We start from the raw sequence: 57,671 nt of genomic DNA on the forward strand, positions 1-57,671 counted from the left end.
ATGAATAGTTGCGATTATCGTATTTTTTGGGAAGAAACCGTAAAACAATTAAAAGATGAAATAGGCGAACAGGAAATATCCATGTGGTTCTCGCGTATTGGCTACGAGAGGGCAACGGATACCGTAATCGTTTTATCGGTACCTTCCGGTTTTTATCGCGATAATGTGCGGCAACGCTATGAACTTCTCATCGAAAAAAAGTTATTGGAGCTGCTCGGCTCTCGTATCAGTATTGAATTTGAAATAAAAGCTCCGCAGGCAATGGATATTCAGTCGGTACCTAAAAAAGATAAACCGGCAGGGATGTTAGCATCGGTTTCCCATGAACCGCAAAAGACGGCGCTGCCTGAAGAAAAAAAGAAGCACCCGCTGCTGAATGAACGTTATACATTCGATAAATTCGTGATAGATGCCGACAACCCCCTTCCGGCAAATGCTGCGATTGCCGTTTCAAAGAATCCCGGGACGGCTTATAATCCGCTGCTAATTTACGGTGGTGTAGGATTGGGCAAGACACACCTGATGCAGGCAATCGGCAATGCCTTGTATCAAACAACCAACTTGAAGATTTTGTATGCCCCGGCGGAAACCTTTACAAATGAGTATATCGCTCATGTAAATAAAAATAAAATGCATGAATTTAAAAATAAATACCGCAATGCGGATGTGTTGCTGCTTGATGATATTCACTTTTTGGAGAAAAAGGAAGGGACTCAAGAAGAGCTGTTCCACACTTTTAACGCCCTCTATGAAAATAATAAGCAAATCGTATTTACTTGCGACCGTCCGGTAGAAGAACTGAAAAACTTAACCGACCGGCTCCGCTCCCGCTTTACCCGCGGTCTGAGTATCGACTTAAAGATACCTTCGTATGAAACTCGCTGTGCTATTTTATTTAAAAAGCTTCAAGATGAACATTTTTCTGTTCCCGACGAAGTAGTACACCTAATTGCAAAGAATGTTTCTTCCAATGTCCGTGATTTGGAAAGTGCGCTCACTAAATTACAAGCGTATTCGGAGCTGACTGGTCCCGTTACGCTCGAAAATGCGCAGCGACTTTTACAAGACATGTTCGGATCTCCCCGTCAGCATAATATTTCAATCGACACGATTTTAAAAATCGTTGCCGACTATTTCGGTATCTCATATATCGATTTAAAAGGAAAAAAACGGACAAAAAATGTTTCTTTCCCACGGCAGGTGGCAATGTATCTGGCTCGTGAAATGACCGAATTTTCCACTACGGAAATCGGTGTTGAATTAGGCGGACGAGACCATTCGACAGTTATGCACGGGCATCAAAAAATAGAAACACAGACAGCGCTTGAACCTTCGCTGGAAGTTACCATCGCCGAGCTAAAAAAACGCATCACCAACGCCAACCAATAACGCTGATAAGTCTTGCTCAATCCGATATATCTGTATATCGGATTGAGTAGCGGCGTTAGTAGTTCTAAACAGTATTGAGTTTTCTTGAGGAAAACTCATAATTCAGAAATGTACTCAGGATGTATATTTCTTAACAATACCATTCTGAGGCCGTACTGAAGTAGTTTTTTGTAAATCACCTGCTAAACTGCGGCAGCGGGTTATACCGCTCGCCATAATCGTAGGTATCAAGCTGTTCGTGTTTTTTAAAGAAGTTGACAACCAGATAGGTAAAGGGTGTGCAGACAACCTCTATCGTTGTCTTAAAAAGATAATTGGAAAAAGCCATTACAATTAAAACAGAAGATGCGTACAGCCCTGAAAACGAAATCATCACAAAAATGATACTGTCCAGCAGTTCTCCGACCAAAGTGGAACCGATGGTGCGCATCCACAGGTGTTTACCGCTGGTAAGCACCTTCATTTTAGAAAGAACGGTAGAATTGCTGTACTCACCGACAAAGTAGCCGCAGATACTACCTGCGCTGATACGAGGCATTTGCAGCAAAATATTATTAAAATCGCTTTGCAGATTCCAGCCGCCCTCTGCCGGCAAAATACTCACCAGCCAGACATTGAACGCCATAAAAATGAGGACGACAAAGCCCGTCCAAATGACTTTCCGCGTATCCCGATAGCCGTATACCTCAGTCAGCACATCGCCGAAGATATACGAAAACGGGAACAGTAGTGTTCCACCGTCAAAAACAAACGGACCGATCTGCACCATTTTTACTGCCAAAATATTCGACAGAACCAATACACCGATAAAGAGTCCGGAAATAACCGGCAAGAAATTCTTTTTCTTCGTGAAGCCCTTGGCTTCATCTGTCAAAATAGTGTCATTCATTATTTTATTATAGCAAAATCGGAACAGCAGTGATATACTAAATATATCAGGGCAACCGCATCAGACAGTTACCTAATAACCCCGCAAAATAATTGGGGCTGTTCAACCTGTTCTTTTGAAAATAGAGGGGTATCTACTGTGTCGTACGGCAAAAAAGTATCCTCAACGTATCAAAGATACGCCTGCGGTGCTTTTTTGCCTATCTCCTTGTATCTACCGCTCTCTTTTCAAAAGGCTAACGAAAAGTCTCTTTTCAAAAGCGTCGGTTCTATGTGGTAAACTTTTATTCTGAATTTTTACATATTTGTCTGATGCGTTTGCCCTTCCTTAAAATAAAATACACGAAATTTTATTTAAAATTTCGTGCGAAGGTAAAAGTGTATTATCTGAGGAGGTAATATGAAAACAATACTGGTAACAGGAGCCCTCGGTCAAATCGGCAGTGAGCTGGTTATGCACCTACGCAAGACCTACGGCGGCAGCAATGTAATTGCAAGTGATGTAGTTAAAAAAGACATGCCGGAAGTCCTTGAATCCGGGCCGTTTGAGCAATTAAACGTATTGGAACCGCAGAAGGTTGCTGATGCATGTAAAAAATATAAGGTCGATACTGTTATTCACTTAGCAGCGCTCCTTTCCGCTGTTGCGGAACGCGATCCGCAAATGGCATTCAACATCAACATCCACGGATTATATAATATGCTGGAAATTGCCCGGGAAAACAAATACCGGTTCTTTGTCCCCAGCTCTATCGCAGCTTTCGGACCGGGTACTCCAAAAGATAAAACCCCGCAAGACACTATTCAGCGCCCTACCTCAATGTACGGCGTAACAAAGGTCTCAGGTGAGCTGCTCTGCGACTACTACCACAAGCGTTTCGGTGTTGACACCCGCGGCGTGCGCTTCCCCGGCCTCATCTCGTATACAACTCCTCCGGGCGGCGGCACTACCGACTATGCCGTTGACATTTATTACGAAGCGCTTAAGAACAAAAAATACGAGTGCTTTATTAAAGAAGGCACCTATATGGACATGATGTATATGCCCGATGCCCTCAAAGCAGTTCAGCAGCTTTTGGAAACAGATGAGTCAAAGTTAATCCACCGTAACGCCTTTAATATCGCCTCGATGAGCTTCACGCCGGAAATTATCGCAGCGGAAATTAAAAAGCACATCCCGGAATTCCAAATGACTTACAAGGTTGATCCCATGCGGCAGGCAATCGCCGATTCATGGCCTAACTCCATCGATGACACCTGCGCACGGAATGAATGGAACTGGAAACCCGAATACACACTGGAAACCATGACCGTCGATATGCTGGAAAAACTGAGCAAGCGGCTCGGCGTTGCGTATCACTCGGCACGGAAATAAAGAAACGTTGCAATGAGCATTAAATTTCATTGAAAAGGAGAAAACAATGAGCAACATCCACGAAATGGCTTTTTTACAACAAAAAGTACAGGAATTAAAAGATCAAGGCTTGTATAAGGTACCGGTAACGCTTGACGGGCCGAACGAAGCAGAATGCGTTATCAATGGAAAGAAAGTTATCAACCTTTCATCAAATAACTATCTGGGCTTTGCAAACCATCCACGGCTCAAGAAGGCTGCAATCACAGCTATTGAGACTTACGGAGCGGGAGCCGGTGCTGTCCGCCCCATCATCGGCAACATGAAAATCCACGATGAGCTGGAAGAACTGCTGGCAAAGTTCAAGCGGGAAGAAGCGGTACTCACCTTCCAGTCAGGTTTTAACTGCAACGCAGGGGTTATCCAAGCGGTTACTGACAAAGGCGATCTCATCCTATCCGACGAATTAAACCATGCGTCCATCATTGACGGCTCCCGCCTTTCAAAAGCCGATAAGGCAGTGTTTAAGCACTCCGACATGGCAGACTTGGAGCGGGTTTTAAAAGAAAAGCGCCCCAACTACCGCAACATCCTCATCATCACCGACGGCGTGTTCTCCATGGACGGCGACATTGCCAAGCTACCGGAAATCGTTGCACTTGCGGAAAAATACGAGTGCTTAACCTACGTGGATGACGCCCACGCAAGCGGTGTATTAGGCGAAAGCGGACGCGGCTCCGTTGACCACTTCCACCTGCACGGCAGAGTAGACTTTGCAATCGGCACCCTGTCCAAGGCAATCGGCGTTGTCGGAGGCTACGTTGCCGGTAAGCAAGTTACCATCGACTGGCTGAAAAACCGCGGCCGCCCCTTCCTGTTCTCCACCGGACTTCCCCCTGCCGCTATCGGTGCCTGTATCGAAGCCGTTAAAATGCTGATGGAATCAACCGAATACACCGACCGGCTGTGGAAAAATGCCCGCTACTTCAAAGAAAAGCTCGCTCGACTCGGCTTTAACACCGGACACAGCGAAACCCCCATTACGCCGGTCATCATTGGGGAAGAAGCGAAAACACTCGAGTTCTCCAAAAAGTTGTTTGAAAACGGCTTATTCATCGGGCCGATCGTGTTCCCCACCGTACCCAAAGGCACCGGACGTGTCCGCTGTATGGTAACGGCAGGACACACCACCGAACAGCTCGACCGCGCTATCGCTATCTTCGAAAAAGTCGGAAAAGAAATGGGCATTATCGCGTAATATTTCCTTTTGAAAATATGCATACCGTCTACGGCTTAGATTTAGATGCGATGTTTAAAATTAAGTCATTACTGTGTAAAGACTTGATTTTAAACTCGCGGGGATGTCGAAAAAGTAACCAACTTTTGAGACATCCCCATCGCTCCTGATATAACCAGCGGCATCCGTGCCGCTACTGAAAAATCCTCAACGTATCAATTTTTCCGCGCGGGCGTTAAATAAATAGCCTGCTGCGTTTACTCCGAGTCGGCCTCTTTATCTTTATATAAAAAAAGGATAGACTTAACAGCTGCCGCATTATTTGCGGCACACCTTATTTACTCAAAGAGGAACACTCATGGGAAGTTTAGACTTTTTATCTAAAGATTATCAATTTAAAAAATATAAGAATGTATACGCAGGAATGCTGCAAGGGTTTTATACGATTTTTCACGTAGATGCCAATGCGAAGAAATGTATCCTTACCATCGGCGCTTCTAAGGCAGAAAATGGAGAAGACTTGTTCGCCCTTTTGCAATCGCGGCTTTGCGAAATAAAAAAAGTAAAAACGCGTATCGATAACGCAACATTAATCTTTGAATATCCTACGCCGGCATTAGGCAATTATAAGAAAACATTTGATTTACTGAATGATACCGTTATCCCATTCCTGATAGAGAATAAGTATAAATCCGGCGGATTTATCTATGGTAAAAATGATGGAACGATACGGTTATTTCAAATAGGACTGCAATACCTGTATCTAACCGAAGCTGAGCGGGCGGAAAAAGAAGCTGATCTTACCGCTCAAAAAGAAAAAGACAAAAACACGCAAGAAAATTTTTTACTCGGTACATTGGGCGTTATCGGCGTTGCATTAGCGGGAATCATACTGTATGTTATCGTCGGAAAAATGAACCTCTATGTTTGGGCGATTCCTGCCTTGCTCAGCGCAATATCCTATGCTGTATATAAACGACTGGGGAAAAAAACAACCGTAAAAGCCATCGTTATGATTTTTATTGTGTTGTGCATCGCGCTCGCAGCGGCAACCGTATTGGAATACGGCTGGCGTATCTACGAGGTAGTACACGAGAACCCCGAGAATGAACTTATTAGTTTCTTTGATGTTTTAAAAGAAACGCCGGAGCTTATATTCACTGAACCGGACATCGCAAAGCTGGTTAGAAGAGATCTATTGATAAACGGCGGAGTCTTAATACTGTCCTCAATTCTTACAATGGTAAGCGCTTACAGGCAAGAAGTACGGTTTATCAAAATAAAAAGATTGGATTAGGTGTAAAGAGTCATTGCATTATGCTGTACCAGCTATCAGAGGAGAGCCGATATGTTCGGATTGCGATTTGTAAAATTTGAACCAAATGAGTATATTCACGTAATTAAAAAAGGACGTGTGGTAAAAAAAGGGCGCGGGCTTTCGTTTTGGTTTTATAAACCTTCGACTTCGATTATTACCGTTCCGCTTGAAACAAAAAACGTACCGTTCATGTTTGAAGAGCTTTCGAGCGATTATCAAACGCTGACCATACAAGGTGATTTGATCTATAAAATAACAGATACCGAAAAAATTATCGATCAAGTTAATTTCTCCGTCGATCTTAAAAATTATGCGTACCTCTCGGATGATCCTGAAAAATTGAGCCGGATTATTATCAATTTGGTAAATACGATGACCAAAACCGAAGTTTCCAAGCTGCCTTTGCGGGAAGCGATACAATCAATTGATCGAATTGCAGGAGCATTAAAAGAAGCGGTGCAGCACAATGAATATCTGCAAAATTTGGGAATCACAATCACAAATATCAATATTCTTTCAATCTTGCCGAACAAAGAAACAGCGCGGGCGTTGGAAGCGGAAACGCGAGAAAATATTCTGCGCGAAGCGGATGATGCGGTGTACAAGCGGCGTAATGCAGCGGTAGAGCAGGAGCGGAAAATAAAAGAAAATGAATTGAATACGCAGATCGCAGTTGAAGAAAAACAGCGGCAAATTATGGAAGCGCACATGGAGGGGAAACGAACGGTTCAAGAAAAGAAACGGGTTATTTTACAGGAAGATATGGCGTTCAAAATTAAGCAGGAGCAGGAAAATGCGAAGCTTATTGAAATTTCCGTTAAGAACAAGAAGACCGAAGCGGATATTAAAGCCTATTCGCTGAACGCCGTTCTGGAGCCGATGTCCAAGATCAATCCCGAAATTATCAAAGCGCTTTCTTCAATCGGTATGGCGCCCGAAAAGCTGATCGCAAATGCATTTACCGGGCTCGCGGAAAATGCCGGTAAAATCGGCGAGCTGAACATCAGTTCGGAACTGTTACAGCAGCTGATGAAAAAATAATGGACAGGCTGATTATTATCCGCCGTCCGACTCGTTTGGACGCGCTTGTCGCGCGGTTTAATACAAAGCAGCAGGCTCAATTTTACATCGAACATCTGAATGCGGATTTTAAGGATTATGAAGCGGAACACGAAACGTACTATGCGGTATTGGATAGGCTGGTAAAAACCGCGCAAGGTATCGGCAACGTACAAGTTATCGACTGGAAATTTTTACCGAATTTTATATTCGGCAAAAATGATACGGTTATTACCGTCGGACAGGACGGCCTTATTGCCAATACTCTGAAATATCTGGAAGCGCAAAAACTGATCGGCATTAATCCCGACCCGAGCAGGTGGGACGGCGTCCTGTCTCAGTTTTCCGTAGATGAGGCCGGAACGGTTATCAGGCAGGCATTGAATGATGAGGCAACCGTAAAGCAGGTTACCAAAGCGAAAGTACAGCTTTCCGATAATCAGGTGCTGTATGCCGTCAACGATTTTTTTATCGGTGTTAAAAATCATGCGTCGGCGCGGTATGCTATTACGGTTGACGGAGCCGTAGAAAATCAATCTTCAAGCGGCATTATCGTTTCTACGCCGCTCGGACGCTCCGGTTGGATGAAAAGCGTATTGGCAGGCGCTTCGGGAATTACCGGCCGCTTATCAAAACAATCGCTCGCAATTAAAGCGAAGTCCGTCATCGATTGGGGCAAAGAACAACTCACCTTTGCCGTGAGGGAACCGTTCCCGAGCGTCAACACCGGTACAAAGATTATTTTCGGTTCTATCACCCCCGGTACGGATTTTTGTGTCGAATCGAGGATGGGAGAAAACGGCATCATCTTTTCCGACGGCATTCAAGATGATTACCTTGATTTTAATTATTCGGTTGTCGCGCGTATTTCCATTGCAGATTCCAAAGGCAATATCGTAGTGAAATAAACACTCGGTCTTTCATTAGCATATTCTCTCAAAGGAGTAATACCATGAAAAAGATAGGCATACTCTGTGTCTTATATGTTTTTCCTACGGTTGCAATATACGCACAAAATGGCGATACCGCTTTATTAAAAGGTATTTCATATTCTATTCCTAACAATTTCTATATCATAGATTATGCCATCGGAAACTTCATTTCTAAAGAAGAGACTTCTATCATTATTTTTTGTGATGCTGTAAAAAATAAAAACGCATCAAAAACAGTGCAGAAAACATTCTTATATGAGGTTCATAACGAAAAGCCTAAATTGTGGGGAGAATTAAAAATCAATTGCTGCTATTATAATTATGAAGAAAATATGGATTCTTTTTATAAATCTTTGAAAATGGAACAGGACTTATCAGCATTAGGCAAGCCCTATCGTTTTGGTTGGGTAGGAGATTTTAATGATAATGGAATTACAGAACTTATGTTTGCTCAATCAGCATACTCAGAAGAAGGTGCGACTTTGGAGTTTTGGGAATTCCATAATGGAGCATTTAAGATAACTTTACCTGCACAAGATGATATTTGTTTTATTCTCGATGTGAATAAAAAAATGCATTCAATGAAGTTAGAAAGAAGCAAATATTCTGCTGTTATTGACAATTATGAGACAAGAATTTCAGAAATTTTTTGGGATTCAAAAAAATTTCAATATTCCGTGCAGGAATAACTAAAAATTGCTGTTGGTATATTGCACAGTTTCATTATTAGGACGGTTCAACGAGAAGTTAAGAACAGCTCCCTCAATAGCCCACATACTCAGCCGCGGGATAGATGCACCCCGCACAAGCAATATCCGCGAAGTTTCCGGGCTTCACCCGTACTGGCTTAAAATAATTTCCGGCAGCCGGTTTGATTTTTTGTATGATGCCGTCAGGACAATGAATTGAAACAGGCTCTCGTTTTTCCGGTGAATGAGATGAATGTTCCCAGGTTGCTGCGGAAGAAAACAATTCGCACACCCGCGCCAAGAAAGCGATCCGTTCTTCAAGCTCAAAGATAAAACGGGAATAAAAAGCGAGCACCCCAAAGTCATTGCCGGAAAGTGTACTTTGCTCAAGCTGCTGCAGCAAGCCGCTCAATATTAGAAAGGCAGACTTCGATTCTTGATAGCGGGTAGCGGAATACTCACAGCCATACACCTGTTGCAGCACGGTCTTGAGTGTTTCCGCATCGTTGTATATATGCACAGTTTTTTGCGTACACTGCCGGAACGCGGTTTCGACAGCAGGGCAGCAACCGTCAAGTACATACATCTTGGAAGAATACAGCAGCGGACACTTTTGCGTCGTTAAATATACCATCGTACTCTTGATTGCATCGCAGGCGGGATAATCACCGTGTTTAAAAATAAAGGCGTCCACTCCGACAATCGGCACCGGCACAAGACCGCAGCTGTAGATGAGCGCTTCGTCGATGACGGGAGACTGAGCTTCCGAATACGCAGAGCCGAACACCCCGACGATATTATCATCCGCCTGCATCCGCAGTGTTGCATCTACATACGCCTCCCTACGGAGATCGGGAGCATAGTCAATTATTTCCTGTAATGAAGCATGCTTAAAATCTAATTCCATACGCCGATCGTTTTATTCCTGTTCAAATTTTTTACGTTTCTAATTAAGTTCCCAATATCCGTTATTTCCGGTACCGATATATCGTAAATTCTCTATCTCTTTTATGGTTCTCTGGATAGTTTTTACACTTACGCCGGCACTATCTGCAATAGTTTGCCTTGTAATCTTATTATTTGACCTCACCTTTGCCTTTATAAATTCAATCAGTTCTTTCTTATTCTGAGGGACATTGTGAGGGACATTGTGAGGGACATTCTGAGGGACATTCTTTTCGCCAACCTTTTCCGTCGCAATCTTCTTGAGTGGAATAATCGTTCTGAATATATCACCTTCTTCAAAAATAGGATTTTTTCCCGAATACAGCTGTGTGTACTTATAGGTGTTACGCATACCGGAACCAAGCTCATCGGCAATCCCGATTTCCCTAAAGACTTTAGATATCGACGGATTTTTAGGAAACGGTTCGAGTTTTTGCAAATCCAATGCGCCTATCCCATGTGCTACATTGCTATTTTCGATAGTAATTTTTTCATCATCGATAATCATTTTGGCAGGGAATCCGCTTGAATAATCCCTGTGAGCTAATGTGTTGGAAACTACTTCTCGAAGTATTCTATCTCTTGCATTGACATTAACAATGCCTTCTAAAACAAACAAGTCATTCAAATGCTTTCTGCCAAAGTTGATAAGTCTATCATAACTGTCAATCAGATTGGTAATGACGACATCTCTGTCATCATATCGGTCTTTGTTCTCTACTCTAAATAGTGCATCCGTTTTATGCTGTGATAAAACGGACATAATGGCGTTGTCTTTTCCAAATAATAAAATTGCAGCTAAGGTAATACCTTCTTTATTTGTTTCCGGATCAATTAAAATTAAATTAGCCGTTCTCAAAAGTTCTTCATCATTCATACCCATCCATAAATGATTTTGATTCCTTGCAATAGCCATTCTTCGTGCTTTTTCAATTACCGCTGAGTTTAAACAATCTATTCCTAAATTAGGATAGACCTTATTTACAAAATAGGTGCTTTGTTTCCGCGCATAAAGCTTATATACCAGTTCCGCATTATCGGTAATATTTATATCACCCTCGTAAGACCTATCCCAAATGCGCCCATTGTGCCTGCACACCTGACAGCCTTTTGGTACTCTGATATAAATAAGTTTCTTTCCTTTTATGTCTATTGAAACAGGTGTTAAGTATAAAGGCGGATATATTTTTTGCGAATTATTAATAGCTGTTGTAAATTCCTTTGTTATTTTATCAACCTTGTCAGGATTAACGCCGGTAATTTCCCTTTTGTCGTTAACTCCTAATACTATATGACCGCCGTTTCTATTGTTAAAAGAACAAACGGAATCATATACGTCTTTTGATAAGGCATTCTTTGATTCTTTAAATTCAACATCTATTTTTTCACCGTTTTGAATGAGTTTCTTTATTTCTTCTGGTGTCATAATTCTCCTTATGCTGATTTTATCACGCCAAGAGCTTATTTTCCATACCGAAATATTATATTGATATCGGTATCGGAAAAGTAGTACAATCGCACCGTTAAAAAAAGACGCTGTCGGATAATGTAAGTACATTGCTCGGCATGGAGTTTTCACATTTTTATTGGGAGATTTTATGAAAAAAGCGGCTATTATCTATGCATCGGTTCATCATGGAAATACGGAAAAACTAGTTACGGCAATGGCACACGATATGCCGGTAACGCTGTTTAAGGCAGAACAAGCTCAAAATGTCGATTTTTCGGAATATGATTGTGTCGGCTTCGCTTCGGGAATATATGCGGGAAGATTTCATAAATCGATATATGCATTTTTGAAACATCACCGGCATGAATTTCCGAAATATGCTTTTGCCGTATGTACAAGTGGAATGGGAAAAGGTCGGTATGCGAAAAAATTTGCCGGTTATTTACAGGCAAACGGCTTTACCGTCTTGGGGGAGTTTGAATGCAAGGGATTTGATACTTTCGGGCCATTCAAGCTGTTCGGCGGCTTAGGCAAAGGACACCCTGATGATAAAGAGCTTGCAGACGGGGTTGAGTTTGTTAAGAAGATTATGTTAACGTCTATCTAAGTCTATAAAGGAGGATCCTATGTGTAAAAAACTCTGTTCATTAGCAATCTTAGTTGTAATGCTTGCAGCTTTGCCGGTATGGGCAGGCGGAAAGCAGGACAAAAAAACATCGGAAGGTTTTGCAACCGTAACCGATCATCAAGGCAGAACCGTTGTTATCCCCAAAAAGCCGGAGCGGATTGTCGCGCCGTTTTATATTCTCAGCAACACGGCATTGGCAATCGGCTGTCGGGAATATATCGTATCGGGTGACGGCGGAAAAGGCGGACGGCCGTTTATTAAAGAATTCGCTCCCGAGCTAGCGGATAAGCCCGCATGCGGCGGCGCAAAGAACTTGAACCTCGAAGCGGTTGCTTCTCTGTCGCCTGACCTCATTTTAGTGCCGTTTAAAGCCGCGCAGCAGCTTCCTCAAATCGAAGCGCTCGGTGTTCCCGCATTGGTTATTGAACCTGAAACGATAAAGAATTTTTTCAGCTATGTCGAAATGCTCGGCGCCGCTTCCGGTAATCGGGAACAAGCGCAAAAACTGCTCACCTTTTATAAGACCATTTTAAATGATGTCGCAGGTTTTGTAAAAGGCGAACCGGCGGTATCCGTTTATGTAGCCAGCCGCTCCGATCCTCTGAACGCGCTCAGCCCCAAGATGTTCCAAGCGGAACTCGTTGCGGCAGCAGGCGGAAAATTGGTGAGCGATGACATTACCGATGTCTATTGGACAAAAGTATCGCTGGAACAAGTGCAGAAATACGCCCCGCAGGTTATCGTTATCGCAACGGGCTCGAAGGTAACTCCGGCAGAACTCGCCGGAAAGGCTGAATGGAAGGGTATTCCCGCAGTGGATAACGGCAAGGTCTATGTATTCCCGTCAAGTGTTGATGAGTGGGATTCCCCCATTCCGTGCTCATGCCTCGGCGTTATCTGGCTTGCCGATAAACTGCATCCGGGAAAAGTTCCTGCCGGTTATTTAGCGGAAAAAACCAAGGCCTTTTATCGGGACTTCTTCGGTAAAGAAAAAGGCCTCGCCTCTCTTAATGTAAAATAAAAAGATAAAACCTTTCAATGCAGATGCGGTACCGGACTAAACTGATATGTGCAGCCTGTATAATGCCTCTGGCGGCGCTGATATTCTCGCTGAGCTGGGGGCGTTATCCGCTCTCTTTTATTAAGATACTTTCGATCCTGTTCCGCACCGATGCATTTGCGGCGATAACCACAGCCGATTACAATATCTTTATGAACATCCGGCTGCCGCGTACGCTCTTTGTCTTTCTTTCAGGAGGTGCAATCGGGTTAAGCGGGGTAAGTCTGCAAAGTCTGTTCCGCAATCCGCTGGTGGCGCCCGACATCATCGGTGTTTCTACCGGCGCTTCCCTCGGCGCGGCAATCGGTATAGTGCTGCTCCATACAAGTGCGGCAGGCATTCAGCTCTGCGCCTTTGCGGGCGGCATCGGCGCGACGTTGCTTGTGTTGCAGCTTTCGAATATCGGCGGAGAACACAGTCTGATACGCCTCGTGCTTGCAGGTGTCATCATCAATGCGCTTGCCGGAGCAGGCGTATCCCTTATCAAATACATGGCGGATCCGCTCAATGAGCTGCCTGCTCTTGAGTTCTGGCTGATGGGCTGTTTTAACATTATCACGTGGAAAAAGCTCGCCGCCTTTTTACCGATTGCCGTTGCGGGATGCAGCTTTATTATCCTGTTCCGCAGACAGCTCAATATTCTCTCGCTCGGTGATGAAGAAGCGGCGTCGCTCGGTACGCCGGTTAAAAAGATGCGGCTGCTGTTTATTATCACTTCGACATTGTTGGTTGCGAGTGTGGTGTCCGCTGCGGGTATCATCAGTTGGATCGGGCTTATTGCGCCGCATGTTATCCGGCTGCTGTTCGGCAATAACAATTACAAGGTTGCCCCGCTTTCTTTTATGTGCGGCGCCGCCCTGCTGCTGTTTGCGGATACCGTTGCTCGCTCCCTGTCCGGCAATGAGATACCGGTCAGTATTATCACGGCTGTTATCGGCGCGCCGATTCTTGCGCAGCTGATGCTCCACCGGAACAACGATATTTGGATTGGAATATGAATGCGGCTTTTGAGCTTGACGGCGTTACGGCGGTGCGGGGAACCCAGCCTATTCTGAAAGACCTCCGGCTGAATATTCCGCAGCAACAGGTTATTGCGCTGATAGGCCCTAACGGCGCGGGCAAGACCACGCTGTTGCGGCTGCTTGCCGGATTGGATAAGCCCGCCTCCGGTACGCTCTCCGTATTAGGAGAAAATGCGGCGCAGCTTACACGGAAGCGGTTCGCCCAAAAAGTATGTTACATTCCGCAGGGACATTCCGGCGTATTTACCTACACGGTACGCGACTTTGTCGTGATGGGACGTAATCCCCATCAAACCGCGCTGCAAGTCCCTTCGCAAAAAGATTGGGAATATGTCGACCATGCGCTTGAGGTATTCGGCTTAACGCAATTCGCAGACCGCTATTACAGTCAGCTCAGCTCCGGGGAATCGCGGCTTGTGATGCTTGCCCGCGGCATGGTACAGGATGCGCCCATCATCCTCTTGGATGAACCGACCGCCAATCTCGATTTTTACAACGAGCATAAGATTATGCAGATTACCCGTAAGCTTTGCACAAAAGCGCACAAGACGGTACTCGTTTCTATTCATAACCCCGCGCTTGCCTTGCAATACGCCGACCTTGTCTACTGCATTTACGGCGGAGGTATCGCAGCCGTAGAAGAAAAAACTAATCCCGATTTTGAACGCAACATCACCGCGATGCTGAATGTTATGTACGCAGAAAAAGGCTGCGGCGCTATCCGGCTCCAACGCATCGATGATATCCCGTTTGTGTATTTGAAATAACGGCAGCGCCGACCGTTTCTGTCTCCGCGGCTGCTTTATAAAACGTCCGGTTTCCTGTATACTACACTTTATGCGGGTTACTACGGAAAAGATCGTATTCGGAGGAAAAGCTCTTGCGCGGGTTGACGGGAAAACCGTGTTTATCCCCTTTGCACTTCCCGATGAAGAACTCGATATTACCGTTACGGTAAATAAACGCGATTACAGCGAAGCCGCCATTAAAAAAGTTCTTACTCCTTCTCCGCACCGGATTGAACCGCCCTGCCCGTATTTCGGACACTGCGGCGGATGTAATCTGCAAATTGCGGATGACGACTTTCAGCAATCACTCCGGCAGATAATGGTTGCAGAGCTTTTCGACAGGGCGCATATTACACCGGAACGTCCACCGATTTTTATTGCGGGACCCGCATGGGAATATCGAAATCGGTTTCAATTCCATACGGATAAAAACGGAACAATCGGGATGCATGGGGTTTCGAGCAACACGGTTATTCCCGTACGCGACTGTCCTATTGCGGCACCTGCGTTGCGTACCGTTTTGCAGCAAGGCGGACTGCAAAAACTTTTTCCTCATAATAAAAAGATGGATAAAGATCGGCTCCATGTTTTTGCACAAGATGCGGTGGTGTACAGCCCTGCCCGCCCCAATGCTTCGGCACGGGTAAATGGTACCGTACTGAACTTTAACGTATTCGGCTTTTTTCAGTCGAATATTGCAGTGCTGGAAAAACTGATTGAACCGGTATCCGATCTTCCTCGATGCACACGAATACTCGATTTTTATGCCGGCGTCGGTACGTTCTCCGCTTTTTTAACGGGCAAAGCGGCCGAACTTCACTTGGTGGAACACAACGAACGGGCACTTATCACGGCAAAGCAAAATCTTGACCGGATTATTGCGGAAAAAAACAGCCCCTGCCGATGCTTTTTCCATACAGTTTCCGATGCCGATTGGCCGGATATCCCCGCTGCACAACTCACTTATGATGCCATCGTTATCGACCCCCCGCGGCAGGGTATCCATGAACGAGTCCGTATCTATTTGGGGCAAGCAAAAATTCCGCGTATTCACTATGTTTCCTGCAACCCCGCAACCTTTGTCCGCGATGCAAAAAAACTAACCGCATTGGGGTACCGATTTATTGAGTACCGGTTATTCGACTTTTATCCGCAAACGCACCACTGCGAACTTTTAGGAATTTTTATACGATGAAAAACTCGAAGTATTTTTTAGTCACCTTATCTACAGCGATCCTTTCGTTCGTTCTTTTATTTATCCCGATAAGCCTACTTACTGCACAAACCGCACAAATAGAGCAAGCCCAATGGTCGGCGGTTATGGCGGGCGAAACACTCTGCGATCCGGTCTTACATGGAGAATATATTTATACGTTAAGCTCGGATCAGGCTCTTAACTGTATCGATTACACCGGTTCCTTTGTGTGGCGGAGAAATATTGAACGAACGATAAAACCGTTTTTGACCGTTTCCCATTCCGGTATACTGATTATTGCGGATGCGTCGAGGATGCTGCAGGCTGTTTCCGGTCAGGGGATTTATCTGTGGTCGGTGCAGCTGCCGGAGCCGGCTATCTATGCCCCTTACAGTACAACCGACGGTAGAATATGCGTACTTACGCGATCCAATCTTTACTGTTTTTCCGTAAAAGGGAAACTTAAGTGGCAGGTGAAATTATCCTCTCCGCCGGCCCGGCAGTTATGCGAAACGGGAGCAGCGTCATTATTGCTGATCCTTACGAACAAAGATTTTTTAACTATTTCCCTCACCGGACAGGTGTTAAACACAAAGACTTTAAAAAAAGATATTGCCGTACTTTCCGCTGCTCCCGGCGGGTATGTGATGAGCACCGGTGACGGCATCCTCGCCTATTACCGCAGCGAAACGGTCTCTACTGGAAACAGGAAAACAACCGCTGAAGCCGTCGCACAGCATACAACCAATGCCGGACAGAATGGAAAAACCGTAGGGCAAGAAAAAGTCGGTGCAGCAACCGACAATGGTTTTGCAGTTTGGCAAGCGCAGGAGCCCGTTCCGCTGTTTATACAAAATTCCGGCGATGAACTGGTGTGCATATATGCCGACGGTACCGTTTCGGGGCGGGACATTGCCTCAAATAAAATTAACTGGATGGCAAAGTTGAGTAGCCGCATAGCGCTTCCGGTATATTATTCCAAGACGGATGGTGAATATTATATTGCCTGTAAAAGTATAGCAGCAATTATCAGCGGAACGGGAACCGTAAAGCGGGAACAAAAAATTGCCGCCTCCGCTTTTCTGCCGGTTATTACATCAAGCGGCATCCTTATTGCCGTTGATGATTGGGTCATCAACAGCTGGCGACTGGATACAAAAATTATGCAAAGCAATCCGCAGCCGGAAGCGCCGCCTCAGTATCACATTTTGAAAACACAAGAAAAAACGCAAGTACTTCCTTTTTTCGTTCCCTATGGAGATACGGGCTCACTACTATCGAGCATCGATGAAGCCATTACAAAAGGAACACTCGGTACAAATGAAGCGGCATACGCACTTACCCTGCAAACTATTTTAACAAACAATCAGAAGGCAGCGTATTTCCCATACAATTTTACGATTTATGAGCGGGCACGGGCAGCGGAATTACTCGGACTATTAGAATCATTGGAGTATCGGACGATTTTACTCGATGAGGCATCAAAAACTTCCGACCCAACCTTAGCTGTCGCAATTATCCGTGCATTGGGATTTATTGCTGCCGACCCTGACACAAGTTCGATCGAATCGATACAACTGTTGCTACAGCGTTGTGGGGTACGCGTCTATGAACCCGCGTATGCCGCCTGTGATGCTTTGACTGAAATTGCAAAATATGGTGATAAACAGACTGCCGGTTCAGCTGTAAAAGCACTATTTACCATCGCAGCGAGTGCTTTTCCCGAAAATATTAAACAGTATGCAAGACAAAAGATAAAAACTATAGTAGAATAAAACTGAACTTTGTTTTACTGAGAAGCTCTTTTCCTCCGGGATACCGAGGGTGTGAGTTTCTCCGTATCATCTTCATAGAAAGGGGTTGTTCAATGAAAAGAATAGCGCTTGTATGCCTCTGTACATTTGCCTTTATGAGTATGGCTTTTGCGATAGAGGTCGATCAAAGTGAACTGAAGCAGGCCGGAAATACGCCGATTGAATTTATCAACTACACAGGGCCTCATGCCGAAATCGATACGCTGCGGGCTATCGCAGAAATCGGGGAATCGCTTGCAGGGGCTGCCCAAAGAGGACGCGCCGGTGATACGAATCGCTACGCCGTTATCCACGCGGTCGATCCGTCGGTGAAGGCTGGTCTCGATGCCGATATCATGATTATCGGAAGCGGGGCTAGGGTAGACCATATCAACAACTTACGGGTTATTATCGCCGGTTATTTACAACGCGCCTATGGATACTCCGAAAAAGATGCGAAGACAATTGCCCATTTTGTAACGATTTACAACGCAGTATACCGCGGCGACATGAATATGTTTAAGAGTAAGTATAAAGCGGTTGTTATCAAGAATTTGGCTACCGATAAAGTCGGTTTGGCGCTACGCTATGATGAATGGCCGGGAAAGACACAAATTGTTATTCCGCTCTCCGATCAGAAATACAGCGGTACGTTAAGCACGATCGATACAAAATCGCTCTCCGATAAGAACGTCGTTGACAAGATGCGTGAGCAAGATGATAAAGATATCGCGACACGCAAAGACATGATCGACCTGAAAGAGCGCGAAAGCAGCGCCGCCCGCGATCGTGCGGATGTTGCACAGAAAAATGCCGCCGCGGCTCGGAAAGATGCTGATACGAAACGGAATGAAGCTGCATCTGCACAAAAGGAAGCTGATAAATCAAAGACAGCTGCGGTTCAATCAAAGCAAGATGCGGAAAAAGCTCGGAAGGATGCAGAAGCGGCAAAGAAGAAGGCTGCCCAATCCGAAAAAGCAGCAGCAGCAGCGCAGAAGCAGGCTCAGAAAAATCCGAATGATCGTAAAGCAGTCGAAGAAGCTGCAAAAAAACAGCAAGAAGCCGCAAAAAATAAGCAAGAAGCAAGCGATAAAGATAAAACTGCTGCAGAGAAAGCAAATGCAGCAAAAAAAGGTGATCAGGAAGCAGCGGCAAAGCAGAAAGAAGCCGATGCAAAGCAGAAGGTTGCCAATGAAGCTGCAAAACAAGCTCAAGATAAAGAACGTGAAGCTTCTTCCGAAAAGCAATTTGCCGATACAAAAGAGCAGGAAGCCCAAAGCGACCGGAAAGATGTCGCTGCGGATACTCGGAAAATTATCGAAGAAAAGCGGGAGGAGCGGAAAGCTCAAGATGAGGCGGCTTTTGCGTCTGCATTACCCGGAGCCATGTTGAAAGTAGTTGATTCCGGTTCTTTGCTTTCAGAAGTGGTGCTACTTGACCTTAAAACGGAAAAACCGCTGAAAACCTCATCGCTGAATACCATACGCGGGCGTGCCCTTATCGAAGGAACGGATTCCCTTATCGCGATTGCCGGTTCAAAATCCGGTAATCAGATGATTACATTGGTTGCTATTAACCCTCGTACACTTGAAATGACCAAGCAGGCGACAGTACCTATTGCTGCCCAGAGTCTTTTAATACAGGCTGATGACAGCTACTATGCCGTAATTGAGCAATCGGGCAAAAACTACCTTGCGCGCTTCAACAATAATCTCGAAATGCAAGCGAAATCGAGTGTAACCGTTCTTCCGTACACAGCGATAAGTGTTACGGAAAAAGGCTTGCTTGTACAGGATACGGCAAACAATATTCGCCTTTTGAATGCGAATAATCTCGCGGAAGCGATAAAGTAAAAAACTTGCAACCATCAAAATAGTAAAAAGCCGATTGAACACGTGATGTGTTTAATCGGCTTTTTTGTTTACTTTTTCCGGCTATACGGCGTATTTTCCAATGGAAGCTTTGTTCTAAAGATACCGTCGCGGTTATAATACGCAAGAGCAACCGCAGGCGCTGTCGGAATACTGGCAATTTCACCGATCCCCTTCGCACCACAGGCAAGTTCGTTATCGTTATGTTCGATAATATCGACCTTTATCGGCGGTACTTGCGGCGCTTTAAACAAGCCGAGCGTACCGAATTTAGCAGTCGGAACACTCTTTTGCAGCGGATAGTCCTCCGTTAGCGCATATCCGAGGCTCATCACGACGCCGCCTTCGATCTGCCCTTGCAGCGAAATCGGATTAAGCGCGCGGCCGACATCGTGTGCAGCTTCCACATACGCGAGTTTTCCTTCTTCATCCAAATCGATGAGGTGCGTTGCGTATCCATAAGCAACATGACTTACCGGATGGGGTTTATCGGAACCCAGTTTGTCCGTCGGATAGGTATATTCCGCAAAAAATTCTTTGGTACTCAGGGCGGTAAACAATTCAGGCAGTATATCTATGTGTTCGGAGAGCTTACCTGTTTTGCCGCGCTTTTGCAGTTCTTCTTCAAGCGCTTTTTTGACGTCGGTAGCAGCCATACGAGCACTTTCGCCGGTAAATACGGTTTGACGTGAGGCGGTTGTTTCTCCTGCGTCGGGAGCAAATTTAGTGTCGGGTGTCTCGTAATGCAAAAGATAGCGTGGTAAATTAAGTACGTGACTGACAATCTGTAATAAAATTGTTCCGATTCCCTGCCCGATACAGGCCGCGCTCGAATAGATATGCACACCGTCTGCCTGTAGCCGCAAAGTCGTCCGTCCGAAATCGGGAATACCGACTCCAAGTCCGGAGTTTTTAATGGCACACGCGATACCTGCCTTTGGATGAGCGTCATAATACGGCTTTACCGCTTCGAGGGTTTGTACAAGAGCGGTTGAATCGTCGGCATATTGGCCGTTCGGCAGTACTTGTCCCGGGCGGATTGCATTCCGGTAGCGAATTTCCCATGGACTGATGCCGACCTTTTCCGCCAATAGATTGATGCACGATTCAACGGCAAAGCAGCTTTGCGTTACGCCGAATCCTCTGAATGCACCGGCCGGCGGGTTATTGGTGTACCACGCGCAGCCGAGTATGTCGATATCCTGATAGTTATACGGCCCTGCCGCATGAGTACAGGCACGCTGTAGTACCGGCCCACCGAGCGAGGCATAAGCGCCGGTGTCCGAATGGAGCACGGCTTTTAAGCCGGTTAGATGGCCGTTCTCGTCGCAGCCGAGTGTAAAATCCATTTCCATCGCGTGCCGCTTCGGGTGGATAATCATACTCTCTTTTCTGCTTAAGCTTACCTTTACGGGGCGTCCGGTCTTTAACGCAAGGATAGCCGCATGGTGTTGCACGCTCATATCTTCTTTGCCGCCGAATCCGCCTCCAACCATCTTTGCGATAACCCGTACCTTGTCGATGGGCAAGCCGGTCGCTTCCGAACATTCACGTTTTGTTTGATATATACCTTGATCCCCCGAATAAATAATGACGCCGCCTTCTCCGTCCGGCATAGCCACTGCCGTTTCCGGCTCCAAAAAGGCATGTTCGGTGGGGGGAACGGAATAGTGGTGTGAAACGACATACTTTGAATTTTTTAGCTTCTCATCGGCATTGCCGCGCACGAGGTGTTCTTTTGAAAGGAGATTCCCTCCTTCATGGACATGGGGTGCATCTTCTGCCATTGCTTCTGCCATAGAACACACGGGCGGTAGTTCTTCGTATTCGATCTTTACCGATTTTTTTGCAGCTTCCAAAATCTCGCGACTTTCGGCAGCAATCAGAACGATGGCGTCACCCAAATAGTGCGTTTCTTTACCGAGGGGAATAAGCACATCCCAGTCTTTTTTTAAGTGTCCGATCTTTTGCATACCGGGAAGATCTTTTGCTGTCATTACAATATGAACGCCGGGCATCTTCTCCGCTTCTTCGGTATTGATAGACAATATCTTTGCTCGCGGATATGCAGTGCGTACGGCGCTTCCGTACAACATCCCGTCCGGATACATATCGTCGACATATTCGGCAGATCCCACCGCTTTTGTATATGAATCGACACGGAGCGCACTGCTGCCTACCGCCGTTTCGATTTTTGCTTCCGGCACGGGTATATTTTCACGTAACATCTTTGCTGCTAATAAGATAGCTTCTTCAATTTTTACATAGCCGGTACAGCGGCAAATATTATTGCGGATTGCCTGTTTTACATCTGCAGGAGAGGGGTCGGGGTTTGTATCGATAAGTGCTTTTGCGCAAATAACCATACCGGGAATACAGAAACCGCATTGCACTGCTCCGCAGTGAGCAAAGGTATACTGATACACGGCATATTCACGTTCGGGGAAGCCTTCAATCGTCATGATCGATTTTCCCACTAATCTGTTTGTAATTTGTACACAGGCCTTCATCGGTTTTCCGTCTATTAAAACAGTACAAGTACCGCATGCACCTTCCATACAACCGTTTTTAACGGAAGTTAAACGCAATGTATCCCGTAAAAAATAGATGAGTTTTTGATTTTCTTCGGCTTTAACAATCCGGCCGTTAACGGTTAATGATACCATAGCATACTCCATCCGGAAAGATATTATGTAATTGTGGATACCCAAAGCGGATACACACAAAAGATACCTAAGGGAAGTCCCTAAAAAATTGAGATTTTTAAAGACTGTTCATCAATGAGCTAACTCTACCGTATTAGTATAAGGGATAAAAATGGAAAAATCAACAATAAAAAAAGAAAATTAGGATGCCAAAAAAATAGTTTGATTTATATGGAAAGGTGAATATTCGTACTCTGCATTGGAATACGCTGATTTGCCGTTTTCCACTATTTTGAGTACATTTAATCTGCCTTTTCATTTAGAACCAGCAAAGGCTCAAAAGCGATAGTGTTTATTCTTCGCTATCTTCAATAAATAGCGAAATAGCGGCAATAAACAGTTTCAGACCGCTTAAAATTTTTTATTAACTTGAGGTTATAGCATGGCAAAGTATGAGTTTCAAACGGAAGTTAATCAGCTGCTCCACCTGATTATCCATTCTCTGTATTCAAATAAGGAAATATTCCTGCGGGAGCTGGTGTCGAATGCCTCCGATGCGCTCGATAAGCTGAAATATCTGACCGTATCGGATGCCGCATTAAAAAATCTGCAATTCAATCCCCGTATCGATATTACGTTTAACGAAGATGCCGCAACGCCGACGCTGACTATCCGCGACACGGGTATCGGTATGAACGATGAGGATATCAAAAACAACCTCGGTACGATTGCCCGCTCCGGCACCAAGGCATTTTTGGAGCAGCTTGCCGCGGATGATAAAAAAGACTCCAACCTGATCGGTCAATTCGGCGTCGGTTTTTATTCAGCCTTTATGGTTGCATCTAAGATCGAAGTGATTTCGAAAAAAGCAGGTGAAACTACCGTATGGAAGTGGATTTCCGACGGCAAGGGCGAATATGAACTGGAGCAAACCGATGATTCGGCGTTCCCGCTCATCGATGACGTTCCCGAAGGGGCTAACGGTACTTGCATCACCCTGTATCTGAACAATGAAGATTCCGAATTTGCAAGTCGCTGGAAGATTGAAGACATTATCAAACGCTATTCGGATCATATAGCCTTCCCGATTTATCTCCATTATATTCACAAAGAATATGATGATAAGGGCAACGAAAAATCGCAGGCAGCAAAGAGCGAGCAAATCAACGATGCAAGCGCGCTGTGGCAAAAGCCGAAATCGGAGTTGAAGGACGAGGACTACAAGAATTTTTATAAGTCGCTTTCGCACGATTCTACCGATCCGCTCTTATATGTCCACACCAAGGCGGAGGGGACGCTGGAGTACACCACGCTCTTTTATGTTCCGGCAAAGGCTCCATTCGATATGTACCATGCCGACTACAAGCCCGGCGTAAAGCTCTTTGTAAAGCGGGTGTTTATCACGGAGGATGAAAAAGAATTACTGCCGGTGTATCTGCGGTTTGTGCGCGGTATTATCGACAGTGAAGACTTGCCACTCAACGTCAGCCGTGAAATCTTGCAGCAGAATCGCATTTTGAACAACATCCGCTCCGCCTCGGTAAAAAAACTCTTGAGTGAATTTAAAAAGCTCTCTGAAAATGATAAGGAAAAATACGAAACCTTTATCGCCGAATATAACCGGCCGTTAAAAGAAGGTTTGTACAGCGACTATGAACATCGCGACGAGCTTTTGGAACTGATCCGCTTTAGAACAACGAATGAGGAAAACACATGGACGAGTCTTGCCGACTACGTACAGCGGATGAAGGAAGGACAAAAGGCGATTTACTATATCACCGGCGGCGATGAAAAGGCGCTCAGACAGTCCCCGCACTTGGAAGCATACAAGGCAAAGGGCTTGGAAGTGCTGATTATGCCGGATGAAATTGACGATATCGTAATTCCCTCCGTCGGCAAGTATAAGGATTGGGAACTCAAGGCTGCAAACCGCGCCGGCTCCGACGAAGAGCTGAGCACCGACGAAGAAAAGAAAGAAGCAAAGCAGAAGGAAAAGGACTTTAAGCCGATTGTCGAAAAGATTAAAAACGCGCTCGGCGATGCGGTAAAAGAAGTACGCCTTTCCAAACGGCTTGCCGACTCACCTTCGTGTATCGTAGTGGACGAAAACGATCCGAGCTTGCAAATGGAGCGCATGATGCGGGCAATGGGGCAGCAGCTCCGCGGCGAGGTAAAGCCCATTTTGGAAATCAATGCGGAACACCCCATTCTGCAGCGGCTCAAGGATACCGATGACGAAGCGCTCATTGCCGACACTGCATTTGTGCTGTTAGATCAGGCGCTGCTGCTGGAAGGCAGTACACTCAAAGACACCGCCGACTTTGTAAAACGCTTGAACAAGCTGCTTGCACGGTAAGATAAAAAAAATGTCTCGATAGAAAGGCTCTCTTTCTATCGGGATTATCACCTCAAGCACTGAACAGGCCTTATGACTGCCTTGATAAATTGCCTATTCGATACTTCATTTCCTAGTATTCGTCTGCGGTAAGCAGTTCCAACTCATCATGCATGGAACGCCAGCTTTCATAGCGGTCGGGATGGATATGTCCCGCGCTAAGTTCTTCTAATATGCGGCAGCCGCGCTCGTGGATGTGCGAGCACGAAAGCCCGAAAGCGCATTGTATTGCCGCTTTCTCCATCTCGGGAAAGTAAAAAATAATTTCTTCCGGTTTAATGCCCCACAGCGCAAAGTGTCTGATGCCGGGCGTATCGATGATGTTGAACGGCAGCCGCGTTCCGTCGTGAGCGGTAAAGGTCATCGGTAAAAAAACGCCCTGCGTTGTCGTATGGATACCGCGATCGTACTTAAACGAAATATCGGCGGTTTTAAGCGCAAGGCTGGGATCAAGGCTGTTCAGCAAGCTTGACTTTCCGACGCCCGACTGTCCGGTAACGGCACAGGTTTTACCCGAGAGGAGACATGCGAGCAATTCAAGGCCTTCTCCCGTCTTTGCCGATACCTCACATACCTGTATGCCGATACGCTGCCAATCCCGTATGCGTTCCCGCACCGGTTCCGAAATGCCCAAATCGATTTTGTTCACGATGATAAGTGCGGGAATCCCTTCCGCGGCGGCTTGAACCAATGTACGGTCGGTAAAGCGCGGACGAAAGGGGGGATTGGCAGGGGTGGTAACGCAGAGCAGCAAGTCGATGTTTGCCGCTAAGAGTTGCGGACTGCGCGTTTTCTGATTCCAGCGAGCAAAACCGTTGCGCCGCGGTACGAGCGCCGTAATTTGCCCCTGATCGGGATAGATGGTGTCGTATTCAATATCGACCGTATCGCCCGGCGCTAAGGGATTGTAATACCCGCGGCTTTCTTTCAGTTTTTTTCCCTTAATGGAACAACGCACTACATTACCTTTGGGTGTGCGTACTGCAAAAAAATTATTTGCGCCGCTTAATACCAGTCCCTGCATTACAGCGCTCCCTTCCAGTCGAGATCGAAAAGCTCGCAATAGCCACGGTACAGCCGGTCGATGCGATCGGTGATTTCGCCCGTAACATAGCAACTGCTGCGGGATGCTTCCCCACCGGACGGCGGAGGCAGCACATCCAATGCATGGGAAACGACGCCGGGCAAGGAATCGACAACCTTTATTTCCGGAGCGGCGCATTCGGTAAAGGTATCTGCAAGATGCAAAAAGTGAGTGCACGCCAGTACAATCGTATCGACACCGGCGTCTTTAAACTGCCGGATTGCAGGCATTACTGCTTTTCGTTTTTCTTCATCCGGGGCGGTAATCAGTCCGTTTTCAATTTTTGCAACCAGTTCCGCATCCGCCCGTCTTTCGATAGTACAATCGGCGGCAAATGATTCAATCAGTTTATCAAGATACGGATCGTTGATTGTCCGCGCTGTGGCGATAATCCCGATTCGCTTATTAACACTGACTTCCGCCGCAACCTTTACCGCCGGTACGGTACCGACAAAGGGAATGGAAAAATGTTTGCGCAGCGCATCGAGGGCGGCGGTTGACATCGTATTGCACACCACAACGATCATTGCAGGATCCAAGCGGTTTATTATTTTTTCCGTAACACCGAGGGCATACTTAATCACTTCCTCACGTGTTTTTTCCCCGTAGGGAAAATGTTCCAAATCCGCTATATATGCAGCTGCCGCTTGCGGCGCTTTTTTATGAAAATACCGGAAGTACGGCAAGCCGCCTATCCCCGAATCTAAAAAAACATACTTTTTGTGCATTTAATGTAACACCTCGTAAAATAAATTCATAATGCGAAACTCATGATTTTATAATTAAGGATTATAAATTATGCATTATTCTTGAGCAAGGTGCATAGAATACAACAGATGCTCCTGTTATAATAAACGCCGTGAAAAATTTTGTTCGGCTCTTTTCATATTTAAAAGGATTCCGTCTCTTATATCTGCTTGCGCTCATGTTTGCACTGCTTGCTCAGATTGCCGCAGCCCTGCAGCCGAGCCTAATCAAAATTACCGTCGATTCGGTACTCGGCGATGTACCGCTTACCCATACCGCGCTTGAACGGTTTGTTGCACTGTTCGGAACGGCTGCAAAGGGAACAAACGGGCTGTTCATTATGGCGGCTCTGATTCTTGCATTTGCGATATGCCGCAGTATATTTACGTTTTTGCAGATGAATACGGCAAATGCAGCAACCGAGCGGGTTATTCAAAATGTACGGAACCGGTTGTATAATCATATTCAGCTATTACCATACACATATCACGCAAATGCAAAAACGGGCAATCTTATCCAACGCTGTACCTCCGATATAGATACTATCCGCATTGCATTGTATTCTCAGATTCCCGAAACGGTCGGCTCGGTATTTTTAATTATATACACAGTCTTTTTGATGATACAGTCGAACATCAAGCTGGCGCTTGTGTCATGCGCGGTATTACCGATTACGGCTATTTTTTCCGGTATCTTCTTTTATGTAATTGAAAAACAGTTTAAAACCGCAGCAGATCGGGAAGCGGCAATGACCGCGGTTCTCCAAGAAAGTCTTACGGGTATTAGAGTGATTAAGGCTTTTACCCGTCAGCAATACGAGATGGAAAAATTCAAAACGGCCAGCGAGGCGTATATGAAGCGGAATTTGATCGTGATACGCTGCTTTGCGTTTTTTTGGTCGGGTTCCGATTTTTTATCGTACATCCAGATTTTTATCGTTATCCTCTACGGAAGCTTCTTAGCATACCGCGGTGAAATTTCAGTAGGAATGTTGATCGCGTTTATTTCGTATATCGGTATACTGATACAGCCGGTACGGCAGCTCGGACGGATTCTCGGCAATATCGGCAAGGCATGTGTGTCGGTCGGCCGTATTGAAGAGCTATTCCGCGAGGAACCTGAGGAGCTTTTCCCCACACAGAAAAAACCGGAGATTAAGGGCAACATCATTTTTGATTCCGTGTCGTTTGCTTATCCGGGAGCGGAGAATACGCCTGTTTTGGATAATGTTTCGTTCAGCATCAAACAGGGACAAACGGCGGCAATTTTAGGGCCGACCGGTTCGGGGAAAAGTTCGCTGGTGCATCTGCTTGACCGGCTTTACGACTATACATCAGGTTCTATCACAATAGACGGCGTAGAATTACATTCGATAGACAAGGGCTGGATACGGTCGCAGATAGGACTGATTTTGCAGGAACCGTTTCTCTACGCTAAAACAATTATGGAAAATATTAAACTTGCTGCCCCCGATACGGATGATTTCGTCGCACAGCGGTACGCCCGCATCGCAGCCTTAGACGGAGAGATTCACTATTTTGCAGACGGATATTCGACCGTTGTCGGGGAACGCGGCGTTTCTCTATCAGGCGGACAAAAACAGCGGCTGGCGATTGCACGGACACTGATAAAGGATGCTCCTATTTTGATCTTTGACGATTCACTTTCCGCAGTTGATATGGAAACCGATGCGGCAATCAGAGCTGCCCTCAAAAATGAAAATAAACATAAAACAGTGATTATCATTTCGCACCGCATTGCTACGGTCAAAGACGCAGACATTATTATCGTTTTGGAAAAGGGAAAGATTACGGAACAAGGAACGCATCGTGAGCTGATACAACACGACGGCCTATACAAACGAATTTATGATATTCAGAGTAATCGAGATCGGTGATTCATAGCAAAATTGAATACCTACCGCTTCTCAGCTGCGCTCTGCATCGGAGTGATTGATTGCCGTGCCGTTTGTTAAATTACAGAAAAGCAGTAACCGTATTATAGTGACAGTATGAACATTTCACGGAAATTGCCGATCGGCGTACAGAGTTTTAAAGTATTACGGGAAGATCATTATCTCTATGTAGATAAGACCCAGTATCTTTTTCGATTAGTACAAAGCGGTCGAGTTAGTTGCGAGAGATGGCTGTTATCGTGCTCTATATTTTTTCAAGGCTTTTTTAATATCCTTGAACGCCCAATCATAGTGGCTGGAAGTTGCAGACACGCAGTAGCTGCCAAGCGTTGTCGTTCCTGTCCAATCGAAAGCGCCTTTGGAAAAAAGGTCTTCGTTGGAAAATGTTTCGATAAGCGCCATCACCTCTTTATGCGTTTTTTTGAGCATTGTTTCTGCATCGGTATATGATGTGTTTTGATGTTTTTCCCAAAAAACAACATTCATCTGAGGATAGGTTTTCCAATTATAGGGCGCCGGCAAAAAAGGGGCAGGATTCCTGTTTGTGTTTGACCGTATCCAATTCAGCAGAAGACAGTGCCACTCATATAGATGAACCAAAACATCCCGCACGTTTTTATCGCGTTCGTTCGGAACAATATCCGCGCTCTTTTCTTTGTCAGACATTTCGCCGATTAACGTCCATAGTTTTGCGAATTGTTCATTTGCAGCTTGTATTAAATCGGCTTTGGTGGTAGGTCTTGGCATAGGTTATTGTGACTCCTTTAGGATAGTAAGATGCCCTATTGTACCATAGAAAGCTGACACGGTATGTCAGGTTTGAAAAAACATTTAAACTTTTTTATGGTGCGCCGCTATTTTTTCAGCAAAATCGATTATTCCTTGTTTTAGAGTTTCCGGTTCAAGAATTTCTACCTCGGTACCGAGCGACAAAATAAATCCGTACAGCCAATGATCGATCGGAAGATATACTGAAAGCGTATACGAGCCGTCCATATTTTTTGTGATAAGATCGGGAGGAAATTCATCATAAAACCGATAAGCGATTCCGGCGGTGCATTTTAATTTTATGTTCGTAAGCGTCAGAGCATCGGAATACTCTGTACGGTCAGGTAGCTTGTTGAGCAATTCCATACGCTTAAATATTTTTACCGTCTGCATAACGGAAAGCATACGGTTTAACCGGAAAAGCCGATAAGCATTTTTGTCGGTACACAAACTTTCAACGTACCACGCCTTGGATTTAAACAAAAGGCGAAGCGGATAAATAGTACGCTCAGTTTTTTCTCCATAGGAACTGAGATATTCAATGCGGAGCGCACGGCATTCCAAGATGGCTTGTTTAACCGTATCGAAAATGGACGTGTCGTTTTTGTTGTCCCAGCGGGAATAATCAACCTTAACCCAATCGGCATGACGCTGAAAGACAGCAGACAACCGGTTTAAAATCGATTCGGTATGTATCTCGTCAACAGGTGCTAAACATTGCAGGGCGAGCAGAATCTTATCCTGCTCTTCTTGTGTTACAATCGATTTATTGATGGTGTATGTTTCGTCAATAAAAATTCCGCCGCCTGTTCCCTGCACCGTATACACCGGAATACCGGCACAGCTTAAAATATCAATATCACGATACACGGTACGAATCGATACAGCAAATTTTTTCGCAAGCTCCTGCGCCGTCGTTCGTTTTTTATTGAGGAGAATAAAGACGATTTCAAAAAGCCGTTCGGAACGCATAACGATAAAAGTATAGCATAAAAAGTAGACGGGTTCCTATAAAGGGCATTTAAAATACATTTATAGAAGTTGCAGCGCTGATAATAGAGTTTGCATACCGGTCAACGAGTTTTAGGCCACGTATCGGCTCACCGTATTTTTATGCGCGTCATACCCGATTGTCCTGCTTTTTCTGCTGTACTTCTTAAACGGTTGGATCCGGTTTGATAAAAAGGGAAACTCAATTTATCCGCCCATAGTGATTTCCCTGATTGGCTGTACGTTTGGTCTTGCATGGAGGATGCTGGCTGTACAGCAAGATGTTATCAGATAGCTTAGTTGTTGAGTGCACAGTCATTGCAAAAACATAATAATGACAGCAGCTAATCTTTTAAATAACACTGTATACGGAAGATGCTAAATAAGCATAATGAGAAAGAAGAAAAACAGAGATTGAAAAAATCTATAAAACATTATATGATTTGAAAATACTAATATGGTTCAAACAAATACGATCTTAGATTTACAATCCGACGAAGCTCTATGCTTCTTTTTAGATTCTAAGCACTATTACAAAGAGACATTCCCCTCATATATAAATTTTAACAAAATACTTTCTGCAATTAATGAATTTCTATCGAATTATCCTGATATACTCAACCACGCACAGCCAGAAAATTATGAGAACGTCAATTACATTATAGCAGCAAACAAAGACGGAAAGTACGATTGGAGACCTTTTGAATTAATCAATCCTATTCTTTATGTACAGCTTGCAAGAACGATTACAGAAAAAACACATTGGCAAGACATCTGTAAACGATTTAAAGACTTTGCTGCAAATCCAGACATAGAATGTATGAGTATTCCCGTCGTTGAAAATACATTACAAACAAATCAGAAAGCGCAGATATTAGCATGGTGGGAAAATATTGAACAACGCTCAATTGAATTATCTTTAGATTATGAGTACCTTATTGAAACTGATATAACAAACTGTTACGGCGCGCTCTATACCCATTCGATAGCATGGGCATTACACACAAAAGAAAAGGCAAAACAACAAAGGCGGGAAAATTTAATCGGCAATATCATAGATAAATACATTCGTGCAATGCGTTATGGTCAAACAAATGGCATTCCGCAAGGTTCTGTTTTGATGGATTTTATTGCTGAAATGGTACTGGGTTATATTGACACATTATTATCCGATCGAATTAAAGCAAATAATCGAATTAAAGCAAATAATATAACCGATTATCATATATTACGTTACCGTGATGATTATAAGATATTTGTTAACAATCCTCATACAGGAGAACACATCTTAAAAATAATAACCGAGGTTCTTGCTGAATTTGGAATGAAACCTAATATATCAAAAACAAATACATACGACAATATAATTTTACATGCAATCAAAAAAGACAAACTCGCATGGCTTATAAAGAAACAATCCAATAAAGATTTACAGAAGCATTTGCTGCTAATATACAAACATGCATTAGAATATCCCCATGCAGGCAGTTTAATAGGACCTTTACAAGATTGCTATTTCCGAATAAAGAAAAGCAAACGTTTGCAAAATCATTCTAAGTCATTGATAGCTATCATCGTTGATATAGCCTATCGCAATCCTCGAACGTATGCAATATGTGCAGCAATGTTAAGCATAATATTAGCTCAACTGTCGAACAAAGACGAACAAAAAGAAATTATTACCAAAATAAAGAATAAATTTAGCTTAATTCCAAATACAAGTAACATGCTTATATGGCTACAGCGGATAAGCTTATTTTTTAAATTTGATATCGACTATGATGATGCTTTATGCCGTTTGATTGACCATGCTTTCAAAGAGATAGATAGGTTTTCTCTAGCGGATGCTGATATAAGTCAAATCTGGAATATGGATTGGGTAAATTCTGAGGAATTAAAAACCATATTGAAAGCAAATAGTATTATCAATAAAACAGAATTCAAAAAACTCTCAAGAGAAATCTTGTTAAAAGAAATAGAAGCTTCATTAATGAGAAACTATTAGATAAAATTATTAGCAAATCAGTTGCTTACTATTCCTTCAACTTTTCAAGCTCTTCAAAAAGTTTATGCACATTACAAAATGACGCAGATTTATCTTCATCATGCTTATTTCTTTCTTCCAATTTCAATACCGTTTTGTTACTTTGTATTTTCCGAGTTTTTCTCGGCATAAAACAGCTCCTTCAATACATTGACGTTCACAAGCGGTAAGGCACCGAATTTGTCAGCATTATACAGCTTTTTGCGCGAAACTCCTTTACGGATCCCTGTATAGTCAGTGATGCTATTGTATACGCTATTCCCTTTATCCGTTTTATAGCAAAACCAGACTTCATCATCCCGTAAAAGACCGGAATCTAATAAATCTTGATCATGCGCGGTAAAAATGAGTTGTGACTCTGTAGCAACATACAAAAAAAGATCGAGAAACGTCTCTATCAATTCACGGTGTAATGAAGTCTCAAGTTCATCTATAGAAATGATGTAAGCAATGTTTTCGTATTTCAATGAGTGCAATAGTGCGCTCAGTTCTATCATCCGTATTGTTCCTGCCGACTCTTCATCAATTGATAGCACATAGTCATGATTATCATAGCGATGTGTTACTTGTACATCTTGCACTGTCAATTTTCCATTGTAGTTTACGATACGTTCTTGCATTTCTTGGGGAAGCGTTGCCGCTAAATCTTCGGTAATCGGTATATGTTCAACCTTTATATCGCTGATTGTTCCCATATCAGAAGCAGAAAGTAATTGCACAAGATAGTCCTTAAATTGAGGGAACCGAGGTCTTATGTGAGCAAACGCGTTCCCTCGTAAAAACTCGTTTGACATACTTACTATTCCGGCAAAAAACACGGTCAAGTAGAGTGCTAAACGTTTTAGCGTAGAAAATTGAACCTGCTGACTTGCCGACAGCAACGAGCAGTTAGGACGCACAAGGTTTTCAATTGCTTTCTTAGGTCCGGAAATATCACTGCCCCATTTTATACCTGTATGCTCATCCCTCATAACGATCAGTTTTTTCTGTCCTTTCGGTGCATAATATACCGATTCGTAGACAACAGCGGTACGGGTAAGTTTTAGATTATATTCATAGCGGGTATAGCCTTCGGTATTGCTATTTTTTAGATACAAGATAATTTCAAACGCACCGGGCTGATTTTGAAGCTGCGGATCAAACTTAAACGGAGTAAAATCAATTGCATCATCCGGTTTTAAGCGGGTAAATGAGCTGAGCATAAAATACGCATAAAAGCGAAGCGCCTCAAGTATGTTTGTTTTCCCTGAAGCATTTGCGCCGTATATACACGCCATTTTGAGTATTTTCTTACCGTTACAGTCTATACAGTGCTGCCCGTCGGTTGCGGGATCGTTCCGAGCCGATTCAAAACTAATGGTTTGCCTTTCACTAATAGAAAATGTATTTGTTATAGAAAACTCAAGCACCATAGCGCAGCTCCTCTATCATCAACTGCGCATACAATACCATCTTTTATTCATAAAATACAAGCTGTTTTTGCTGAAACTTTGCAAAAGCGCGATCAATTTTTACTTAACGTGCATACAACTTTGGTATCATTACAAAGCATGGATTCTATGTTTCTTCGGTGTAGTACACTTTGTAGAATTTCCCTTTTTTGTCCGTACCTTTTGCCAAGGGTGGCGGTGATTCCAGCAGAAGCGATGTTTGAGACAAAGCCACAAACTCGCCGTCAATGAATGTACAGGGAGATACATTCATTGACATTGTTGCTTTTTTCGTGTGGTTGCATAAACAGGAAAGGGGTCACCTATTGATATGCCATTTTCATCTTCGCAGCGTTGTTTTTAGCGATGGAATTTTTCAATGATATCGGGTTCAATCATAACTTCATTGGTAAAGTCATCAATCTTGCAGGCATCTTTATCTTTTTAAAATCAAAAAATTTATTTTAAAAGATCAAATTGATTGACTTTTGTAGTGCCTAACTCTTTGGGCAACTCTTGTATAACAAAGTTTTTTGCTAAGGTCATAAAATTTTGGGTATTGGTATATTCATCTTTACGGCGACGAACATGTAGAAAATCATTAAGCCAATAACGGGCTTCAGCACCTTTTCCAACATTATCTACTACAGCAACTACATAACCGCTTTCTCGCTCTTTGTTAAAAATGAGACTATATGCAGATAATCTGATCGCTTGTTAGGCAAATGAACAACATCTATTCAACTCGTATTAAATATTATTTCATTGCTTCTATAACTAATTCATTTAGTACATTATTTGTACCCCAAGCAATTTTACAAGCATGTCTTTCTTTCGATGATAAATAGCCCGTACAGTATAAAATTGCAGAACGAACATATATTGAAGGTTCATTATTATATTCATCGCGTATCAGCTTTCTATCATGTCCCTTTCCATGTTTCGAAAGAATAATTACACAAATAGCTCTAATTGATTCATGCGTTTGCTTATTTAAGAAATATTTAGCACAAAGTCTTAGTACTCTTGATGATAAATTACTACGATACAATAAGGCAGAAAACAACCACATTTGCTGATATTGAAAAATAAAGTGATTTTCAATTAAAATTTCTTCAATTTTCGATGTAATAATAGGGTTAGTTTTATCAATTGTTGCAAGATAGGCAGAATAAAATTTTGCTAAATGTGGATAAGTATGTAAATCTTCTTTTATAGTTACAAATGGTATCATTGAATGAGATTTTGTAAGAAGCGGTAAGCAAAATTTTATGATTGCATCTTTTTGATAACAAGCTGCATTTTTTTTGACATATAATTCCTCGAGGACATCAAGCCTAAAACCATCTATTTCATTTACATTTACTTCTTTGGTTTTATCTTCATCCCAGCTGCATTGAAAGCCGTATGCATTATCAAAAAAATTCGCTCGATCATCATCTGTCATTGAATCCAACATTTGAGTAACTTCATTAAATAACTCTTCAAATTCCATTTGTTGAGAACAAATTATTTTACTTGTATTAAACCATGTTTTACTTTCGTTCAAATATAGACTTTGTTGCCTTAGTGTATTACATATTTCAACTAATATCTTACGTAGTTCATACTCAGAATCTGAAAAAATATAAATATCATCCACAAATCTAATAAAATCAAATTGCTTGAGTTCAAGAAAATAATCAATTTGTGTTAAATAATAATTACCATATAAGTCAGAGGGATACATACCTTGTAGCAGCCCATAAGATTTATCTTCTCTCCATGCAAGGAGGGCTTTTTCTAACAAACTAATCAGTGGTCTTTGAATATTTATTGCATCCAATTGACTAATCACAAAATGTTGATAAATTGTTTCAAAAAAGGATGTAACATCAGTTTTTATACAATATTCATACTTTTCTGACTTATCGAGCATTGCTTTTTCAAATTGATGAAAACATTTTCCAAGAGGTTCAAACATATTTTCATCATTTGAAAGTATATTTGAAAAAACATGGCTTCTATCAATATTGTTTTCAATGTCACTAGCCATATTATCAGCTAGTACCTGATAAAGAAGTCTATCTTTTGGATATAAAATTGCACCAGGTCGTGTTAGACCTGATGATTTTGGAATATCCATTGTTAACGGTAATGAAAAATTAAATTTGCCAGATTTTAATTCTTCATTTAATTTATAAGTTAAGAATTTACTCGCATTTTTATATATATAACTGAAATGAGGAGCAAAAATAAAGTCTGTATTGCTATCCGTAAGGATTCTTTTTACAGCTTGATCATAATTTAAAGATTTTATTGTTTTATCATCCAATCCCACCATTTTCTTCTCCGTATTACTAGTCAAAAAAATCTCTATGCAACAATACTATCTCTGATTCTATATATTGCATCACAACCACTTATCCAATATCATTTTTTTCTTATCGGCACAAGCGGATAATACCGCTTGTGCAACAGCAATCTCCGATTCGTAAGCCTCTATTTCTTTGAGAGCCTTCCGCTGCTCTTCAATCGGAGCAGCCTGCACTGAAAGGCTTTTAATTCTATCAATCGAGGCTCTGTAACTACGGCTAAATCCGGCTTTTTTGCCCTCTTTTTTAAGCAGGTAAGCCATATATTTAGGGAGGATATCATCCGTTTTTATTCTTAAAACGCCACAGTGGTCGGTCGGGTAAAAAGGCATACCTGCATTCATAGTATTTACCATCCAATCACAATCTATTCCCCATAAAATTGAAGGATTTGAAAAATCTTCGATAAGGAGTTTGTCAATCATTCCGAACGGTTCAAACACATTAGCACTGTAAACAGGAATAGTATATTCAGGATTTACTTCCGAGTTTAAAACCCGACGCCCAATAGAAATATCGAAAACAGCAGTATTTGATAACCTGAATGTTACCCCCCCCCCAACATTTGTAATCACGTCAAGACGTTCAAATACTTGAACAATTTTCTTTTTATACTCTTCTATAGTCATTCGGCTTGTGTTGTATTCTTCGTCAACTTTTTCGCATTCTGCAACAATTTTTTTTTGGATAGATGTATCAATATCTGGAACTTGCAATAATTTTATATCACCAGGGTAAACATGAGGTTGACTTTTACCTTTTTGTAAACTGAAAATTTGATCTTGAATAGACAATAAAAAATTATAAAGAAAAAATGTATGTAAATCATTCTTTCCTCTTACTGTTATACAATCGGAGGCAAAAATAGGTTCTTTCCAAAGATTTACAAAGCCTGCATTCGCTCCGCTTGCACTGATAGTTATCGTATTAGCAGGGCGATTAGCTTCATTATGGAGATATGCATAGTCAATGCCTCCAGCAACTACTTTGATGTTACCTTTTTTAGTTTGTGCAGATGTAATTGATTGCCCTTTCACTACGACAGCACCGCTATCCTCCAACTTCACCAACGGATACTTGCTGCTTATTTCAATTTTTTTATCTGCGGTTAATTTTAGCTGCAAGTCTAACGAGGGGCGAGAAAAGTCAAGGAGATCTGCCGTTCGAATATATGAAACATATTTCCGATACGATTCACTCTTACACTGAATACCGTCAAAAGCAGCTTTAACAAACCAAGCCAATTTATTACTATCATTACGGTCATGCATATTTGTCAAATAGCCTTCCGCCTCAATGATACCTTCTTTACCGCGACGCGTACGAAATTCATAGCCTAAAAATCGTTTTTGTTCATCGGGATCTCTCGGAGCGGTAATCAGTAATGTCCGTCCTGTATAGGTTAAGGCAAAGTATAAAAGCTTTTGCTCTTCAATATGCTTTACCCATATATAAAATTCGTTTTCTAACGCTTCTTGTAGTTCCTCTGCCGATTTCTCATTTCGCCTCAATGGAGAGCCAGCCTTATTTTTTTCTTTTGCTTGATCTATTTTTTCCAAACTGATTTTAGTACTGCGTTGCGCGATGAAAGCTTTTTTATATTCTGCAAAATACGGTACAAAGTTTTGTTCAAATAAACGGTATTCTTGTGCAACAAAACGGCGGTAATCCTCCGTTTGTACATATATGGTTGCAAGGTAGGCAGAAAAAATATCGTTATCGTGCCAATCATGTAAAGGTTCGTTATTTAAAATTGCAGTAACACTATCCTGTGCCATTTTGAATTTTTCCGGCGGAAAATCAAAATGTTCCAAAAATAAAATAACCGTATTCGTACCAGTTTCTCCGAATGTTTTATCTTCAAAAGAAACGATAGCATTGATATGAAAATTACGTAAAATAATTTCCCGTGTCTTAATATCATATGTTGCCGTATTAGAAAGTATGCTCGAAGGCATAACGATACCTGCAATACCTTTCGGTTTTAAAAGGTGTTCCATCCGTTCAATAAAAACATTTTGAATATCTTTACAGTTCAGGCTCATCAACTTGATTGTTTCATAGGTACTTTTTATCGTCCGGCTTTCGTGAGTCTTAAAGGCATCAACACTATAGGGAGGGTTCGCAACCAAAATATCAAATGAGTGTAAATCTCCTTGATAAAAATGTTCATCCTGTTCTAATCCATCAGCAGCAATAATATGAGCTTCGTCAGCCCCATTCAAAAGCAGGGCAACTTTACTGACCCGTGCCAGACGATTATCTTTATCAACACCGAAAAAAGTTTTTGAAATTTCTTTATCGGTGATAATTTGAGATGTTTGGTTTTTATTATAATAATCGGAAATAGCCGCAATTCCTTCCGTTAAAAAATGTCCTGATCCACAGGCAAAATCGACAACTCGCGGAACTTTCATTTTATCTTTGTCTAAAAACCGCTCAAACGGCAATGCATTCCATACAAAACGGGTTATCGGTATCGGGGTAAAAAATTGTCCTGCTTCTTGCTTAAATCCCTGATTCAGGAGGTTTTCAAATAAGTCACCGAGCAACTGTTCTTTACTTGTGTATGACATGCGATACTGTTGAAAAAGTTCGACAACTTCCACTAATATTTTTCCGTTTTGTAAAAATAGTTTTTCGTTATACACTTCCCGAAAGGCAAAGACTTGACACGAAAGCATTTTTGTTTTTTGAAATGTATCAACTAATTCTTTTTCAAGCTCTTTTCGCCGTTTTCCCGTAAACTGATCAAGGGTTTTTCTGATATAATCATTTTCTAAATAAAACACATCCTCCTTTAAGAAGTCCCGCATACCTATTTGAAAAAGTCCGAGTAACCGTTCATAGAGTTTGTAATAATTATCGCTTCCGTCAACATATTGAAACGCCATAATATCATTAGGAGCATTGTGCAACGCTTCATCAACAAATTTGCAAATAAAAAGCGACAACAATTTATTAAACGCATTTTCTTTGTCGCTTATACTATTATGGCGGAGTATTTCGCGAAAATCATCGGTTATTTTGGTATCTTTTGTAAATTTTTTTAGTTTACGATTGACAAGTGGAGGATTTCCTATCTTATAAGCCACTGCATCACTGCCGAAGATGATGGTATTACCGTAGACTTTTTTGGAATAGGTGGTCTCCCATACGAGAAAAGCATCTTGGGCAGTAGAAGCATTTTTAAAAATCAGTATAGAGGTATCTTCTTTTGCCAAGGCTTCAACGTTTTCATCATCGTAACTGCGGATAACTTCCTCTTGAAAGGTAATTTCATCCTGTTCCTCATCATAATTAGATGCGTACAGTTGAAGCCATTTTGCAGAGCGTGCCTGAGCCCAATAACTAAACAGTTGCTTGCCCTCAGCATTTTCAAACATATCTTTGCGTGCATTTTTGAACTCTTTTCCGCTGCATTTACATTCAATAATCAAATATGCTTGGTTAGGATTTCCAACCGTATCTTTATCATATACTGTTATATCGGCACGACCGCTTTTTCCCGTATGCCCAAGCTGCCAGCTTTTTTCAAGGAAGAGAGTTTTCGGATCGTACCCTTTTTCAAGCAGTCGGCACACACATTCAAGCACGACAAAATTTTCATTCTGGCTGAAATTTGTTGTGGTATTTGCACCAGTGTCTATTTCAGTCGGATAGATAATTATTTCCTTGGAACAATCAACCTGAATATCACAATTATGTTGTGCAAAATGCTTTAAGAAAAGTGCATTTGAATCTGACTGAGAAAATCCTAATTTCTTTAATACTTTTTGCAAATTGGTCTTTGTTATCATATAGGGTCGGCTCCTCTCTCAAACACTTACAGCATATAGTATAGACATTCCCTATAAAAGAACAAGCAGAAAAAACTGGAAATAAATGACCCAATGCGTCACAGACATTTGATATGATTATTGACATCATCAATAAATCTATCTACAATAAAGATAAAAGGAGTTATTACTATGGCACAGACAAACATAAATATCCGTATGGACGAGAACCTAAAAAAGCAGTTTGAAGCTTTCTGTTCCGATATTGGCATGACCATGACAACAGCATTTTGCGTATTTGCAAAAGCGGCAGTTCGGAAACAAAAAATACCGTTTGAAATATCAACGGATCCGTTCTACAGTGAAAGCAACATGGCGCACTTACGCCGCGGCATTGAGGCTCTGAATGCCGGAAAAGGCGTAGAGCATGAGCTTATCGAGGCATATGAATGAAAAAAATATGGTTTGATGAAGCTTGGGAAGATTATGAATATTGGCAACTACAAGATAAAAAAACAATAAAGCGTATCAATATGCTGCTTAAAGATATTGAACGGGGAGCTTTGACGGTATAGGTAAACCGGAGCCTCTAAAGGGCGAATTGAGCGGGTTTTGGAGTCGCCGTATTGATGACGTGAATAGGCTTGTGTACCGAGTGAGTAAAAATACTTTAGAAATCCTTTCCTGCCGCGGACATTACGATAATTAATTGAATTTTTTGAAAAGCCCCAATACATTGTAACGACAAGGTACTATTATGGAACAAGATCAAGAAAACGATTACAACCAAAAGTTTAACGGCGGGGTTTGGAAGCGGATTGTAAAAGAATTTGCGTTCTTTAAATTGCTCTTTATTTTAGGTTTCATTTTTTCAGGGCTTGAAGGAATCTGTGCAATTGCACAACCTAAAATCACCAACTATGTTATCGACGTTTTTGTAAAAGAGCGGAATTTACAGAATTTTATTCCGGTCGTTGTGCTGACCAGTGTCTTCATAGTATTCGCAGTTCTCGTTACGTTTTTCTATATTATGACAATCGGCACGGTAGAAGTAAAGATGTGCAATCGCTTACGGATCCGCTGCTTTAATCACTTACAAAGTCTTTCTCTTTCATTTTACGATGCCAATTCGGTCGGATCTCTTATGTCACGCATCACCTCGGATATCAATAAATTATCGGAGCTGGTGGCGTGGGGTGTATCCGATTTACTGTGGGGCTTTTTTATGCTGTTTGCGCTCATCTTTACGATGTTCCACGACAATATCAAACTTGCCCTTATTGTATTAACGACATTCCCGCTGATTATTGCATTGAGCATTTATCTGCGTGCAAAGATATTAAAAGCGCAGCGGAGAGTACGGGTAGTAAATGCACAGCTGACGGCAGCATATAACGAAGATATTCAAGGCGCAAAGACGACCAAGACGCTCGTGCGAGAGGAGTTGAACGCAAAAGAGTTTTTCGCCAAAACGGAGAAGATGAAGGCTGCTTCGATACGTGGAATTTTGCTTTCTTCTATTTTGATGCCTGCGGTACAGATTATCGGATCGTTAGGTACGGGGCTGGTTGTCTTTTACGGCGGAAATGCTGTTATCTCGCAGGTGATTAGTTTGGGACTGCTTGTTGCATTCCTTTCGTATGTTACTCAGTTCAACGCCCCGCTTGCAGGAGCATCCACGCTATTTGCGGAACTGATATCGGCACAAGCAGCAGCCGAGCGGATTTTCGCGCTGCTGGAAGAAAAGCCTGATATTCAGGACACCGAAGCGGTTATCAAAAAATACGGCACCGCGCTTAATCCGACGAAAGTGCAGCGTCCTGCTATAAAAGGAACCGTACGGTTTGAGCACGTATCATTTTGGTATAAGGAGAGCGAACCCGTTTTAACCGATTTTAATTTGACGGTGCAGGCCGGTGAAACGCTTGCTCTCGTCGGTTCTACCGGGGCGGGAAAGTCGACTATCGTAAATTTATTTTGCCGATTTTATGAGCCGAAGCAGGGACGTATTTTAATTGATGGAATCGACTACACCGAAATGCCGGAAACATGGATACACGAAAACCTCGGCTATGTATTGCAATCACCGCATTTATTTTCGGGCACAATCGAAGAGAACATCCGCTACGGCAAGCTCGATGCAACGGAAGAAGAAATTATCGCGGCGGCAAAGCTTGTTGACGCTCACGAATTTATTTCCGCGATGCCGGACGGCTACCAAACACAGGTAGGCGAAGGCGGCGGGCTGCTTTCAACGGGGCAAAAGCAGCTGATTTCGTTTGCACGTACGCTTGTGCGGAATCCGCGCCTGTTTGTGTTGGACGAGGCCACTTCTTCCGTCGATACGGAAACGGAACAAAAAATTCAAAATGCTATTGCCGCCGTGCTGGAAAACAGAACTTCGTTCGTAGTGGCGCACCGCCTTTCCACTATCCGCAATGCCGATAAAATCATTGTTATCGAAAAAGGCAGGATGATAGAAGCAGGTACGCACGAGGAATTGTTGCAGAAAAAGGGACATTACTATCAGCTTTATTCGATGCAATTTTTGCAGGAAAAAGAAGGTATCATGCAGGGCGAAAGGGCGTGATTGTTCCGTATGAAAGCCGGAATCCTCGGCACCCTGCGTAGTGCCGTATTGCTTTTTTATAAACCCTTACGCAACAGTCAAATTCTTTACCCACCGCTCTTTTTTCAGTTGATGTCTGGCGATGAGCAGTTTAAGAAAATCACTGAGCTTTGCAAGTCCGAACATCGCAACGGGCGAAAGCGCGGTACAATAGGTGAAAATAAGCATTACCGGCAAAAATACCATTGAGTTGACGCTGATATCCACCCATGCGCCAAGTTGAGCATCACCGCCCGCGCGGGAAATTGCAAGCTGCGTATTAAGGTACGACCACAGCGGCATATAAAGCGCGATAACCCATATAAGATTCCGCGTGATGATATGTGAGGCCGGCGAAAGCCGGATAAACACAACGGGAATAAGAAACACCGTGAGAGCCTCGCAGATGCCGACGAAGATACCGAAGATAAAAAACCCCGAAAGGAACCATCGCGCCTGTTTGCGGGCTTCGTCCAATTTATTTTGTCCGAGCGAACTGCCGACGATTATACGTACGCAGGTAAAAATCACCGGAAAAATTAAAAAGAATATATTTGCAATCGTCCAACCGGCAGCCATGCCTGCGACGACCTCCGCCCCACCGCGGCTGTTGTACAGTGCCGCGACAATCGTTTCGGTTCCCACCCACGAAATATCGGAGGCAAACACCAAACCGAGCTTCTTAACCATCTGCATGAACAATTTCCATCGGACTTTCCAAAGCGACAATATCCGTACATAAAATGCAGGTTTTTTGATATGCACGTAGGCAAGCAGCAGAACAACTTCGGTACAGCGAGCTATCAGCGTCGCATACGCAGCGCCCTTTACCTCCAGACGCGGTGCCCCGAAATTCCCATAGATCAGAATGTAATTTCCGCAGGTGTTGATCAAGGTAGAGATAATTGCGCTGTACATAATAATCTTTACATTGCCGATGTCACGCAGGGAAGAGGTAATCGCGGTAGAAAAGGCAATAGGGATAAAGGTAAGTAGGATAATATGCAGGTACCGTTGCCCCTCTGCAACGATTTCCGGCGCCTGCTGATTCCCATGAACTAAAAAGCCGAGGATATGTCCTGAAAAAAAGAATGAGAAAACCGTAAACAGCGCGGCACAGGCAAGCATCATAATCTGCTTAAACCGGTACGTTTGCTGCATTCCGCCTGCATCTTTTGCGCCGTTAAATTGGGACATAAACATACCGCCGGTTTCGGCAAACGTCCCGATCGTTGTCAAGAAGAGGAAGGTGAATTGATTGGTGATATTGACCGCGCTCATCTTTATGTCGCCCAATCCGCCCACCATAAAGTTATCGATCAGCGAAACGAGGCTTTGCACAAAGGTTTGAATCATAACCGGTATGGCAAATCCAAGCGCCTGCCGATAAAAGTGAACCGGCCCCAGCGAAAATCTTTTTAATTGCATTTTCTTCCCTATAGGTCATCCTTTAGCGCGGAAGATTTTGCATAAGCCGTAGACTTTGCTTCAAAGAAATCCGTCTTGATGAGGTTTGCGTTGCTGTATTGGCTTACCCAACTCATGGAGGCAGGTTCTTCACGGTGGCCTTCGTACAATGGTTCAAAGCCGAGGTTTTCGCAGCGAAGGTTGCCGAGGTACTGAATGTAGTCGGTAACCATGCCGCGGGTCAGTCCGGGAATGTCGTCGCCGATAACGTAATGCCCCCATGCAATTTCCTGTTCACAGCCTTCGCGGATCATGCTGCGGAACAGCTCGTTGTTTTCCGGCGTGAACAGCTGCGGCTCTTCCTTTTGCAGCTCATGGATGATCGAGCGGAATAGCCACAAATGCGTGTTTTCGTCGCGGTTGATGTAGCGGATTTCCTGCACGGAGCCGGGCATCTTGTTATTCCGACCGAGGTTATAAAAAAACATAAAGCCGGAATAAAAATATACCCCTTCCAGAATATAATTGGCGACGGCAACCTTGAGCAAGGCAAGCGCGCTTTTATCATCCTGAAACTCATTATATAGGTCGCCGATAAACTTGTTTCGTTTTAAGAGGTGCTCATCATCTTTCCACTGATAAAGGATGGCAGTCCGCTCGTCGGGGGAGCAGATGGTGTCCAGCATGTAGCTGTAGCTCTGCGAGTGTACTGCCTCCTGAAACGCCTGAATGGTAAGGCAGAGGTTTACTTCGTTTGCGGTAATATACTGTCCGACATTCGGTAGGTTCGCCGTCTGAATGCTATCCAAAAAAATGAGGAAGGAAAGGATTTTATCATACGCGGTTTTTTCCGCGGGGCTGAGTTTGCGGTAATCCTGCACATCGGTATTCATATTGATTTCTTCCGGTATCCAGAAATTATTCATCGCCTGCCGATACCATTCGCTTGCCCATGTATACTTCATGTTGTTAAAGTCGTTGAGGTTGGTGGTGTTCCCGCCTATCATCTTCCGCAGATGGACTTCGATGTCGCCCGTTTCGTTAAAGAGCTTTTTACGAGAAAGCACGGTTTCGTTATCTATCATCAAAATACTCCTTGTACTGTTCTATATATATAATATTTAGCTCTCAAACATAAAGGATAAAAGATATTAGCTCTCTATTAATGAGATCAAGTGGCAGATTGCGTAGTATCGAATTCCAACAGATAGTTGCTAAACACATTGATGACTGTTGTGTTTTCGTAGACGGTTACTCGCGGGGCTTGAAGATCATAAAGATGAATGTGTCCGTGTAAAAAATAGCGCGGCTTAAACTTTTTTATGAACCATAAAAAGCATTTAAATCCCACATGGCATGGATCGGGGCGGTCGTGGATACCGAAGGGCGCTGCATGAGCGACAAAAACATCTACATATCGACCATAGCGCAGCTTGTTGTAAATGAGGCGCGGTACCATTGCGAGTAGCTGCATCTTCATTTGATGTTCAGTGTATTGCCCGATGTCGCTATTATACCGGATACTTCCCGAAACCCCGGCAAAAAGTATGCCGTTCTCTCGGCGTGTGGTAAAGCCAAGATACGTTGACCCGTACCCTTCAGAGCGGATTGCGGCAATAGTTTGTAAGGAAGCGCTCGATCCAAGGTTTTTATGATAGTACGGCAATGCAGTGAGATTATGATTCCCAAACACAAATAAAAGCGGTTTATTCAACGATGAAACGATAAATTCCAAATACTCCATTGGTAAATCCCCTGCCGAAATCACAAGATCGACATCTTGGTACCGCTCTTTGATATTGACACTGTAAATGAGCGGATCGATTTGATCGGAAATGCAGAGGATCTTCATGCCTATATGCCTTTTATTGTTTTTAAAATTGACTCCAGTTTGTCTTTATCTATTAATTCAAATGGACGGTTCTCGGCAAAGCTTAATGCAGCCCGTGAGAAACCGCTTGAGGTAATGACAACGACCCGCACTAATCCCTGCGCTTTCATCTGTTCATGTAGCGAACGCAAAAAGGAATCTCCTATGATGTCGCTATCCCGCGAATAGATAAAGAGTTTGGGCTGCTTCCGTACATTCATCCATTTTTCGGAGTTATCTTCCAAGGCGATGATGGCACAGCCTTGTTTAATTTCCTTTTGAGACTGAACCAAAAGCGCGAATGCTTGTTCTGTAACCGCTTTACAGAGTTTGAGGAATGCTTCCGCGCTAACGGTAAGATATTCCTTCATGAGATCGTTTGAACGGAGGTCTCGATACTGGTTCAGCTTCTCTGTAACATCCTTATAGCTTGGCATTACAGTATGGATTGCCTCCCACTGCTCAATAGCGCGGTCGAGGTCTCTCATTTTTTCGTAACAGGCCGCAGCCGCATAACGGAGACGTAACGTATCGGGATTCGAATTTTTTGCAGTCGTGAGTTTAAGTGCGCGATCGAACTCAAAGGCGGCCTTTTCAAGACTATTTGCATCAAGATAGCACAAACCACGCTCGGTAAAACACTTTTGCCGGAGATCTGCATTGCGAGCAGCTTTTTCAAATGAAGCCAACGCTTGTGCATATTCTTTTGATTCACGAAGTAGCCGCCCTTGATAGTACAGAGCAGTCGTATTATCCGGTTCAAGCTTCAGTGCGATAGCGATTTCCTGTTTTGCCTCATTCATCATCTTATTTCGGAACAGGAGCAGTCCAAGCGCTGCATGAGCTGCGGCATGTTTAGAATTAAGATTAATCACCTGCCGGTAATGAAAAATAGCCTGCTCCGTCTTATTGAGCTGCTCAAAAAGTTGCCCGATAGCATAATGATATTCCGCATTTTGGGGGTCGAGTTTTATCAGTAATGCATATTCTGCGAGTGCTTCCGTATGTTGTTGGAACCGCTCATATAGTTGCGCCGTTAAATTTCGGAATTCTTTTTCTTGGGCTTTCGAGTCAAATACGGCCTTACTGATGGTTTTGAACTCCATCAAAGCGAGTTCGGCACGACCATCAGCTAAATAAGCTTTTCCAAGGAGATAGTGGGCTTTTGTATCACGCGGGTTTTTTGCTATAATAGCTTTTGCCCGTTTAATTGCTGTTGCATACTTGCCGGCATTGATATATTTTTCTATTATAGCTGTTTTTTTCGGTGAAAGAATCGAGCGTATTAGTAAAAAAGCTAATAATAAAATAGAGAAAGCAAGGATACCAATGAAACTAATAAGGTACAAAGACATAGATTTATGGTATAATTTTTGAGAGGTAATGTCAATGAAGTATATTTGCCGCGTATCGGCTCGAAAATTAATTTCGATTGTTATCTATCTAATAATAGCCACACAGGGTTTTACAGAAGACGCTATAACACAAGGAAAGAAATTACTGCTGAATAACCAGCCGGATAAGGCAGTGCCACTTTTCTATGAGGCTATGGCGGAAGAAAAGGACAACCCTAAAATCAACTTGTATTTAGGTGTATGCTATATTAGCCTCGGTAAATATGCAGAAGCCGAACAGCAACTGCTGGCTGGCAAAAGCAAAGATACCACAGGTTCATATCTCTACTCATATAATTTAGGGAATGTCTATTTTTTGCAAAGTCGTTTTACAGAGGCGGAGGAGGCTTATACTGCGTCGTTGGCAGCACGCCGTGCCTATCCACCGGCGGTGTTGAATAGAGCGAATACCTATATTAAATTGGAACAATATCCGCAAGCATTGGAAGATTATAAATTTTATTTAAACCTTGATCCTGCTACTTCCCAAAGACAGGCAATTCAGCGTATGGTATCGCTTTTGGAATCGGAACAGCGTGAGGCGGAAATGATTCGGATGCAGGAAGAAGCACGGAGGTTGGCGGAAGAAGCCGAACGGAAGGCCGCAGAAGATCGATATAAAAAGTTACAAGATGAAATAAATGCTAATTTACAATCAGTGGATAATGCTTCTTCTCTTTCTGTCGGATCGGATGAAACACTTGACTATTCGGAGGACTATAATCTTGAATGATTTACACAAATATTTAATAGGAACGGCGGCGGGTATTGTACTGTGCCTTTTAATTTGGGGCGGGTACTCTCTTATTTTCGGTAGAAAAGGAACAAATAACATACCGATTTCAAAAAATGAACTGAATGGTGACGCTATGGGAACCTCTCCAGGGCGCTCTTCCGATATTTTAGGGAATAATGGTGCGTTTGTACCCGAAAATGACAACAATGAACTCACGCAGGAACAACAGGAACGGCTTTTGGCTGCACAAGCTGCAAATGAAAGTCTTACTAAAAAGTATGATCCCCAAGATGGAAGCAACGTACAAAATCAGCAAAGTTTATCGAACGGTCAAGCGGATGGAACCGGGGATGCCTATCAGGGAGTATTCAGCTATGACACGCTTGCGCTTAACCGCGGAACACAGGAGCAGGAAGCAGTACGGGAAATAGGAAATCAAAAACTTGAGGAAGGACGCAATAAAGTACGCGCTCATATTGTGCAAGGGAAAAATGCTGCTCAAAAAAATCAGCTGGGCAATGCACTCACTGCTTTTGAACGGGCTGATGAAGCTATGCCTGATGACAAAGATTTTGAAGCATCTTCATATTACGATATAGCATCTTCGCTCTTTTTATTATCAAAAACGGTGCCTGATGTTCAGACTGCTCAAAAAGCTCGGGATGAAGCTGAACGGTATATAAAGAAATCTCTCGCGGCTCGCAATAATACGGACGCTCGCGAGCTTTATAGTAATATCATAGCTGAGCACCAAAAAGCGGCCGAAGCAAAGCGTCAGCAGGCGCTGTTAGCCCAACAGCAAGCGGCAGAACGCGCACGTAAAGAAGATCAAGCACAACAGCAGCGGAGACAGGTCGTAGAACTGATCGGACAAGGGAAAAACGCCGTAAACAAACGGCAGCTGAATAACGCTGTATCATCCTTCGATAAAGCGGCCGCTTCGATGCCGGACCATAAACAGTTCGCAAGCGATTCATACGCGGAAATGGCAGATGCGATGCTCAATCTTGCACAGCGCCTATCCGATCCGAACGATGTGCAGATATCGCTGAATAAGGCCGAAAACTACATTAAAGCAGCGCTCGCCGCACAGAACAGCTCCGGTGCCCGCAATCTTTACGCTAAAATACTTGATGCGCGCAAAGAGCAGGAGCGGCTTGCGCAAGCAAGAGCTGAGGCTCAGCGTAAGCAGCAAGAACAGGCTGCTCAAGCCACAGCGCAGAAAAAAGCTGAGGAACAACGCAAAGAACAGGAGCGGCTTGCGCAAGCAAGGGCTGAAGCTCAGCGTAAACAACAAGAACAGGCTGCTCAAGCCACAGCGCAGAAAAAAGCTGAGGAACAACGCAAAGCACAAGAGCGGCTTGCGCAAGCAAGAGCTGAGGCTCAGCGTAAGCAGCAAGAACAGGCCGCCCAAGCCGCAGCGCAGAAAAAAGCCGAAGAACAACGCAAAGAACAGGAACGGCTTGCCCAGGCAAGGGCTGAAGCTCAGCGTAAACAGCAGGAAAAACCGAAAACAGCTGCGTACAAACAGGTGGAAAACCTTATAGCACAGGGAACTGCCGCAGCTCAACGGAAACAGCTGAATAACGCTGTTCTTGCTTTAGACAGGGCAGGCCGCATCATGCCAAAAGATAATGATTTTGCGGAAGAGTCCTATCGCAAAATGGCCGATGCGATGTTCGGCTTGGCGGAAAATTCAACGGACAAGCAGACGAAAGCAAGTGCATTAAAAAAAGCCAATGAGTATATCAAAAAGGGGCTTGCAGCAAAGAACACCTCTGAATCGCAAGCCTTAGCTGCAAAAATTACCAATGCGCAATCGGCACTCCAAGCGCAAGCAAGCCCCTCTGCAAAACCGCAGGCTGCGCAGCAAACCGCCGCCTCACGCCAAGCGCAATCTACTGTACCGCAAAAAAACAATGCGGCAAATAATGCGGGCGCGCAAGCGGCAGCACAAGCCCGCGCCGCAGCAGCTCAAGCGGAGGCTGCACAAAAAGCACAAGCAGAGTTGCTGGCCAAAAAACATGAAGTAGATGCACTGGTGCAACAAGGAAAAAAATCTGCAGCAAGCGGCAACTTTGCCGCAGCGCAAAGCGCTTTCAGTAAAGCAGCGGCGCAGATGCCGTCAGGTGATACCTCCTTTACGGCCGAACAATACAGGGAAATGGCGGAGGCCATGTATTCGCTTTCAAACAATTCTCCGGCTAATAGAGGGCAAGCACTAAACGAAGCAGCCGGCTATATTAAGAAATCGCTGGCGGCTAAAAACGATGACGCAAAAGCTCATTATGTATATTCGCAAATAGCAGATGCCCAAAACAATGCGGCGCTTGCCGTACAGGAATTGGAGTCCGCTCGCCGCTTCGATCCGCAAAATGCTCAATATAATTATGAGTTGGGTAGAAAGTATTTTGCACAGAAAAAATACCCCCAAGCCCGTTCCTGTTTTGAACAAGCCGTGAAATCCAATCCGCAATTTGAAGCAGCTTTTTTCAATCTCGGTATGACGCATAAGGTTATGAACGCAAATGACGCTGCTCTTACAGCTTTTTCAAAAGCTGCAACGTTAAAGCCGGATTATGTCCGTGCCTGGATCGAAATAGCCCGTATGCAAGATAAAAAACGAAATTATAGTGAGGCAATTAATAACTATCGAAAGGCATTATCATTGGAACCATCAAATACTTCAGCATTAAAAGAGATGGCGCAAGTGTATTCAAAACAAAAGGATGCCAAACAAGCGGAGCGCTATTTTAAAGAAGCATTAGCGTTAGGGGATACCGATCCGGTAACGTATTATAATCTCGCTGCGGTACAACTTGAACTTGGCAAGGTGACGGAAGCGCTACAAAATGCTCAAAAAGCGTTAGCCGGTAACGATAAGGACGCCCGCTTCTTATATACGTATGGTTTGGCGCTTGAAAAAAACAATCGGCTGCGCGAAGCGGAAGACTATTATGCCCGTTCTGTGGCAGCCGATGGACAATACGGTAAACCCCGCATCAACCTCGGACGGATACAGCTGGAAGCCGGTCGTCTCGATAGTGCGGAAGAGCATCTGCTCGCGGCATACAGGGCAGAAGCTTCAAATTTTGAAGTAAATATAAACTTAGGAAAACTCTACGGGTTAAAACATGAATATGGGAAAGCCATCGATTATTATACAAATGCGATAAAAATTATGCCGAATAATATTGATGCACGTCAGAATCTCGCAGCTGTCTACCTATCAGCCGGATTAAAAGAAAATGCACGCGATACCTATCAGACTATCATAAAAACAAATCCGCAGGCATGGGATAGTTACTATGAGCTCGGAAAAGTGTATATTAGTTTGGATAACAAGGCGGAAGCAAAGGCCATTTTTGAGCAGTTGCTTAAACAAAGGCCAAATGATCGTCATGCGGCCGAAGTTAAAAAGTTGTTGGTTAATCTTTAGAAATGAAAATTTTTATAACGGTACTTATTAGCCTTTCGGCTGTTTTGGTAGTATCTTTAAGGCAAGGATAACGATTATGGCATCAGTAGAAAAGAAACGGTTGTTAAATCTTCCTATTAAGTTGGTTTTAACACAGGAAGGTTCGACCTTCTTTATTAAGCAGAATAAGAAACTGTTGCGATTTACTTTGGCAGGAAATGTTGAAGAGTATGGAATCTCTCTGGATTCTTTTGTCCCCGACAACATTCAGCGGCTTATCCTTGCAAACTATATCTCAAAGATTGAAATCTCGCAGTCGGAATTAGGCTCTTCTCGCCAAGAAATTATGGATTTATCCAAATTGATTGTATTTTCTCTATTATATCGTCAATACGATGTGTTTATATTTAAGCAGATATTGGCTTCACCGGTAATTAAGAAGTGGAATAGACTCAACCCAGCGAACATTATCGATGAGAAGACGCACATTAATCAGAGATATTTAGCAGCAATTTTAAAAAAAAATGAAGATATTATTTACAAAACAAAAAAGGAAATCTTGGCGCCATTGTCTGCCTTTATCAGCAAAGAAGATCTTTCTCCCGCAGATAAAAATATGAAGCTCTTCCTAAGTGAAAAATTCCTTAATAATTTGCGGCCCTTTATATGGTTTATCATTACAAAATTTAAAACCGCCCCGAATTTTGATCTTATCATACGGACAATCCGTACCAGCCTTAACGAATATATCGACAAAACTAAAATAGCCGAATATATCTCACTTGTGTTGATGGAGTTGATTTTAAGTGCCGAAAATATAAATATGCGGAATGAAGCAAAGCAATTATTCCCCAATATAGAAGATCCACAAGATGCACTTTTCGACCCGAAAGTTCGCCAATTGCTTATTGCTGAACTGAAACGGAAAGAAGAAAAAGTCTTTGTCTCATGGAAAATTGGAGGTGGCAGTACTACTTCGATCGGTACACAGGGTAAAATGCAAATTTCAGTGTACAATAAAGCTGATTCTTCCGAAGCAATAAAAGCGAGTATAAACGACATGAAAAAGGCAGACATTAACAAAAATTCGCTTATCGATTTTTACCGTGCGCTGCCCGAAGGGTCTGATATATGCAGTCTTGGCATGTATTACATTTCGTATCTTATAGAACAATGTGAGAGTAGAAATGTTCACTTTGAATCCAGTGCAAGCAAATCTGCTTCCGATTTAACAGTCGTCAACCTATCTTTTATGTTCTAGGCCGATGAAGCACCTGTCCTTTATCTATCTATTATCGTTTATTTTAATATATACCTCATGTTCATTTAATACGCCGTCTGCTGTACTTGCAAAAGAGCAACGGATATATAGTTATAATCAACAAGGTGCCTTAACGGAGTGGTTGGCTGTTTTTATGCTGATTGAAGACAACGATGGAAGAAATGATTATAAAGGCTTGATATTACGTGAAAATGCTACCGGCTTGGAGTGGGCACTCCATCGGGAAAATACTGTTTTTTTACAGGAAGCAGGATATTCAAAAAATACACAATGGGTAGGTTCAAATAAGTTCAAGTATCCCCGCCGCTTTTTCCCCGCAGGGCAGTATACACTTACAGCCTCAGATTTGGGTGGAAATAAAACGGAAATATCTTTTTCGCTGCAGGAACCCCAAGTGATAACCGCTTTACCCTTTGAGTTTACGTTGGAAAATGAACAATGGATGCTGCACATTACTCATAGCAACGCATGTTCACATTTTTCATTGATTATGCTGAGTGCTGATTTACAGCCACTGACTGTGTATCAATTGCAAATAAACGATGCCGAGCGACAAAATGGTTCGTTTGAAATGCTTGAGAATAGACCTACAGATGCACGGTATATCCAGTGTTTCGGAGAAAATTCCGACCAATCAATCGGCTTTCTCAGTACACCACTCCCTTTGCCGTAATTACTGATTTTTTACCTAAAAAGGCGAAAAGATGACATTGAAAGGACGTTTTGAAGGTGATGATAAAGAGATAGTGCTGCAGAAAGTTTCCAGCCCCACTGAAGAAGAAATAAAAAAGGCTGATCATTAAGGTATCTTTTATATAAAGTATTGACGCTATTGTATTCATACCCTTCAAATGCCTAAAGGGTATGCGTTTTCTAATGAACTAATCCCGATAAAAGAAAGCCTTTCTTTTGTCGGGATTTTTTGTCTTACTTCTTATTAAAATAGGCTGCAAAGGGATTGTACTTTGTGCCGTCGTCATCCTTTCGCGGGCGGGCTTCTGCGACACGCCGCTCCGAACGGACTGTCGGCTGCCGCTCTCCGCGGTGACTCAGGTGTTTTTCACCCTGTACGGCAGGGGCGCCGCTGCTGGTTTTAACCGCAACGGTTTTTCCGTCCTTAGTCTTTACGGTAATTTTTTTTACTTCCGCCTTTTGCTTTGCAGTCAGCTTTCCCTGAACCCCGCTTTCGCTTTTCCTGCTGAGTGAGATGCGGCGGCGCGCTTCGTCGAGTGCAATAATCCGGCATTCCACAATATCGCCGACCTTTACCGCCTCAAGCGGGTCGGAAACAAAACTGTCGCTCATCTCGGAGATGTGCAGCAGGGCGGTTTCCTTAATACCGAGGTCAACAAAGGCGCCGAAGTCCACAACATTTTTGATCTTGCCCTTAACGGTCATGCCGAGTTTAAGGTCTTCAAACAGGAGAACACCCTGCTGCATAATCGGCTTGGGGCAGTCCTCACGGGGGTCGCGGTTCGGTTTTTTCAGCTCTTCGATAATATCGCTGACTGTTTGCTCGCCGAGCTGATATTTCTCCTGCAACTCCATTCGTACCTCTTTGGTTACCGGTTCGTTTTTGCGAACAATCTGATAGATAACCTCCGCTGCAGGATAGTTTTCGGGGTGTACCCACGAGTTATCCAGCGGATTGGCGCTCTCCGGTATCTTTAAAAAACCGGCACATTGTTCAAAGGTCTTTGGCCCCAAACCGCTGACATTATGAAGCTGCTCCCGGTCGGTAAAGATGCCGGTTTTTTCGCGGTGGCTGACAATTTTTTTCGCCAATCCGCCCGTAATACCGGACACGTATTTGAGCAGCGAGGCGCTTGCGGTGTTCAAATTGACGCCGACGTTGTTTACTACCGAACCGACAACCGCATCCAGCTCTTCTGAAAGTTTTTTCTGGTTTAAGTCATGCTGATAGAGTCCGACGCCGATAGACTTGGGATCGATTTTAACGAGTTCCGCAAGGGGATCCTGCAAGCGCCGCCCGATGGAGATAGCGCCGCGGATGGTCAGATCCAAGTCGGGGAACTCCTCGCGGGCAACATCTCCTGCGGAATACACAGAGGCTCCGTCCTCATCAACTACCGTAAACAGTACCTCGGGGCAATGCGTTTTAATCACATCGGAGACGATTTCCTGTACCTCGTGAGAGCCCGTCCCGTTACCAACTGCGATGAGCTGTACCTTATAGTCTTTTACCGCCTTGAGCAGCGCGGCTTTTGCTTCCTCTGTCTTATGCTGATAAATAACAAAAGAGCCGAGATACTTGCCGGTTTCGTCTAAGGCCGCGCATTTGGTGCCGGTTCTAATACCGGGGTCTACGCCAAGTACGCGGGTTCCCTTAATCGGCTGCGTCATCAAAAGATGTTTTAAGTTTTCGCTAAAAATAGTAATGCCGTGGGTGTCGGCGTCTTCGCCTAAGTTGCTGCGGATTTCGCGCAGTACCGCAGGGCTGAGCAGCCGGACAATGCCGTCTGCAATCGCTTCACTGTGGTATTTGTTGTGCTGTACCGAACGGCTCTGTACCCGTGCAACCGCTTCGTCTACATCAACATTGATTTTTACTTCCAAAACACCTTCACGCTCTCCGCGGTTGATGGCAAGCACCCGGTGCGGTTTAATCTGGTTCAGCGCTTCGGAATACTCCCAGTACATCTGATACACAGAGGTTTTCTGCGCTTCTTCATCCCCGATACCCTTCACTTCAAAAAGACCGGTTGCCATAAAGAAATCATGTACCGCTTTCCGGTTTTCAGTATCCTGTGCTGTTTCTTCGGCAATAATATCGGAAGCTCCCGCAAGCGCATCCTCTACCGTCGGCACATTGAGTGTTTCGTCTTCGCAATCGGTTTTAACAAAGTCCTGCGCCCGTTTTACAAGCTCGGCCTCTTCCAATTCCTTCATTAAATCGGCTAGACCCTGCAAACCGCGTTCAACAGCAAGCATACCGCGTGTCTTTTTCTTCTTTTTAAAGGGCGCCCAAATATCTTCAAGCTCCGTCAAAGTCGACGCCTTCATAATGTTGTCATAGAGCAGCTCAGTCAGCTTTCCCGCCGCAAACACACCCCGCACAATCTCCAACCGCCGCGTTTCCAGATTAAGATACGACTTAAAAAGCTTATCGGAATCCCGCACCTGAACCTCATCGAGTGAGCCGTGCATTTCTTTACGATACCGTGAAATAAAAGGGATTGTGCATCCTTCGTTGACCAATGTGATAACTGCGGAAACCTGCTGCATCCTGATATTCAGCTCTTCCGCAACCTTTTTCATAATGTCGATCTCGTTCACTACAAGACCGTCAATAAACTCTTGCGTTAATTCCATGCGGGCGAGTATACCGAATTTTGGCTTTTTTTTAAAGGGGAGAAATTGTATCCGTGTAACAAGTGGTATTTCCATCGGTTGAGCTAAACGGTTTGCCGTATTACTCATCGTTAAATTTTTACTAATTGACGTTTCTTCGAAGCTGTTTATACTCAATAATAACATCATCCTCTAGGAGAATATCATGAATGAAAATGAGGCCGTGGAAAAACCAAGACAGACATTGCAAGACATTGATATACCGAAATATATTCAAATCGCCAGTGTTATTTTTATCGCTCTTTCTGTTTTTGCTGCAGCTCTTAATCTAGTTATTGATATTTTAACGCAAGGTCATGCAACGTTACAGCAATTAGCATATCTTGAAAAGACCGTATCGAATGTAACACTCGGATTGGTATTCTGGGGTACAGGTCAAGTTTTTGCTAAGTTACTGTGCAAGGAAAAAAATACATGAAATTCCTGTTAAAATATTTTAGATTGTATTTCGGGATTTCTCTTGTTCTTGTGATGTTAGGAGTGATTGTTATAGGGATGTCTGCAGTGGCAAATTTTCATGAGTATACCGCATATCCAATCTTCGAACAACAGCCGTATTTTTTAGTGATTTTGCAATTTATTGCTCAAACAATGAGCTCACTTAAAGCAATGTTTGGCTCATTGACAGCCTGCCTTATCGGTCTTTTTATCGCTGTACACTTCCGCCGACTATATGGGAAGTTACGAGAAATGATATAAAGTCACTGCCGATCATCGCTAAAGCCAACCGAGTTTTTAGAGATGCCCTACCCGCTGATGAGAAGAGGATGCATGAAAATACCGAAACGTAAAGCACTTTTAAAAACGACACTTATTATATGCAGTGCACTCGTTTTTGTTGCTCTTTGGATCAATTACGATATGGTACGGTTTGCAAAGCCGTATATCAAAAATGCGGATGATGCGAGCCTTATGGAAGCGGATTGTATTTTGGTATTGGGCGCCCGTGTTTTAAAAAACGGGTATCCGAGCCATATCTTAGAAGATAGAATTATAACCGGTATCGATTTGTACCGTGCCGGTATTTCTCCGGCGTTACTGATGAGCGGCGACCATGGTACAAAAGCCTACGATGAAGTAAAGGCGATGAAGCAGTATGCTGTAGCACGAACTGTTCCAGCAGATTGCGTGTTTATGGATCACGCGGGATTTTCCACTTATGATAGCTGCTATCGAGCGCGGGATATTTTTTGTGCAAAAAAGGTTGTGATCGTAACGCAGCGGTATCATTTATATCGAGCTGTGTATATTGCACGCTGTTTGGGGCTTGACGCTTACGGAGTTGCAAGCGATCGGCGGTTTATCTACGGAAAAAACAGCCGCCATCTGCGGGAATTTTTTGCTCGGATAAAAGCAGTCGGCGCAGTATTTATCAAAGTGCGTCCCCGCTATTTAGGCGAACCAATCCCCATACAAACTTCACCGGGGAGCGTGACGGACGGTTAAACGTGGAATTACCTTATAAAACTGTGGCAGGTGTGGTATAATAACCAACGAGGGAGGTACGTTATGCCTACAATGACTATGCCAAATAAATTGTATCAACAATTGGAAAGGGCAGCGCAAATGCTCGGAATGTCCAAAGATATCGTCTTGGAAAATGCGTTAAGCCGCTATCTTGCCGAATTACAAGAAGACGCCGAAGATACTGAACGTGCCGAAAAAGCGTGGAATGACTTTGAAAACAGCGGAGAAGCTGCAATACCTGCCGAAGCTCTATATAAAGCGCTTGGATTATAACTAAAATGAAAATCGAATACGCTCCGGCAGCAAGTAAACAGTTTGCACGGCTTGATAAACCCATACAAAGGCGAA

At 43.4% G+C, this 57,671-nt stretch carries 46 protein-coding genes and 2 pseudogenes (1 of these 48 running past the window's edge); 30 read left to right on the forward strand and 18 right to left on the reverse strand.

The genetic code is table 11. From position 1 onward, the window contains the following. Window positions 1-1,389 carry a chromosomal replication initiator protein DnaA gene (dnaA, locus tag ABH09_RS00005; protein ID WP_253714711.1) on the forward strand — a complete coding sequence of 463 codons (1,389 nt, stop codon included), beginning with the start codon at window positions 1-3 and terminating at the stop codon, window positions 1,387-1,389. Window positions 1,390-1,564: 175 nt separating this feature from the next. Here dnaA and ABH09_RS00010 read toward each other — a convergent pair whose 3' ends face one another. Next, window positions 1,565-2,278: a queuosine precursor transporter gene (locus ABH09_RS00010; RefSeq protein ID WP_253714712.1), complete on the reverse strand. Its 714-nt coding sequence runs from the start codon at window positions 2,276-2,278 to the stop codon at window positions 1,565-1,567. A gap of 399 nt (window positions 2,279-2,677) precedes the next feature. Here ABH09_RS00010 and ABH09_RS00015 point away from each other — a divergent pair, with 399 nt between their 5' ends. The 6 genes from ABH09_RS00015 to ABH09_RS00040 all read left to right on the forward strand — a co-directional run bounded on the left by ABH09_RS00015 (window position 2,678) and on the right by ABH09_RS00040 (window position 8,866). Continuing rightward, a complete protein-coding gene (locus tag ABH09_RS00015; RefSeq protein ID WP_253714713.1) occupies window positions 2,678-3,652 on the forward strand; it encodes an L-threonine 3-dehydrogenase in 975 nt (324 codons plus the stop codon). 46 nt (window positions 3,653-3,698) lie between these two features. Next, the gene (locus ABH09_RS00020; protein ID WP_253714714.1) at window positions 3,699-4,889 is read left to right on the forward strand and encodes a glycine C-acetyltransferase; all 1,191 of its coding nucleotides are present in this window, start codon (window positions 3,699-3,701) and stop codon (window positions 4,887-4,889) included. 337 nt (window positions 4,890-5,226) lie between these two features. Then, complete coding sequence (locus ABH09_RS00025; protein WP_253714715.1) at window positions 5,227-6,165, forward strand: hypothetical protein; 939 nt, start codon at window positions 5,227-5,229, stop codon at window positions 6,163-6,165. A 51-nt stretch (window positions 6,166-6,216) separates the two neighbouring features. Beyond that, window positions 6,217-7,227, forward strand: coding sequence for an SPFH domain-containing protein (locus tag ABH09_RS00030; RefSeq protein WP_162661921.1), 1,011 nt, complete (start codon window positions 6,217-6,219; stop codon window positions 7,225-7,227). Then, window positions 7,227-8,153: an NAD(+)/NADH kinase gene (locus tag ABH09_RS00035; RefSeq protein ID WP_162661922.1), complete on the forward strand. Its 927-nt coding sequence runs from the start codon at window positions 7,227-7,229 to the stop codon at window positions 8,151-8,153. Before ABH09_RS00030 ends, ABH09_RS00035 begins: the two co-directional genes overlap by 1 nt. Window positions 8,154-8,173: 20 nt before the next feature. Further along, window positions 8,174-8,866 (forward strand): hypothetical protein, encoded by a 693-nt coding sequence (locus tag ABH09_RS00040; protein WP_371922163.1) that lies wholly within the window; start codon window positions 8,174-8,176, stop codon window positions 8,864-8,866. Window positions 8,867-8,939: 73 nt separating this feature from the next. Here the strand turns inward: ABH09_RS00040 and ABH09_RS00045 are convergent, their stop codons facing one another. Both ABH09_RS00045 and ABH09_RS00050 read right to left on the reverse strand, forming a co-directional pair. Continuing rightward, window positions 8,940-9,773, reverse strand: coding sequence for a hypothetical protein (locus ABH09_RS00045; RefSeq protein ID WP_253714717.1), 834 nt, complete (start codon window positions 9,771-9,773; stop codon window positions 8,940-8,942). A gap of 39 nt (window positions 9,774-9,812) precedes the next feature. After that, window positions 9,813-11,237 (reverse strand): AlbA family DNA-binding domain-containing protein, encoded by a 1,425-nt coding sequence (locus ABH09_RS00050; RefSeq protein ID WP_253714718.1) that lies wholly within the window; start codon window positions 11,235-11,237, stop codon window positions 9,813-9,815. A gap of 172 nt (window positions 11,238-11,409) precedes the next feature. On the opposite strand from ABH09_RS00050, the gene ABH09_RS00055 reads away from it, so the two are divergent. From ABH09_RS00055 to ABH09_RS00085, 7 genes are all read left to right on the forward strand, one after another. Continuing rightward, window positions 11,410-11,868, forward strand: a complete 459-nt coding sequence (locus tag ABH09_RS00055; RefSeq protein ID WP_253714719.1) for a flavodoxin domain-containing protein — start codon at window positions 11,410-11,412, stop codon at window positions 11,866-11,868. Window positions 11,869-11,887: 19 nt separating this feature from the next. After that, window positions 11,888-12,910, forward strand: coding sequence for an ABC transporter substrate-binding protein (locus ABH09_RS00060; RefSeq protein ID WP_253714720.1), 1,023 nt, complete (start codon window positions 11,888-11,890; stop codon window positions 12,908-12,910). A gap of 62 nt (window positions 12,911-12,972) precedes the next feature. Continuing rightward, on the forward strand, window positions 12,973-13,947 hold the full coding sequence (locus ABH09_RS00065) for a FecCD family ABC transporter permease (protein WP_253714721.1): 975 nt from the start codon (window positions 12,973-12,975) through the stop codon (window positions 13,945-13,947). Next, window positions 13,944-14,738 carry an ABC transporter ATP-binding protein gene (locus ABH09_RS00070; protein WP_253714722.1) on the forward strand — a complete coding sequence of 265 codons (795 nt, stop codon included), beginning with the start codon at window positions 13,944-13,946 and terminating at the stop codon, window positions 14,736-14,738. Before ABH09_RS00065 ends, ABH09_RS00070 begins: the two co-directional genes overlap by 4 nt. A gap of 70 nt (window positions 14,739-14,808) precedes the next feature. Continuing rightward, the gene (locus ABH09_RS00075; protein ID WP_253714723.1) at window positions 14,809-15,954 is read left to right on the forward strand and encodes a class I SAM-dependent RNA methyltransferase; all 1,146 of its coding nucleotides are present in this window, start codon (window positions 14,809-14,811) and stop codon (window positions 15,952-15,954) included. Further along, window positions 15,951-17,729, forward strand: a complete 1,779-nt coding sequence (locus tag ABH09_RS00080; protein ID WP_253714724.1) for an outer membrane protein assembly factor BamB family protein — start codon at window positions 15,951-15,953, stop codon at window positions 17,727-17,729. Before ABH09_RS00075 ends, ABH09_RS00080 begins: the two co-directional genes overlap by 4 nt. A gap of 92 nt (window positions 17,730-17,821) precedes the next feature. Then, window positions 17,822-19,600, forward strand: a complete 1,779-nt coding sequence (locus ABH09_RS00085; protein WP_253714725.1) for a P83/100 family protein — start codon at window positions 17,822-17,824, stop codon at window positions 19,598-19,600. A gap of 68 nt (window positions 19,601-19,668) precedes the next feature. Here the strand turns inward: ABH09_RS00085 and xdh are convergent, their stop codons facing one another. Then, entirely contained in the window at window positions 19,669-22,284 is a 2,616-nt protein-coding gene (gene xdh / locus ABH09_RS00090) for a selenium-dependent xanthine dehydrogenase (RefSeq protein WP_253714726.1), read from the reverse strand. Window positions 22,285-22,705: 421 nt separating this feature from the next. On the opposite strand from xdh, the gene htpG reads away from it, so the two are divergent. Then, a complete protein-coding gene (gene htpG / locus ABH09_RS00095; protein WP_162661932.1) occupies window positions 22,706-24,619 on the forward strand; it encodes a molecular chaperone HtpG in 1,914 nt (637 codons plus the stop codon). Window positions 24,620-24,731: 112 nt separating this feature from the next. Here htpG and rsgA read toward each other — a convergent pair whose 3' ends face one another. Together rsgA and murI are read right to left on the reverse strand one after the other, a co-directional pair. Beyond that, complete coding sequence (gene rsgA, locus ABH09_RS00100; protein WP_253714727.1) at window positions 24,732-25,682, reverse strand: ribosome small subunit-dependent GTPase A; 951 nt, start codon at window positions 25,680-25,682, stop codon at window positions 24,732-24,734. Beyond that, window positions 25,682-26,470 carry a glutamate racemase gene (murI, locus tag ABH09_RS00105; protein WP_253714728.1) on the reverse strand — a complete coding sequence of 263 codons (789 nt, stop codon included), beginning with the start codon at window positions 26,468-26,470 and terminating at the stop codon, window positions 25,682-25,684. The genes rsgA and murI overlap by 1 nt, the downstream gene beginning before the upstream one ends. 131 nt (window positions 26,471-26,601) lie before the next feature. Here murI and ABH09_RS00110 point away from each other — a divergent pair, with 131 nt between their 5' ends. Together ABH09_RS00110 and ABH09_RS12935 are read left to right on the forward strand one after the other, a co-directional pair. Further along, window positions 26,602-28,386, forward strand: a complete 1,785-nt coding sequence (locus ABH09_RS00110; protein ID WP_253714729.1) for an ABC transporter ATP-binding protein — start codon at window positions 26,602-26,604, stop codon at window positions 28,384-28,386. A 114-nt stretch (window positions 28,387-28,500) separates the two neighbouring features. Beyond that, window positions 28,501-28,620, forward strand: a pseudogene (locus ABH09_RS12935) (AAA family ATPase); the annotation flags it as partial. An 18-nt stretch (window positions 28,621-28,638) separates the two neighbouring features. Here the strand turns inward: ABH09_RS12935 and ABH09_RS00120 are convergent. Both ABH09_RS00120 and ABH09_RS00125 read right to left on the reverse strand, forming a co-directional pair. Then, window positions 28,639-29,151, reverse strand: a complete 513-nt coding sequence (locus ABH09_RS00120) for a ClbS/DfsB family four-helix bundle protein (protein ID WP_253714730.1) — start codon at window positions 29,149-29,151, stop codon at window positions 28,639-28,641. 84 nt (window positions 29,152-29,235) lie between these two features. Continuing rightward, a complete protein-coding gene (locus tag ABH09_RS00125) occupies window positions 29,236-30,144 on the reverse strand; it encodes a helix-turn-helix transcriptional regulator (RefSeq protein ID WP_253714731.1) in 909 nt (302 codons plus the stop codon). A 475-nt stretch (window positions 30,145-30,619) separates the two neighbouring features. Between ABH09_RS00125 and ABH09_RS00130 the strand changes: the two genes are divergently transcribed. Next, the gene (locus ABH09_RS00130) at window positions 30,620-32,167 is read left to right on the forward strand and encodes an RNA-directed DNA polymerase (protein WP_253714732.1); all 1,548 of its coding nucleotides are present in this window, start codon (window positions 30,620-30,622) and stop codon (window positions 32,165-32,167) included. Window positions 32,168-32,195: 28 nt separating this feature from the next. Here the strand turns inward: ABH09_RS00130 and ABH09_RS00135 are convergent, their stop codons facing one another. The 5 genes from ABH09_RS00135 to ABH09_RS00150 all read right to left on the reverse strand — a co-directional run bounded on the left by ABH09_RS00135 (window position 32,196) and on the right by ABH09_RS00150 (window position 39,772). Continuing rightward, window positions 32,196-32,336: a hypothetical protein gene (locus ABH09_RS00135; protein ID WP_253714733.1), complete on the reverse strand. Its 141-nt coding sequence runs from the start codon at window positions 32,334-32,336 to the stop codon at window positions 32,196-32,198. Next, window positions 32,305-33,618: an AAA family ATPase gene (locus ABH09_RS00140; protein ID WP_253714734.1), complete on the reverse strand. Its 1,314-nt coding sequence runs from the start codon at window positions 33,616-33,618 to the stop codon at window positions 32,305-32,307. Before ABH09_RS00140 ends, ABH09_RS00135 begins: the two co-directional genes overlap by 32 nt. Window positions 33,619-34,095: 477 nt before the next feature. Then, window positions 34,096-34,347, reverse strand: a complete 252-nt coding sequence (locus ABH09_RS12940) for a nucleoid-associated protein (protein WP_371922164.1) — start codon at window positions 34,345-34,347, stop codon at window positions 34,096-34,098. A gap of 46 nt (window positions 34,348-34,393) precedes the next feature. Continuing rightward, window positions 34,394-35,959: an RNA-directed DNA polymerase gene (locus ABH09_RS00145; RefSeq protein WP_253714735.1), complete on the reverse strand. Its 1,566-nt coding sequence runs from the start codon at window positions 35,957-35,959 to the stop codon at window positions 34,394-34,396. Window positions 35,960-36,028: 69 nt separating this feature from the next. Continuing rightward, window positions 36,029-39,772, reverse strand: a complete 3,744-nt coding sequence (locus ABH09_RS00150) for an N-6 DNA methylase (protein ID WP_253714736.1) — start codon at window positions 39,770-39,772, stop codon at window positions 36,029-36,031. Between the two features lie 189 nt (window positions 39,773-39,961). Between ABH09_RS00150 and ABH09_RS00155 the strand changes: the two genes are divergently transcribed. The 3 genes and pseudogenes from ABH09_RS00155 to ABH09_RS00165 all read left to right on the forward strand — a co-directional run bounded on the left by ABH09_RS00155 (window position 39,962) and on the right by ABH09_RS00165 (window position 42,359). After that, the gene (locus tag ABH09_RS00155; protein WP_253714737.1) at window positions 39,962-40,222 is read left to right on the forward strand and encodes a type II toxin-antitoxin system RelB/DinJ family antitoxin; all 261 of its coding nucleotides are present in this window, start codon (window positions 39,962-39,964) and stop codon (window positions 40,220-40,222) included. Next, window positions 40,219-40,478 (forward strand): annotated as a pseudogene (locus ABH09_RS00160) (Txe/YoeB family addiction module toxin). Before ABH09_RS00155 ends, ABH09_RS00160 begins: the two are co-directional and overlap by 4 nt. 48 nt (window positions 40,479-40,526) lie before the next feature. Further along, window positions 40,527-42,359 (forward strand): ABC transporter ATP-binding protein, encoded by a 1,833-nt coding sequence (locus tag ABH09_RS00165; protein WP_253714738.1) that lies wholly within the window; start codon window positions 40,527-40,529, stop codon window positions 42,357-42,359. A 66-nt stretch (window positions 42,360-42,425) separates the two neighbouring features. Here the strand turns inward: ABH09_RS00165 and ABH09_RS00170 are convergent, their stop codons facing one another. The 4 genes from ABH09_RS00170 to ABH09_RS00185 all read right to left on the reverse strand — a co-directional run bounded on the left by ABH09_RS00170 (window position 42,426) and on the right by ABH09_RS00185 (window position 47,009). Further along, window positions 42,426-43,805, reverse strand: coding sequence for an MATE family efflux transporter (locus tag ABH09_RS00170; RefSeq protein WP_253714739.1), 1,380 nt, complete (start codon window positions 43,803-43,805; stop codon window positions 42,426-42,428). A gap of 8 nt (window positions 43,806-43,813) precedes the next feature. Next, a complete protein-coding gene (locus ABH09_RS00175; protein ID WP_162661949.1) occupies window positions 43,814-44,869 on the reverse strand; it encodes a ribonucleotide-diphosphate reductase subunit beta in 1,056 nt (351 codons plus the stop codon). 86 nt (window positions 44,870-44,955) lie between these two features. After that, a complete protein-coding gene (locus tag ABH09_RS00180) occupies window positions 44,956-45,636 on the reverse strand; it encodes a metallophosphoesterase (protein WP_253714740.1) in 681 nt (226 codons plus the stop codon). 2 nt (window positions 45,637-45,638) lie between these two features. Next, window positions 45,639-47,009, reverse strand: a complete 1,371-nt coding sequence (locus ABH09_RS00185; protein ID WP_162661951.1) for a tetratricopeptide repeat protein — start codon at window positions 47,007-47,009, stop codon at window positions 45,639-45,641. A gap of 34 nt (window positions 47,010-47,043) precedes the next feature. Here ABH09_RS00185 and ABH09_RS00190 point away from each other — a divergent pair, with 34 nt between their 5' ends. From ABH09_RS00190 to ABH09_RS00205, 4 genes are all read left to right on the forward strand, one after another. Continuing rightward, entirely contained in the window at window positions 47,044-47,781 is a 738-nt protein-coding gene (locus tag ABH09_RS00190) for a tetratricopeptide repeat protein (RefSeq protein WP_162661952.1), read from the forward strand. Further along, window positions 47,774-51,223, forward strand: coding sequence for a tetratricopeptide repeat protein (locus ABH09_RS00195; protein WP_253714741.1), 3,450 nt, complete (start codon window positions 47,774-47,776; stop codon window positions 51,221-51,223). The genes ABH09_RS00190 and ABH09_RS00195 overlap by 8 nt, the downstream gene beginning before the upstream one ends. 76 nt (window positions 51,224-51,299) lie before the next feature. Further along, window positions 51,300-52,463 (forward strand): DUF8084 family protein, encoded by a 1,164-nt coding sequence (locus ABH09_RS00200; RefSeq protein WP_162661954.1) that lies wholly within the window; start codon window positions 51,300-51,302, stop codon window positions 52,461-52,463. Window positions 52,464-52,467: 4 nt separating this feature from the next. Next, window positions 52,468-53,157 carry a hypothetical protein gene (locus ABH09_RS00205; protein ID WP_253714742.1) on the forward strand — a complete coding sequence of 230 codons (690 nt, stop codon included), beginning with the start codon at window positions 52,468-52,470 and terminating at the stop codon, window positions 53,155-53,157. Window positions 53,158-53,411: 254 nt separating this feature from the next. Here the strand turns inward: ABH09_RS00205 and ABH09_RS00210 are convergent, their stop codons facing one another. After that, the gene (locus ABH09_RS00210) at window positions 53,412-55,817 is read right to left on the reverse strand and encodes a helix-hairpin-helix domain-containing protein (RefSeq protein WP_253715793.1); all 2,406 of its coding nucleotides are present in this window, start codon (window positions 55,815-55,817) and stop codon (window positions 53,412-53,414) included. 184 nt (window positions 55,818-56,001) lie between these two features. Here ABH09_RS00210 and ABH09_RS00215 point away from each other — a divergent pair, with 184 nt between their 5' ends. The 5 genes from ABH09_RS00215 to ABH09_RS00235 form a co-directional block, all read left to right on the forward strand. Next, complete coding sequence (locus tag ABH09_RS00215) at window positions 56,002-56,274, forward strand: hypothetical protein (RefSeq protein ID WP_162661958.1); 273 nt, start codon at window positions 56,002-56,004, stop codon at window positions 56,272-56,274. Beyond that, window positions 56,271-56,555 carry a hypothetical protein gene (locus ABH09_RS00220; RefSeq protein ID WP_253714743.1) on the forward strand — a complete coding sequence of 95 codons (285 nt, stop codon included), beginning with the start codon at window positions 56,271-56,273 and terminating at the stop codon, window positions 56,553-56,555. The genes ABH09_RS00215 and ABH09_RS00220 overlap by 4 nt, the downstream gene beginning before the upstream one ends. Window positions 56,556-56,627: 72 nt before the next feature. Beyond that, window positions 56,628-57,302: a SanA/YdcF family protein gene (locus tag ABH09_RS00225; RefSeq protein WP_253714744.1), complete on the forward strand. Its 675-nt coding sequence runs from the start codon at window positions 56,628-56,630 to the stop codon at window positions 57,300-57,302. A 63-nt stretch (window positions 57,303-57,365) separates the two neighbouring features. Then, the gene (locus ABH09_RS00230) at window positions 57,366-57,596 is read left to right on the forward strand and encodes a hypothetical protein (protein ID WP_253714745.1); all 231 of its coding nucleotides are present in this window, start codon (window positions 57,366-57,368) and stop codon (window positions 57,594-57,596) included. A 5-nt stretch (window positions 57,597-57,601) separates the two neighbouring features. Continuing rightward, window positions 57,602-57,671: the 5' end (the start) of a type II toxin-antitoxin system RelE family toxin gene (locus ABH09_RS00235; RefSeq protein ID WP_253714746.1), read on the forward strand. It continues 185 nt past the right edge of the window; only the first 70 of its 255 coding nucleotides appear in the window; it begins with the start codon at window positions 57,602-57,604; its stop codon lies off the right edge, out of view.

Source organism: Treponema sp. OMZ 803, from assembly GCF_024181165.1.
Classification (GTDB): Bacteria; Spirochaetota; Spirochaetia; order Treponematales; family Treponemataceae; genus Treponema.

What these genes read in the sequence shown, in the direction of transcription:
- ABH09_RS00180 (WP_253714740.1), bottom strand. Translation starts at nt 45,636, where the DNA reads ATGAAGATCCTCTGCATTTCCGATCAAATCGATCCGCTCATTTACAGT.
- murI (WP_253714728.1), bottom strand. Translation starts at nt 26,470, where the DNA reads ATGCACAAAAAGTATGTTTTTTTAGATTCGGGGATAGGCGGCTTGCCG.
- ABH09_RS00015 (WP_253714713.1), top strand. Translation starts at nt 2,678, where the DNA reads ATGAAAACAATACTGGTAACAGGAGCCCTCGGTCAAATCGGCAGTGAG.
- htpG (WP_162661932.1), top strand. Translation starts at nt 22,706, where the DNA reads ATGGCAAAGTATGAGTTTCAAACGGAAGTTAATCAGCTGCTCCACCTG.
- ABH09_RS00205 (WP_253714742.1), top strand. Translation starts at nt 52,468, where the DNA reads ATGAAGCACCTGTCCTTTATCTATCTATTATCGTTTATTTTAATATAT.
- ABH09_RS00060 (WP_253714720.1), top strand. Translation starts at nt 11,888, where the DNA reads ATGTGTAAAAAACTCTGTTCATTAGCAATCTTAGTTGTAATGCTTGCA.
- ABH09_RS00025 (WP_253714715.1), top strand. Translation starts at nt 5,227, where the DNA reads ATGGGAAGTTTAGACTTTTTATCTAAAGATTATCAATTTAAAAAATAT.
- ABH09_RS00170 (WP_253714739.1), bottom strand. Translation starts at nt 43,805, where the DNA reads ATGCAATTAAAAAGATTTTCGCTGGGGCCGGTTCACTTTTATCGGCAG.
- ABH09_RS00030 (WP_162661921.1), top strand. Translation starts at nt 6,217, where the DNA reads ATGTTCGGATTGCGATTTGTAAAATTTGAACCAAATGAGTATATTCAC.
- ABH09_RS00050 (WP_253714718.1), bottom strand. Translation starts at nt 11,237, where the DNA reads ATGACACCAGAAGAAATAAAGAAACTCATTCAAAACGGTGAAAAAATA.
- ABH09_RS00145 (WP_253714735.1), bottom strand. Translation starts at nt 35,959, where the DNA reads ATGGTGGGATTGGATGATAAAACAATAAAATCTTTAAATTATGATCAA.
- ABH09_RS00020 (WP_253714714.1), top strand. Translation starts at nt 3,699, where the DNA reads ATGAGCAACATCCACGAAATGGCTTTTTTACAACAAAAAGTACAGGAA.
- dnaA (WP_253714711.1), top strand. Translation starts at nt 1, where the DNA reads ATGAATAGTTGCGATTATCGTATTTTTTGGGAAGAAACCGTAAAACAA.
- rsgA (WP_253714727.1), bottom strand. Translation starts at nt 25,682, where the DNA reads ATGCAGGGACTGGTATTAAGCGGCGCAAATAATTTTTTTGCAGTACGC.
- ABH09_RS00135 (WP_253714733.1), bottom strand. Translation starts at nt 32,336, where the DNA reads ATGCCGAGAAAAACTCGGAAAATACAAAGTAACAAAACGGTATTGAAA.
- ABH09_RS00175 (WP_162661949.1), bottom strand. Translation starts at nt 44,869, where the DNA reads ATGATAGATAACGAAACCGTGCTTTCTCGTAAAAAGCTCTTTAACGAA.
- ABH09_RS00035 (WP_162661922.1), top strand. Translation starts at nt 7,227, where the DNA reads ATGGACAGGCTGATTATTATCCGCCGTCCGACTCGTTTGGACGCGCTT.
- ABH09_RS00200 (WP_162661954.1), top strand. Translation starts at nt 51,300, where the DNA reads ATGGCATCAGTAGAAAAGAAACGGTTGTTAAATCTTCCTATTAAGTTG.
- ABH09_RS00065 (WP_253714721.1), top strand. Translation starts at nt 12,973, where the DNA reads ATGCCTCTGGCGGCGCTGATATTCTCGCTGAGCTGGGGGCGTTATCCG.
- ABH09_RS00055 (WP_253714719.1), top strand. Translation starts at nt 11,410, where the DNA reads ATGAAAAAAGCGGCTATTATCTATGCATCGGTTCATCATGGAAATACG.
- ABH09_RS00075 (WP_253714723.1), top strand. Translation starts at nt 14,809, where the DNA reads ATGCGGGTTACTACGGAAAAGATCGTATTCGGAGGAAAAGCTCTTGCG.
- xdh (WP_253714726.1), bottom strand. Translation starts at nt 22,284, where the DNA reads ATGGTATCATTAACCGTTAACGGCCGGATTGTTAAAGCCGAAGAAAAT.
- ABH09_RS00210 (WP_253715793.1), bottom strand. Translation starts at nt 55,817, where the DNA reads ATGGAATTAACGCAAGAGTTTATTGACGGTCTTGTAGTGAACGAGATC.
- ABH09_RS00140 (WP_253714734.1), bottom strand. Translation starts at nt 33,618, where the DNA reads ATGGTGCTTGAGTTTTCTATAACAAATACATTTTCTATTAGTGAAAGG.
- ABH09_RS00155 (WP_253714737.1), top strand. Translation starts at nt 39,962, where the DNA reads ATGGCACAGACAAACATAAATATCCGTATGGACGAGAACCTAAAAAAG.
- ABH09_RS00165 (WP_253714738.1), top strand. Translation starts at nt 40,527, where the DNA reads ATGGAACAAGATCAAGAAAACGATTACAACCAAAAGTTTAACGGCGGG.
- ABH09_RS00045 (WP_253714717.1), bottom strand. Translation starts at nt 9,773, where the DNA reads ATGGAATTAGATTTTAAGCATGCTTCATTACAGGAAATAATTGACTAT.
- ABH09_RS00125 (WP_253714731.1), bottom strand. Translation starts at nt 30,144, where the DNA reads ATGCGTTCCGAACGGCTTTTTGAAATCGTCTTTATTCTCCTCAATAAA.
- ABH09_RS00215 (WP_162661958.1), top strand. Translation starts at nt 56,002, where the DNA reads ATGAATGAAAATGAGGCCGTGGAAAAACCAAGACAGACATTGCAAGAC.
- ABH09_RS00230 (WP_253714745.1), top strand. Translation starts at nt 57,366, where the DNA reads ATGCCTACAATGACTATGCCAAATAAATTGTATCAACAATTGGAAAGG.
- ABH09_RS00070 (WP_253714722.1), top strand. Translation starts at nt 13,944, where the DNA reads ATGAATGCGGCTTTTGAGCTTGACGGCGTTACGGCGGTGCGGGGAACC.
- ABH09_RS00225 (WP_253714744.1), top strand. Translation starts at nt 56,628, where the DNA reads ATGAAAATACCGAAACGTAAAGCACTTTTAAAAACGACACTTATTATA.
- ABH09_RS00085 (WP_253714725.1), top strand. Translation starts at nt 17,822, where the DNA reads ATGAAAAGAATAGCGCTTGTATGCCTCTGTACATTTGCCTTTATGAGT.
- ABH09_RS00080 (WP_253714724.1), top strand. Translation starts at nt 15,951, where the DNA reads ATGAAAAACTCGAAGTATTTTTTAGTCACCTTATCTACAGCGATCCTT.
- ABH09_RS00190 (WP_162661952.1), top strand. Translation starts at nt 47,044, where the DNA reads ATGAAGTATATTTGCCGCGTATCGGCTCGAAAATTAATTTCGATTGTT.
- ABH09_RS00120 (WP_253714730.1), bottom strand. Translation starts at nt 29,151, where the DNA reads ATGCCAAGACCTACCACCAAAGCCGATTTAATACAAGCTGCAAATGAA.
- ABH09_RS00010 (WP_253714712.1), bottom strand. Translation starts at nt 2,278, where the DNA reads ATGAATGACACTATTTTGACAGATGAAGCCAAGGGCTTCACGAAGAAA.
- ABH09_RS00130 (WP_253714732.1), top strand. Translation starts at nt 30,620, where the DNA reads ATGGTTCAAACAAATACGATCTTAGATTTACAATCCGACGAAGCTCTA.
- ABH09_RS00220 (WP_253714743.1), top strand. Translation starts at nt 56,271, where the DNA reads ATGAAATTCCTGTTAAAATATTTTAGATTGTATTTCGGGATTTCTCTT.
- ABH09_RS00185 (WP_162661951.1), bottom strand. Translation starts at nt 47,009, where the DNA reads ATGTCTTTGTACCTTATTAGTTTCATTGGTATCCTTGCTTTCTCTATT.